The sequence below is a fragment of the Sorangium sp. So ce145 genome, from assembly GCF_051525985.1.
GTDB classification, from domain to species: Bacteria; Myxococcota_A; Polyangia; order Polyangiales; family Polyangiaceae; genus Sorangium; species Sorangium cellulosum_B.
Map to the genome: position 1 here is coordinate 3,495,001 of NZ_CP150315.1, position 57,671 is coordinate 3,552,671.

General features: G+C 71.2%; 41 protein-coding genes, 1 tRNA gene and 2 rRNA genes (2 of these 44 only partly in view). 23 read left to right on the forward strand and 21 right to left on the reverse strand.

What is annotated here, in order from left to right:
• The 3 genes from WMF34_RS13440 to WMF34_RS13450 form a co-directional block, all read left to right on the forward strand.
• Positions 1 to 1,132: ribosomal RNA gene (locus tag WMF34_RS13440) — 23S ribosomal RNA — on the forward strand; it begins 1,875 nt to the left of the window's first position.
• Between the two features lie 151 nt (positions 1,133 to 1,283).
• Positions 1,284 to 1,400, forward strand: a 5S ribosomal RNA gene (rrf, locus tag WMF34_RS13445).
• Between the two features lie 477 nt (positions 1,401 to 1,877).
• Positions 1,878 to 4,166 (forward strand): transglycosylase domain-containing protein, encoded by a 2,289-nt coding sequence (locus WMF34_RS13450; protein ID WP_437993519.1) that lies wholly within the window; start codon positions 1,878 to 1,880, stop codon positions 4,164 to 4,166.
• Positions 4,167 to 4,190: 24 nt separating this feature from the next.
• Here WMF34_RS13450 and tadA read toward each other — a convergent pair whose 3' ends face one another.
• The 3 genes from tadA to WMF34_RS13465 all read right to left on the reverse strand — a co-directional run bounded on the left by tadA (position 4,191) and on the right by WMF34_RS13465 (position 6,196).
• A complete protein-coding gene (tadA, locus tag WMF34_RS13455) occupies positions 4,191 to 4,715 on the reverse strand; it encodes a tRNA adenosine(34) deaminase TadA (RefSeq protein ID WP_157906651.1) in 525 nt (174 codons plus the stop codon).
• A gap of 43 nt (positions 4,716 to 4,758) precedes the next feature.
• Positions 4,759 to 4,832, reverse strand: a tRNA-Arg gene (locus WMF34_RS13460).
• 743 nt (positions 4,833 to 5,575) lie between these two features.
• Positions 5,576 to 6,196 (reverse strand): hypothetical protein, encoded by a 621-nt coding sequence (locus WMF34_RS13465; RefSeq protein ID WP_157906652.1) that lies wholly within the window; start codon positions 6,194 to 6,196, stop codon positions 5,576 to 5,578.
• A 24-nt stretch (positions 6,197 to 6,220) separates the two neighbouring features.
• Here WMF34_RS13465 and WMF34_RS13470 point away from each other — a divergent pair, with 24 nt between their 5' ends.
• The 5 genes from WMF34_RS13470 (at position 6,221) to WMF34_RS13490 (ending at position 13,987) form a co-directional block, all read left to right on the forward strand.
• Positions 6,221 to 7,075: a redoxin domain-containing protein gene (locus WMF34_RS13470; RefSeq protein WP_049876252.1), complete on the forward strand. Its 855-nt coding sequence runs from the start codon at positions 6,221 to 6,223 to the stop codon at positions 7,073 to 7,075.
• Positions 7,076 to 7,113: 38 nt separating this feature from the next.
• Positions 7,114 to 8,517, forward strand: coding sequence for a VWA domain-containing protein (locus WMF34_RS13475; RefSeq protein ID WP_437993520.1), 1,404 nt, complete (start codon positions 7,114 to 7,116; stop codon positions 8,515 to 8,517).
• 16 nt (positions 8,518 to 8,533) lie between these two features.
• Entirely contained in the window at positions 8,534 to 10,066 is a 1,533-nt protein-coding gene (locus tag WMF34_RS13480) for an acyl-CoA carboxylase subunit beta (RefSeq protein WP_012235221.1), read from the forward strand.
• 89 nt (positions 10,067 to 10,155) lie between these two features.
• Positions 10,156 to 12,591: a S8 family serine peptidase gene (locus WMF34_RS13485; RefSeq protein ID WP_012235222.1), complete on the forward strand. Its 2,436-nt coding sequence runs from the start codon at positions 10,156 to 10,158 to the stop codon at positions 12,589 to 12,591.
• Positions 12,592 to 12,718: 127 nt separating this feature from the next.
• On the forward strand, positions 12,719 to 13,987 hold the full coding sequence (locus WMF34_RS13490) for a pyridoxal phosphate-dependent aminotransferase (RefSeq protein ID WP_012235223.1): 1,269 nt from the start codon (positions 12,719 to 12,721) through the stop codon (positions 13,985 to 13,987).
• Here the strand turns inward: WMF34_RS13490 and WMF34_RS13495 are convergent.
• The 5 genes from WMF34_RS13495 to WMF34_RS13515 form a co-directional block, all read right to left on the reverse strand.
• Positions 13,974 to 15,650, reverse strand: coding sequence for a L,D-transpeptidase (locus WMF34_RS13495; protein ID WP_012235224.1), 1,677 nt, complete (start codon positions 15,648 to 15,650; stop codon positions 13,974 to 13,976). The two genes, WMF34_RS13490 and WMF34_RS13495, sit on opposite strands and share 14 nt — an antisense overlap.
• Before the next feature lie 94 nt (positions 15,651 to 15,744).
• Positions 15,745 to 15,903, reverse strand: a complete 159-nt coding sequence (locus tag WMF34_RS13500; protein WP_157906653.1) for a hypothetical protein — start codon at positions 15,901 to 15,903, stop codon at positions 15,745 to 15,747.
• 196 nt (positions 15,904 to 16,099) lie between these two features.
• Positions 16,100 to 16,834, reverse strand: a complete 735-nt coding sequence (locus WMF34_RS13505) for an AgmX/PglI C-terminal domain-containing protein (protein WP_012235226.1) — start codon at positions 16,832 to 16,834, stop codon at positions 16,100 to 16,102.
• Positions 16,835 to 17,159: 325 nt separating this feature from the next.
• Complete coding sequence (locus WMF34_RS13510; RefSeq protein ID WP_012235227.1) at positions 17,160 to 19,328, reverse strand: DUF1565 domain-containing protein; 2,169 nt, start codon at positions 19,326 to 19,328, stop codon at positions 17,160 to 17,162.
• Positions 19,329 to 19,411: 83 nt separating this feature from the next.
• A complete protein-coding gene (locus WMF34_RS13515; protein ID WP_437993521.1) occupies positions 19,412 to 21,112 on the reverse strand; it encodes a hypothetical protein in 1,701 nt (566 codons plus the stop codon).
• Positions 21,113 to 21,366: 254 nt separating this feature from the next.
• On the opposite strand from WMF34_RS13515, the gene WMF34_RS13520 reads away from it, so the two are divergent.
• Complete coding sequence (locus WMF34_RS13520) at positions 21,367 to 21,738, forward strand: hypothetical protein (RefSeq protein WP_157906655.1); 372 nt, start codon at positions 21,367 to 21,369, stop codon at positions 21,736 to 21,738.
• A 123-nt stretch (positions 21,739 to 21,861) separates the two neighbouring features.
• Here WMF34_RS13520 and WMF34_RS13525 read toward each other — a convergent pair whose 3' ends face one another.
• Complete coding sequence (locus tag WMF34_RS13525; protein WP_437993522.1) at positions 21,862 to 22,383, reverse strand: hypothetical protein; 522 nt, start codon at positions 22,381 to 22,383, stop codon at positions 21,862 to 21,864.
• 148 nt (positions 22,384 to 22,531) lie between these two features.
• Positions 22,532 to 23,257, reverse strand: a complete 726-nt coding sequence (locus WMF34_RS13530; protein ID WP_437299636.1) for a hypothetical protein — start codon at positions 23,255 to 23,257, stop codon at positions 22,532 to 22,534.
• A gap of 112 nt (positions 23,258 to 23,369) precedes the next feature.
• Here WMF34_RS13530 and WMF34_RS13535 point away from each other — a divergent pair, with 112 nt between their 5' ends.
• The 3 genes from WMF34_RS13535 to WMF34_RS13545 all read left to right on the forward strand — a co-directional run bounded on the left by WMF34_RS13535 (position 23,370) and on the right by WMF34_RS13545 (position 27,766).
• Positions 23,370 to 24,374: a 3-oxoacyl-ACP synthase III family protein gene (locus WMF34_RS13535; protein ID WP_437993523.1), complete on the forward strand. Its 1,005-nt coding sequence runs from the start codon at positions 23,370 to 23,372 to the stop codon at positions 24,372 to 24,374.
• Positions 24,375 to 24,554: 180 nt separating this feature from the next.
• Positions 24,555 to 26,741: a glycoside hydrolase family 3 N-terminal domain-containing protein gene (locus WMF34_RS13540; protein WP_437993524.1), complete on the forward strand. Its 2,187-nt coding sequence runs from the start codon at positions 24,555 to 24,557 to the stop codon at positions 26,739 to 26,741.
• A 164-nt stretch (positions 26,742 to 26,905) separates the two neighbouring features.
• Entirely contained in the window at positions 26,906 to 27,766 is an 861-nt protein-coding gene (locus tag WMF34_RS13545; RefSeq protein WP_012235234.1) for an SDR family NAD(P)-dependent oxidoreductase, read from the forward strand.
• Positions 27,767 to 27,973: 207 nt separating this feature from the next.
• Here the strand turns inward: WMF34_RS13545 and WMF34_RS13550 are convergent, their stop codons facing one another.
• Entirely contained in the window at positions 27,974 to 29,383 is a 1,410-nt protein-coding gene (locus WMF34_RS13550; protein ID WP_012235235.1) for a hypothetical protein, read from the reverse strand.
• Between the two features lie 384 nt (positions 29,384 to 29,767).
• Positions 29,768 to 30,196, reverse strand: coding sequence for a hypothetical protein (locus tag WMF34_RS13555; protein WP_044964790.1), 429 nt, complete (start codon positions 30,194 to 30,196; stop codon positions 29,768 to 29,770).
• Between the two features lie 451 nt (positions 30,197 to 30,647).
• On the opposite strand from WMF34_RS13555, the gene WMF34_RS13560 reads away from it, so the two are divergent.
• A complete protein-coding gene (locus WMF34_RS13560; protein ID WP_012235237.1) occupies positions 30,648 to 31,412 on the forward strand; it encodes a hypothetical protein in 765 nt (254 codons plus the stop codon).
• Between the two features lie 93 nt (positions 31,413 to 31,505).
• On the opposite strand, the gene WMF34_RS13565 is transcribed toward WMF34_RS13560, so the two are convergent.
• The gene (locus WMF34_RS13565; RefSeq protein ID WP_437993525.1) at positions 31,506 to 33,911 is read right to left on the reverse strand and encodes a hypothetical protein; all 2,406 of its coding nucleotides are present in this window, start codon (positions 33,909 to 33,911) and stop codon (positions 31,506 to 31,508) included.
• A 10-nt stretch (positions 33,912 to 33,921) separates the two neighbouring features.
• The gene (locus WMF34_RS13570; RefSeq protein WP_437993526.1) at positions 33,922 to 34,176 is read right to left on the reverse strand and encodes a hypothetical protein; all 255 of its coding nucleotides are present in this window, start codon (positions 34,174 to 34,176) and stop codon (positions 33,922 to 33,924) included.
• A gap of 84 nt (positions 34,177 to 34,260) precedes the next feature.
• Here WMF34_RS13570 and WMF34_RS13575 point away from each other — a divergent pair, with 84 nt between their 5' ends.
• The 4 genes from WMF34_RS13575 to WMF34_RS13590 all read left to right on the forward strand — a co-directional run bounded on the left by WMF34_RS13575 (position 34,261) and on the right by WMF34_RS13590 (position 37,894).
• Entirely contained in the window at positions 34,261 to 35,502 is a 1,242-nt protein-coding gene (locus WMF34_RS13575) for a hypothetical protein (protein ID WP_437993527.1), read from the forward strand.
• Positions 35,499 to 35,738, forward strand: a complete 240-nt coding sequence (locus WMF34_RS13580) for a hypothetical protein (protein ID WP_437993528.1) — start codon at positions 35,499 to 35,501, stop codon at positions 35,736 to 35,738. The genes WMF34_RS13575 and WMF34_RS13580 overlap by 4 nt, the downstream gene beginning before the upstream one ends.
• 303 nt (positions 35,739 to 36,041) lie before the next feature.
• Entirely contained in the window at positions 36,042 to 36,800 is a 759-nt protein-coding gene (locus tag WMF34_RS13585; RefSeq protein WP_012235241.1) for an SDR family NAD(P)-dependent oxidoreductase, read from the forward strand.
• Between the two features lie 98 nt (positions 36,801 to 36,898).
• Complete coding sequence (locus WMF34_RS13590; protein ID WP_437993529.1) at positions 36,899 to 37,894, forward strand: aldo/keto reductase; 996 nt, start codon at positions 36,899 to 36,901, stop codon at positions 37,892 to 37,894.
• 36 nt (positions 37,895 to 37,930) lie between these two features.
• Here the strand turns inward: WMF34_RS13590 and WMF34_RS13595 are convergent, their stop codons facing one another.
• Together WMF34_RS13595 and WMF34_RS13600 are read right to left on the reverse strand one after the other, a co-directional pair.
• Entirely contained in the window at positions 37,931 to 39,322 is a 1,392-nt protein-coding gene (locus WMF34_RS13595) for a sigma-70 family RNA polymerase sigma factor (protein ID WP_437993530.1), read from the reverse strand.
• Positions 39,323 to 39,586: 264 nt separating this feature from the next.
• On the reverse strand, positions 39,587 to 41,230 hold the full coding sequence (locus WMF34_RS13600) for a ribonuclease J (protein WP_044964795.1): 1,644 nt from the start codon (positions 41,228 to 41,230) through the stop codon (positions 39,587 to 39,589).
• Between the two features lie 181 nt (positions 41,231 to 41,411).
• Between WMF34_RS13600 and WMF34_RS13605 the strand changes: the two genes are divergently transcribed.
• The 5 genes from WMF34_RS13605 to WMF34_RS13625 all read left to right on the forward strand — a co-directional run bounded on the left by WMF34_RS13605 (position 41,412) and on the right by WMF34_RS13625 (position 48,266).
• Positions 41,412 to 41,954, forward strand: coding sequence for an SPW repeat domain-containing protein (locus tag WMF34_RS13605; protein ID WP_437993531.1), 543 nt, complete (start codon positions 41,412 to 41,414; stop codon positions 41,952 to 41,954).
• Positions 41,955 to 42,326: 372 nt separating this feature from the next.
• A complete protein-coding gene (locus tag WMF34_RS13610; RefSeq protein WP_437993532.1) occupies positions 42,327 to 44,399 on the forward strand; it encodes a hypothetical protein in 2,073 nt (690 codons plus the stop codon).
• Positions 44,396 to 44,998 carry a hypothetical protein gene (locus WMF34_RS13615; protein ID WP_437993533.1) on the forward strand — a complete coding sequence of 201 codons (603 nt, stop codon included), beginning with the start codon at positions 44,396 to 44,398 and terminating at the stop codon, positions 44,996 to 44,998. Before WMF34_RS13610 ends, WMF34_RS13615 begins: the two co-directional genes overlap by 4 nt.
• Before the next feature lie 414 nt (positions 44,999 to 45,412).
• Entirely contained in the window at positions 45,413 to 45,790 is a 378-nt protein-coding gene (locus tag WMF34_RS13620) for a hypothetical protein (RefSeq protein WP_012235248.1), read from the forward strand.
• 16 nt (positions 45,791 to 45,806) lie between these two features.
• A complete protein-coding gene (locus WMF34_RS13625; RefSeq protein ID WP_437993534.1) occupies positions 45,807 to 48,266 on the forward strand; it encodes a SpoIIE family protein phosphatase in 2,460 nt (819 codons plus the stop codon).
• A 20-nt stretch (positions 48,267 to 48,286) separates the two neighbouring features.
• Here WMF34_RS13625 and WMF34_RS13630 read toward each other — a convergent pair whose 3' ends face one another.
• The 5 genes from WMF34_RS13630 to WMF34_RS13650 all read right to left on the reverse strand — a co-directional run bounded on the left by WMF34_RS13630 (position 48,287) and on the right by WMF34_RS13650 (position 56,137).
• The gene (locus tag WMF34_RS13630; RefSeq protein ID WP_012235250.1) at positions 48,287 to 49,558 is read right to left on the reverse strand and encodes a purine-cytosine permease family protein; all 1,272 of its coding nucleotides are present in this window, start codon (positions 49,556 to 49,558) and stop codon (positions 48,287 to 48,289) included.
• 89 nt (positions 49,559 to 49,647) lie between these two features.
• On the reverse strand, positions 49,648 to 50,745 hold the full coding sequence (locus WMF34_RS13635) for a DUF917 domain-containing protein (protein ID WP_437993535.1): 1,098 nt from the start codon (positions 50,743 to 50,745) through the stop codon (positions 49,648 to 49,650).
• A 5-nt stretch (positions 50,746 to 50,750) separates the two neighbouring features.
• Positions 50,751 to 52,292, reverse strand: coding sequence for a hydantoinase/oxoprolinase N-terminal domain-containing protein (locus WMF34_RS13640; RefSeq protein ID WP_012235252.1), 1,542 nt, complete (start codon positions 52,290 to 52,292; stop codon positions 50,751 to 50,753).
• A 29-nt stretch (positions 52,293 to 52,321) separates the two neighbouring features.
• The gene (locus WMF34_RS13645; RefSeq protein ID WP_437993536.1) at positions 52,322 to 54,043 is read right to left on the reverse strand and encodes a hydantoinase B/oxoprolinase family protein; all 1,722 of its coding nucleotides are present in this window, start codon (positions 54,041 to 54,043) and stop codon (positions 52,322 to 52,324) included.
• Between the two features lie 33 nt (positions 54,044 to 54,076).
• On the reverse strand, positions 54,077 to 56,137 hold the full coding sequence (locus WMF34_RS13650; protein ID WP_437993537.1) for a hydantoinase/oxoprolinase family protein: 2,061 nt from the start codon (positions 56,135 to 56,137) through the stop codon (positions 54,077 to 54,079).
• Between the two features lie 347 nt (positions 56,138 to 56,484).
• Between WMF34_RS13650 and WMF34_RS13655 the strand changes: the two genes are divergently transcribed.
• Positions 56,485 to 57,671, forward strand: the 5' portion of a protein-coding gene (locus tag WMF34_RS13655) for a YifB family Mg chelatase-like AAA ATPase (protein WP_437993538.1). 406 nt of this gene lie beyond the right edge of the window; only the first 1,187 of its 1,593 coding nucleotides appear in the window; it begins with the start codon at positions 56,485 to 56,487; its stop codon lies beyond the right edge, outside the window.

The window sequence follows — 57,671 nt, forward strand, 5'->3', positions numbered from 1 at the left end:
TGACTGTTTACTAAAAACACAGGACTCTGCGAAGTCGTAAGACGACGTATAGGGTCTGATGCCTGCCCGGTGCTGGAAGGTTAAGGGGACGAGTCAGCGCAAGCGAAGCTCTGAACCGAAGCCCCAGTAAACGGCGGCCGTAACTATAACGGTCCTAAGGTAGCGAAATTCCTTGTCGGGTAAGTTCCGACCTGCACGAATGGCATAACAACATCCCCGCTGTCTCGACCAGGGACTCAGCGAAATTGTATCGGGGGTGAAGATACCCTCTACCCGCGGCAAGACGGAAAGACCCCATGAACCTTTACTGCAACTTGGCAGTGATTTTCGGGATATTCTGCGTAGGATAGGTGGGAGGCTATGAAGCCGGGCTTCTGGGTTCGGCAGAGCCAACGTTGAAATACCACCCTGGGTATTCTGGAAATCTAACCTGGGCCCATGAACTGGGTCGGGGACACTGCCTGGTGGGCAGTTTGACTGGGGCGGTCGCCTCCTAAAAAGTAACGGAGGCGTGCGAAGGTTCCCTCAGCCTGATTGGAAACCAGGCGTAGAGTGCAAACGCACAAGGGAGCTTAACTGTGAGACCGACAGGTCGAACAGGTGCGAAAGCAGGCGTTAGTGATCCGGTGGTTCTGTATGGAAGGGCCATCGCTCATCGGATAAAAGGTACTCTGGGGATAACAGGCTGATCGCGCCTGAGAGTTCATATCGGCGGCGCGGTTTGGCACCTCGATGTCGGCCCATCGCATCCTGGGGCTGGAGCAGGTCCCAAGGGTTCGGCTGTTCGCCGATTAAAGCGGTACGCGAGCTGGGTTTAAAACGTCGTGAGACAGTTTGGTCCCTATCTGCCGTGGGCGTAGGACACTTGAGAGGAGCTGCCCATAGTACGAGAGGACCTGGGTGGACGTACCTCTGGTGCTCCGGTTGTCCTGCCAAGGGCATAGCCGGGTAGCCATGTACGGAACGGATAACCGCTGAAAGCATCTAAGCGGGAAGCCGGCCTCAAGACTAGGTGTCCCGGGCCGCAAGGCCCCTAAAGACCCCTCGTAGACCACGAGGTTGATAGGCCGGGTGTGGAAGCCGAGCAATCGGCGGAGCTAACCGGTACTAATAGGTCGTGCGGCTTGACCATACTTCTAAGGCAAACATCGAAGCGTCGCGCCCGGAGTTCGGGTGACGAGCAGCGTGACACAGCTGGCCTGGCGTAAACATGGAGTAAACATGGAACAGAGCACCGCGAGGAGCGGGCTCCGCCGGGTTCCGATTGGACGCACCCACAAGTTTCCGGTGGTGATATCGAGAAGGTCACACCCGATCCCATACCGAACTCGGAAGTTAAGCTTCTTGGAGCCGATGGTACTGCCAGGGCAACCTGGTGGGAGAGTAGGACGCCGCCGGGATTTTCTTCGAACCTGCGCACGGTGAGAGCCGTGCGCAGGTTTTTTTTGTCCATTGCGCTCCGAACCCGGGATGCGCTCTGCGCCGTCTTCGCGGCGCCGAGGCCACCTCGGCGCTTCGTTGGCGCTGCTTTTCGCCAGCGCGGCGCGGTCACGATCCCCGCGATCGTTGGTGCCGACGTACACCAGGAGCCTGTGAGGGCTTTCGCTTTGTTGTCTGGCTTGAATTTTCGCCGACCCGAGCTCTGGTCGTTCGCGCTGCGTGCGGCGCCGCCCGCCGCGTGAGAAGAAGTGCCAGCGCAGGCAACGGCGCGGAGGCCGGCAGGGGACGGCGGCGCGAGATCAAGATGACGCTGCGAGTTTCTTCCGGCCGCCAGGCGTTGCTACCCTAGGGGAACCTTGGGATTCAAGCGCAGGAGAATCGCTGCGGTCGCCGGGGGAGCCCTCTGTGGCGGGCTCGTCGTCGGGTTCGCCCCTTTTGTGCGCTACCAGGCCGAGCAGGCGGCTGATCGGTACGGGGCATCGCTGTCGATCGACCAGGTTCGGCCCACCTGGAGCGGCGTCTCCCTGAAGGGGGTGGACGTCCAGCTGCGCGGGGCGCCGAGCATCTCCATCCGCCTGGAGGAGGTCGCCGTCGCGCTGGGCGCCTCGGGACGGCGCGTGACGATGCGCGGAGGGACTGTCTCCGCCGTCGGGCCGCGCGAGGCCATCCTCCAGGAGCTGGAGACCTGGCGGGCGGGGCAGCCGGCAGGACGTACCGGCGCCGCGACGAGCGAGGGGGGCGGTAGCACCGAGCTGGAGGGCTTGCGGCTCGTCTGGACCGATCGGGCCGCCTCGCCCGCGGAGAGCCTGTCGGCCGACGACGTGCACCTGTCGCGCGCGGGAGGGCGGACAGCCATCGCTGCGCGCGAAGCGATCCTGTCCCTGGGACGGGCCGCCTTCTCGGTCCGGCACGGCCGGCTGGTGCTCGCCCTGGAGCAGGGGCGGTACCAGGTGAGCGAGCTCTCGGCCGACTCGATCGACGCCAGCGTGGCGCTCCCGGAGGGGACCCCTGAACCTCGGGTCGTGCCTGAGCAGAGCGGGCGCACCCATCCGGCGCAGCTGACGAGGACGGCCGAGCGCAGCGACGGGGCCGATGCGGGGCGGAATCGAGGGGTTGCGGTTCGAGATGCCCTCCTGCGGGCGGCGCAGGGCATCGATCTGGCGCTCGGTAAGGACGCCAAGGTCGACGTCGCAGGCGTCACCGCGCGCCTCCGGCGCGACACCGATCACCTCAACCTGGGACCGGGGCACCTCGCCGTGCGGCGCGAGGCAGGCTCGCTCGTGGTGGAGCTCTCGCCTGGAGACGCCGCGATCGCGGCCGCCGGCGCCGACGCCCAGCAAGCGCTCACCTTTCGCCTTCGCGTGCCGCTCAGCGACGCGAAGGAGACCCCGCAGGAGATCGTCGCCGACGTGCAAGGCGGACCCATCTGGCTCTCCACCCTCGGCGTCCATGAAGGGGACATGGGCCTGTTCGATGTGGCGCGGACGTCGATCGTCAGCCGCGCGCGGGTCGTCCTCTCGGCCGACGGCCAGACGCTCGGCGTCGACGGCGAAGGAAGGCTGAGAAACCTCTCCCTGCGGAGCGCGGCCCTGGCAGACGAGCCCATCGCAGGCCTCGACCTGGCATGGCGAGCGAAGGCGAACGGCAAGCTCGACGGGTCCAAGCTCGTCGCCGAGGACGCCGAGGTCGACCTCGGTGCGCTGAGGCTGATCGCGCGCGGCGAGTACGAGCACGCCGGGAACTCACACCGGGTCCGCGGCACCTTCGAGGTGCCCCTCACGGCTTGCCAGTCGATGCTGGATTCGGTGCCCAAAGGGATCGTGGCGAAGCTCCACGGAATGAGGCTCGCCGGCTCGTTCGGGATCGAAGGGAAGCTGCGGTTCGATACCGCGAACCTCGACCGGAACTTTTTGCTTGACTGGGGCGTCTCCAACACCTGCCGCGTGACGGAGATGCCGCCGGAGCTCAGCGTCGATCGCTTCAAGCGCGCGTTCCGGCGCCTGGTTTACGGGCCCGGGGGCAAGCGCGTCGACATCGAGTCCGGGCCAGGGACCGCCGATTGGGTCCCCTACGAGGACATCTCCCGCTTCATGGAGGTCGCCGTGCTGACCACGGAGGACGGCGCCTTCCACCGGCACCACGGGTTCGACGAGGAGGCCATCAAGAACTCGATCCGCGAGAACCTCCGGAAGAGGAGGTTCGTGCGGGGGGCGAGCACCGTCAGCATGCAGCTCGCCAAGAACCTCTACCTCGAGCGGACCAAGAGCGTGGCGCGCAAGCTCCAGGAGACCTTGCTCACCATGTACCTCGAGCAGGAGCTCACCAAGGAGCAGATCATGGAGCTCTACCTGAACGCGGTGGAGTTCGGGCCGCTGGTCTACGGCATCGGCGCCGCCGCGCGGCACTACTTCAATGCGTCGGCGGCGCAGCTCTCGCTCGGACAGGCGCTGTACATCGCGTCGATCCTGCCAAACCCGAGCGTGCAGCACTTCGATGCGAACGGCGAGGTCACCGCTGCGTGGAGCGGGTACCTGCGCAAGCTCATGCAGATCGCGCACAGGCGCCGCCGGATCTCCGACGAGGAGCTGGAGAAGGGGCTCCAGGAGGTCGTGGTGCGAGGCTCCCCCGCGCCTCATCTGGCGCCCCGTCAGCCCTCCGAGGACGGCGGTGAGGCCGGCGAGGACAGATCGGGAGAGGACGAGGGGGGCGCCTGGGCGGCGCCTTGACGCCCGCGCCCGCGGGCCGGGCCGTCAGCGCTTCGACGCGGCGGTCCGGAGCTTCGCGAAGAACGCGCGGAGCACGCCGGCGCACTCGTCTGCGAGCACGCCCGACGTGACGGCGAAGCGATGGTTGAGCCGGTTGTCGCGCCCGATCGCGAAGAGCGTGTCGACCGCTCCCGCCTTCGGGTCCGGGCAGCCGTAGACGAGCCGCGCAATCCTGGCATTGACGAGCGCGCCGGCGCACATGGGACACGGCTCCAGCGTCGCGTAGACCGTCGCCCCTTCGAGCCGCCAATGACCAAGCCGCCTGGCCGCCGCCCGCAGCGCGTCCACCTCGGCGTGACCGGTCGGATCCTGGTCGATCTCGCGACGGTTTCGACCGCGCGCCAGCACCGTCCCCGCCGCGTCGACGACGAGCGCCCCCACAGGGACGTCACCGGCACCTGCCGCAGCCTCGGCCTCCGCGAGCGCCTCGCGCATCCACCGCGCGTCGACGCTCGCTGGTTCCTCCGGCTGTGCCACAGGGGAGAGGAGCAAATCCGCTCCGTCATCCATGACAACCATGAGAGGCTCAGGACCTTTTACACGACCGATCAGGCGCGCCCAGGAAGATTCGAACTTCCGACCCCCGGCTTCGTAGGCCGATGCTCTATCCAGCTGAGCTATGGGCGCTCTGGTGAAGACGAGTGCAAGACGTGGCTACGCCACCGCACTCCCGCGTCGCGCTCGGTTGCGCGAAGTGAGTGCCGGCGTTTATACGCCCCCGAGCGAGCTGTCAAAGGAAAAGTGATCGAGGCCTGAGGGCGTCTGCTCGGATGCGCGGCGTTTGCGGCCGAGGTCGTCGCCAAAGGCCATGCCGGCGACGCGCACGAGGCCGGGGGCGGGCAACGAGCGCCGGACAAAAACAGGGCGCGCGGCGACTCCGTCACGGAATGGCCGCGCGCTTTCACACGCTCTCGAAGGGCAAGCGAAGCTCCAGAAGCGCACAACGAGATGAGCAGGCCAAGCTGACGAAACGGGAAGAAGCCGTAAGCCAAGCAGCAGCGGCGCCATGGAGAGGCGGGATGGCGCCCGCTGAACGACCAAGCACAAGCTAGTGAGGCCCGTTACGAGGGGAGGAGGACCGAGACACGCTGCAGCCCACAGCGCAGAACACGGCCAATTCCGCCTGGAGCAGCCTCTGTGCCATCGCGCGGCCTCTCCTCGGCGCCGTCCTCGCGCGCGCGTACATCCAGCGGAATACTCACGTTTCGCCGCGGTTTCTTCGGCTTCTTCGGTTGTCGTGGATCCCGTGTCCGACGAGGTGCTCGGGCAGCGGTGTCGCGTGCCATGCCGTGTTTCGCAATCTTTGCGGACCAAGAGCCCCGGCCAACGGACGCCGTGACGCGTCGCGCTGTCGAGGGCGACGCGAGCGCCTATCGGGGGCCGCCGAAGAGGTGGTCGTGCGGGGCGTCGGCGTGACAGCGCTTGCAGAGGGGCAGAGCGCCGCGGTGGGTGGAGGTACCCTGGGGCGTGAGGACGAGGTACTCCCAGTTGCCGCCGTCGGGGTCGTAGCCAGCCGGTCGCTTCACCATGGCCAGGAGCGTGTCCGGCTCCGATGCGCCCGCCCGGTAGTGGAACTCGACAAGGGCCGCGCCAGAGGGGAGGACGCGATCCGGACCGAGCTGCGGGTAGGGCGCAGCCGCCGCGTTGATCCTCACCTCCGCCTCCATCTCGCCGGTGAAGTGCTGGGAGCGAGCTCGACCCGTGACGGGCTGGAAGCTCGCGAGCTGCCCGGCGAGCTCCCACGCCGAAGGCGCCGCGGCCGGCGGTGCAGCGGGCGCCGCGGCCGGCGCGCGCGCCTCGGGGATGGAGCTGGAGCCGCGTCCGATCCACGCCGTGGTCTCCGCGACGTGAGCGGGGGACGGGGACGGCGCACAGCCGAGCGGCAGGGGGGCCCACCCGGAGCGGACCCGCGCCTCCGTCGAGAGCGTCATCGAGGCGAGCGACGCCGCAGCGAGCGCGCACCACGCAGAGAGGCGGGTTCGGGACCGCACCGGCCGAGATGCTACACTGCCCGGATGTACCTGGCCTCTTCCAGGCGAGGCCGCGCATGGCGCGCCCTCTCGGCCGCCACGCTGGTGTCGCTGTCGGGCGCCGCGCTGCTGGGGGGCGCCCCGCACGCAGCCGCCGAGGAGGCGTCCCGCCGCGCCTGGCTCGGCGTGGAGCTGGAGCCAGGGCCGGCCGGGGGGGTGGTCGCGAAGCACGTCGTCACCAGCTCGCCGGCGGCCAAGGCGGGCATCGTGGACGGGGATCAGGTCATCGCGGCGGATGGCGTCCAGATCGACGAGCCAAAGCAGCTCGTCGCGCGTGTCGCGCTCGCGGGGCCTGGAAACGTGGTGAACCTCCGGATCCGGCGCGGCGGACGAGAGCGAGACGTCGCGCCGACGCTGGTGCCGTTCCCCGGGCACGATCAGATCCTTCGCCTCGACAAGATCGGCACGTTCGCGCCAGCCTGGAGGTCGCTCACCACCGTCGGAGGGACCGTCCCGGCGAACATCGGGACCCTGCGCGGAAACGTGGTGCTGCTCGATTTCTGGGCGACCTGGTGCGCGCCGTGCCGCTTGATGGCCCCGCAGCTCTCGGCGTGGCACGCGGCGTACGCCGCGCAGGGGCTGCGGGTCGTGGGCGTGACGACCGACGACGTGAGCGTCGCGACGAAGACAGCGCAGGCCCTCTCGATGCGCTACGCGGTCGCGGCGGACGCGTCGGAGTCGACCTCCGCGGCCTACGGCGTCAAGGCGCTCCCCACGATGTTCGTGATCGACAAGAAGGGCGTCATCCGGGACGTGGTGGTCGGGTACGACCCGACCCGGCACGCCGAGGTCGAGAAGCTCCTGAAGGCGCTGCTCGCGGAGCCCGCTCCGGCGCCGTAGCCGCCGCGGGGCCGCGCGGCTGGACCGGTACGCCCTCCATGCTCCTCTCCATCGACGAGTTCCTCTGGGCGCTGCGCCGCGACGGCTTCGCCGTCTCGACGGCGCAGGCCATCGATGTCGCGCGCGCGTGCGACCTCGTCGGCTTCGGCGACCGAGGGACGCTGCGCGACGCCATCGGCGCGGTGGTCGTCGAGCGCGCCGCCGATCTCCGCCGGTACCGCGCCTGCTTCGACCGCTTCTTCTCCCCAGGGGGCGCGCACGTCGGCGATCTGTGGGGGCGCCTGCGGGAGCGAGGGTTCTCGGATGGGGAGCTCTCCGCCTTGCGCGATCTGCTGAGCGCGGCGGCGGAGCGGAGCGGCGCCTCGGGCGACGCGATCGCGTTCCAGGCGCTCACAGGGACCGCCGGGGAGCTCGACCGAGCGCTCCAGGCGGCCGGGATCGCGCGCGTGCTCGCGCCGATGACGAGCTCGCTCCAGGTCGGGTTCTTCGCGCAGCGGGTGATGGATCAGCTCGGGGTGCCGGCCGTCGCCAGCGCGCTGCGGCGGATCCGGAGCGCGCTCGAGGAGGCGCTCGGCGAAGAGCGGGGGAGGTCCCTGGCGGAGGCGCTCGCCGCCGAGCTGGAGCGGATGCGGCACCGCGTGCGCGAGCACGTGACGCTGTCGCTCCGGCGCGTCGAGGGCGAGGAGCCAGCTGCCCAGGGCCGCATGGATGTCCCGTTCGCTTCGCTCGGCGACGGCGAGATGGAGGAGGTGCGGCGCGCCGTGAAGGAGCTGTCCGTGCGGCTCCGGGGCGCCGAGCGGCTCCGGAGGCGCCGCGCGCGGCGCGGGAGGATCGATCCCCACCGGACGCTGCGGCGCAGCCTCCAGACCGGCGGCGTGCCGTTCCAGCCGGCGCGGCGAGCGCGGCGGCGCGACAAGCCGCGCCTGATGATCCTGTGCGACGTGTCGGACTCGGTCCGCGTCGCCGCGCGGTTCATGCTCGAGTTCGTCTGCGCGGCGCAGGAGCTCTTCGACCGGACGCGATCGTTCGTCTTCGTGAGCGAGCTCGCCGAGACGACCGAGCTCTTCGAGGCGCTACCGGCGAGCTCGGCGCTCGAGCGGATCCAGCGCGGCGAGGTGGTGAGCCGGGCGCACAACTCGAATTACGGGCGCGCCCTGCTGGCCTTCGAGGAGCGACACGGGCGTGACGTGGACCGGCGGGTGACCCTCGTGATCCTGGGCGACGGGCGCACGAACTACTTCGCGGACGAGGCGGAGATCGTGAGGAGGCTCCGTGACCGGGCGCGGGCGCTCCTGTGGCTGTGCCCCGAGGGGCCGGGCGCCTGGGGGACGGGGGACAGCGCGATGCCGCGGTACGCCGCCGCGGCGACGAAGGTGCTCGTCGCCCGGACCGCGCGGGAGCTCGAATCGGCGGCGCGGGAGGTGGTCGCCCGGCGCGCTTAGGGCTATGGGTCGCGCCATGTCGCTCGATCAGAAGCTGCGGGATCTCACGGCGCGCATCGAGAAGGGAGGCGCGCAGAAGTACCACGACAAGAACGCGGAACAGGGCAAGCTGTTCGCGCGGCAACGCGTCGCGCTGCTCGTCGATGAAGGCAGCTTCATCGAGGACGCGGCGCTCGCCAACGCGCTGGATCCCGAGCTGCCGGCCGACGGCGTCATCACGGGCACCGGGACGGTGGGCGGGCGCCCCGTGTGCGTGATGGCGAACGACTCGACGGTGAAGGCCGGCTCGTGGGGGCGCCGCACCGTCGAGAAGATCCTGCGCGTGCAGGAGACCGCGCGGCGCCTCCGGTGCCCGCTGCTCTACCTCGTCGACTCCGCGGGGGCGCGCATCACCGACCAGATCGAGATGTTCCCCGGGCGGCGCGGCGCGGGCCGGATCTTCTACAACCAGGTCGAGCTGAGCGGCCTCGTCCCGCAGATCTGCCTGCTGTTCGGCCCGTCGGCGGCGGGGGGCGCCTACATCCCGGCGTTCTGCGACGTGGTGTGCATGGTCGAGAGCAACGCGAGCATGTACCTGGGCTCCCCGCGCATGGCGGAGATGGTGATCGGCGAGAAGGTCACGCTCGAAGAGCTCGGCGGAGCGCGCATGCACTGCTCGGTCTCCGGGTGCGGCGACGTCCTGGTGAAGACCGAGGAGGAGGCGATCGCCTTCGCGAAGCGCTACCTCGCGCTGATGCCGCAGAGCTCCGCCGAGGCCGCGCCCCGCGTCGAGCCGAGGCCGGAGAAGCCAGGGCAGCGGCCGCTCGAGGACGTGATCCCCGCCGACGAGAACAAGCCGTTCGACATCATGGCCGTGATCGACGCGATCATCGACGAGGGCAGCTTCGTCGAGATCAAGAAGCTCTACGCCCGAGAGATCGTCACCGGGCTCGCGCGCGTGGAGGGGCGCGCGGTCGGCATCGTCGCGAACCAGCCGAAATACAAGGGCGGCGTGCTGTTCGTGGACTCGGCCGACAAGGCGGCGCGGTTCATCTGGCTGTGCGACGCGTTCAACATCCCGCTCCTGTACCTCGCCGACGTGCCCGGCTTCATGATCGGGACCGTCGTCGAGAGGCAGGGGATCATCCGGGCCGGGGCGAAGATGATCGCCGCGGTGAGCGAGGCCAGCGTGCCGAAGCTGTCCGTCGTCGTGCGCAAGGCGTACGGGGCCGGGCTCTACGCGATGTGCGGGCCGGCGTTCGCGCCCGACGAGTGCATCGCCCTGCCCTCGGCCTCGATCGCGGTGATGGGGCCGAGCGCCGCGGTGAACGCCGTCTACTTCAACAAGATCCAGGCGATCCCGGCGGGGCCCGAGCGCGATGCGCTCGTCCAGAAGCTGCGCGACGAGTACCGGGCCGACGTCGATCTGGAGAAGCTCGCGAGCGAGCTCGTGATCGACGCGATCGTCCCGACGGCGAACCTCCGCCGCGAGGTGGCGCGCCGCTTCGAGCGGTACGCCGGCAAGGTCGAGGAGAGGCCGCGAAAGAAGCACCTCGTGCCGCCCGTGTGAGCGGCGCGCGGCGCGCTCCGGAGAGCGCGCCGCGAGGGCAGCGCCCTTCGTGACCTCGGCCGCGCGCGGACGTGGTGTAGACTCGCGGCGTGCTCGCCCGCAGGTTTCCGCTCTCCATCGCGCTGCTCGGCCTCGCTCTCGCGGCGGGTGAAGCGCGCGCCGACGTCCCGGCCCAGGCGGTGGCGCGCCTGCTCGGCTCGCGCCTGGGTCGGCACTCGCTCGCCGATCCGCGCGGGCGCATCCCCGTGATGGTGCCGCTGCCCGCCGGCGCCGACGCGCGAGCGTTCGGGCTGCTCCCGGTCGCGCCGGGCTTCGGGACCATCCGGCTCGCGCCCGGTGACGTCGGCGCCTTCTCCGCCGCGCACCCGGAGCTCAGGCTGCTCACAGGACCGCCGCGGCGGCCCCTGCTGGATCGGTCGAAGGGGTGGATCCGCGTCGAGCCGTACAGGAAGGCCACCGGCGCGGACGGCGAGGGGGTGGTCGTCGGCGTCGTCGATACCGGCCTCGACGTGACCCACCCGGATTTTCGAGACAAGGACGGCAAGACACGGATCCGATGGATGCTGCAGGCCGGAAGCCCGAAGGGGCTGCACGCGGCGCTCGAGCACACCTACGGGTGCGATGATCCGGACCAGTCGGCGTGCGCGATCTTCTCCGACGCCGACATCGACGCCATGCTCGCGCAGGGCAAGCCCGGCATCCTCCGCGATATCGCGGGGCACGGCACGCACGTGGCCTCCATCGCCGCGGGCAACGGTGGGCCGATGGTCTCGGAGCGGCCGCGGTACGTCGGCGTGGCGCCCGCCGCGACGCTGATCATCGCCGCTCCCGCGCGGCCCGGCGAGGGCTTCGACGATCCGGACATCCTCAAGGCGGTGCAGTTCATCTTCGACCGCGCCGAGGAGCTGAACATGCCGGCGGTCGTCAACCTGAGCGTCGGGAGCGATTTCGGGCCCCACGACGGGACGAGCCCGCTCGAGGCGGGGCTCGCCGCGATGGTCGGCAGCGCTCATCCGGGGCGGGCGATCGTCGTCGCCGCCGGCAACAGCGGCGCGACGTACGAGATCGACGGCGAAGGGCCGCTCGGGATCCACACCGAGGCCCACGTGTCGGCGCACGCCGAGACGCGCGTGCCCATCCGCACGCCGCGCGCGGAGCGCGGCGAAGGATACGTCTGGATCACCTTCCGGCCCGGGGACGAGGTGTCGGTCGGCCTCGACGGGCCGGGCGGCGAGGCGTGGATCGGCCTGATCGAGCCCGGAGACGACGCCGGCTACACCGGCGACGACGGCGAGACGACCGGCGCGGTCATCAACCGGCTCGCGAACGGGAAGTCGCCCATCACCGCGGCGACGAACAGCGCCGTCGTGGCCTTCAGCGGGGCGTGGAAGGCGGGCGAGTTCGCGATCCGCCTGCGAGGCCGAGGGGACGCGCAGCTCTGGGTGACGGGGCTCGGCGACGTCTCGCCGTCGCACGATCTCGGGCTCCTGTTCCCGCGCGCCATCAAGCAAGGGACGATCAACGTGCCCGCGAGCCACCCTGGGCTGCTCGCCGTGGGGTGCACCATCAACCGCGTCCGCTGGCAGCCGCAGGGGAGCTCCACGAGCGTGCGGCTCACGAGCCTCGACGGCGTGGACATCGAAGAGGACAGCGCCTGCTACTTCAGCGCGGCTGGCCCCACGCCGTTCGGCGTGGCCAAGCCGGAGATCAGCGCGCCCGGCGGCCTTGTCGCGGCCGCCATGGCCAGCGGCGTCGACCCGCGCGACGATCCCGGAGGGCTGTTCGATACGCCCGGGTGCCCCGGCGACGAGCCTTGCTTCGTCGTCGACGACCACCACGCGATCGCGTCAGGGTCGTCCATGGCGGCGCCGCAGGTCGCAGGGGCGATCGCGCTCCTCTTCCAGGTCAACCCGAACCTGACCCAGGCGGAGGTCACGGAGGCGCTCCAGGCTGGCGCGCGGTACCCGAGGGGCGCCGTGCCGATCGAGGCGCAGCTCGGTCCCGGCGTGCTCGATCTCGAGGGCGCGCGCCTCGCGCTCGAGGCCGTCGAGACCGGCGGGAACGAGCCGGCGCTCGACAAGAGCTGGTACGTCCTGTCGAGCACCTACGCGAGGCCCGACCCGTCGTGGCCGGTCTGGGGGACGATCGAGCTGCGACGCCCTGACGGCGCCCCGGTCAGGGGCGTCGATGGGAAGCTCACGGTCGCCGTCCGCGGCGGGGTGATGCACACGCCGCTCCGGGAGGTGCGCCGCGGGCTGTGGCAGTTCGCGGTCGCCGCGCCGCGCGGCTCCGGAGGGGCGACGCTGGCCGTCGACGTGCTCTACGACGGCGCCTCGCTCGGCGCGCGCGAGCTCCCGGTGGGGAGCGACGTCTGGATGGCGAACGGAGAGCTCGAGGCGACCAGCGGCGCGTGCACCTGGGCCGCGGCTCGCCCGGACGGGTCGCCGCCGTCGAGCCGCGCCGTCTGGGGCCTCGCGAGCCTCCTCGTGGCGGCGTCGGCGGCGCGCCGGCGGCGCCGTGGCTGAGCACCCCCGCTGCCCGCGCGCCCTTGCGTCGCCCGGGTGCACGCGCGGCTGCCGTCCGGCGCCGTCCGTGTCACCGTGGCCGAGCGGCGGGGCGGGGTAGAGCACGACGGCGATGGAGCACGGACGCATGGAGAAACGGGTGATCCTGGATCGACCTCCCGCGGCAGAGGCGGACGCGGGACACGCGCGCGCACCGAGACCGCTGCGGTTCGCGGCGCGCACAGGCTGGGATCTCTCGGGCAACAGCCTCGCGTCCGTGCTCGCCGAGGCGCGCGGGGCGGGGCGCGCGCTCGTCGACTTCACGGAGTCGAACCCGACGCGCTGCGGGATCGTCGAGGCGGCTCACCTCATCGCGCCGCTCGGCGAGCCGCGCGGCGAGCGGTACGCGCCGCTGCCGCTCGGCGATCCGGCGGCGCGCGCCGCGGTGTCGCGCTACTACCAGGAGCGCGGGCTCGACGTGGATCCGTCGAGCGTCGTGCTGACGGCCAGCACCAGCGAAGCGTACGGCTGGCTGCTCAAGCTGCTCGCCGAGCGCGGCGACGACGTGCTCGTCCCCGTGCCGTCGTACCCGCTGCTCGAGTACCTGGCCTGCCTCGAGGACGTCGCGCTCACGCCCTACCCGCTCCTCAGGGAGGAAGGGTGGCGCATCGACCTCGGCGCGCTCGAGCGCGCGGCCGGCGAGCGGACGCGCGCGGTGGTGCTCGTCCATCCGAACAACCCGACCGGCTCCTTCGTGCGCCGCGACGACGCCGCCGCGCTCGAGGCGTGCGCCAGGGAGCGCGGGCTCGCGCTGATCGTCGACGAGGTCTTCGGGGATTACGCCCACGGAGACCTCGCCCCGGACCGCTTGCCGAGCTTCGCCGGCGCGCGGCAGGCGCTGACGTTCGTGCTGAGCGGGCTCTCCAAGGTGATGGCGCTGCCGCAGCTCAAGCTCGGCTGGATCGCGGTCTCGGGGCCGCCCGAGCTCGCCGCGGCGGCGCTGGAGCGGCTCGAGGTCATCGCGGACACCTACCTCTCGGTCGGCACCCCGGTGCAGCTCGCGCTGCCGGAGATCCTCGCCTCGCGGGCGCCCGTCCAGCGCGCGATCCTGTCGCGCGTGCAGGCCAACCTGGCCGCGCTCGACGCGGCGATCGCCGCGCGCGCGGGGGGCGCGGTCCGGCGGCTCCCGATCGACGGCGGCTGGTACGCGACGCTGGAGGTCCCGCGCGTGCACGACGAGGACGGCTGGGTCGAGCTCCTCGTGCGCGACGAGGGGATCATCGTCCACCCCGGCTACTTCTTCGACATGCCGCGCGACGGCTTCCTCGTGGTCGGCCTGCTGCTCGATCCGGACGTGTTCGCGGAAGCCGCGCTGCGGCTCGTGGGCCGGATCGCGCGCGCGATCAGCGGTGAATGAGGACCACCGTGGAGCGGCCGGCGTCGCGGGAGGCCCGCAGGCCGTGCCACCCCTCCGGCACCGGCGGGTCGGTCCAGGCGAACATCTGCTTCGCGTCGATGGGGGAGAGGTTGACGCAGCCGCCGCTCTTCGGCTCGCCCCAGGCGTCGTGCCAGTACGCGCCGTGCAGCGCGTGAGGTCCGCTGAAGTTCTGCACGAACTGCACCTCGGAGTGGACGATCTTGTCGTTCGTGCTCGAGACCATCGTCGCCGTCACGAACTTCCCGTCGATGCGGAAGCGCCCGGTCGGCGTCGCCGCGGTCTCGATGGCGGGGATGCCCTGCCTCGGGACGCCGCCGCGCCCCGGTGAGATGAGCGTCGCGAAGACCGGGGTGAGCTCTTCGTAGGCGACGAACCAGCCGCCGAGCACGCTCACCTCGATCCACTTGCGCGGCGACGACGGATCGCCGTCGCCCTCGAGCGGCGAGCGCTTCGCCGCCTCGATCACGACGGCGTCGTCCGCGCGCACGTAGACCCCCGGCTCCTGCGTCTCGAGGAGCCGCTCGCCGTCCTCGACCTCGGCGCGACCGGTGAGCCCGACCGAGGCGAGCCGCGCGAACGACGCGCCGGTCGGCTCGAAGCGGCCGCCGGCGCCCCGCTGGTACTTCGGCCGATCGGTCTTGCGGAAGAACGCGAGCGGGAGCGAACGCCCGTCCTTCAGCCAGACGCCCTGGAAGCTCGAGCGCGGGTAGGGCTTCAGGCGATCCTTCGGCATGTACGCCTGGTCCGAGGTCACCACCCAGGTTCGATCCTGCGCGTCGAACGCGCGGGTGAACGCCACCGTCGAGCCGTTCACGATCCGGTCGCGCCCCTCGCGCACGAGGCCGCCGAAAGGAAACAGCGCCGGGGCGGCGACGCCCGCGGGCTTCAGGTCGACCCCCACGAGGGCCTCGTCGATCTCGCGGATGGCTTCCTCGCCAGCGCCCTCGGCGGCGCGCACCTTCGCGATGTTCGCGAGGTGCTCCTCGAGGTCCCACTCGGAGCGCCGCTGCTCCTTCGCGCTCGGGAGCTGCGGGTAGCGCGGCGCGCCGGTCGACTCCGCGTAGTCGTAGGGCCACGGGGAGTCGACCTTGGGCGCGTGCGGCCGCAGCGCGGCCACGACCGGGTCGTTCGGGTCGATCGCGGCGCTGGCGCCAGCGCATACGTAGCCCCGCGGCTCGATGGCGTACCACGCGTCGCACCCCTCGCCCGGCGTCCGCGCGGCCTCGACGCTGCCGCCGCGCAGCGCGACGGAGCCGCCGAGCCCCAGGTAGCCGCTCCAGCCCCGCGTCGGGTAAGGGCCAGGGTTGATCCACGCAAACCGCGCCTTGGAGTAGATGCGCGCGCCCTCCGCCGCCGCGCTGGCGGGCGGCGTCGTTGCCGCCGCGGGCGGCGCGTCGGCCTCCGCCTGGGCCGGGGCCGGCGCCTTCGTGACGTGCGCCGCCTCGACGACCGCGGCGGGCGGCGCGGCCGCTCCCGAGGACGCGCGCGGCGCGTCCGCCTCGGGGGGCGTCCGCAGGGCGTCCGCCTCGAGCGACGCAGGCGCCGCATCGGCGGGGCTCTCTTCGGAACAAGCTGCGGCGCCCCCCGACGCGATCGCGCACGTCAGGGCCGCGAGGAGGAAGGAAGGCGGTGAGCTAGCCATGCAAGCGGGAGAGACTAGTTGCCGGATGCGACCGGGGACAAGCGAACGACAGCCGCGCCGCCGGCGGCTGCCAGCCGGGGAGCCGCGCTCGGCGCTAAAGCCTGCCGAGCACGGCCACCACGAGCAGGATGACCCCGACGAGCGCCGCCGTGATCATCGCGAACCTCATGAGGCGCGGCTTCAGCCACTTCCACAGGACGAGGCGAGCCACCTTCCACAAGAGCACCAGGATCTGCCGGAGGACCTTGCCCACCACGAGAGCGTAGCGCAGTCCCGCGGCGCGCGCTGCCAGCAAGGGCGGTAGATTTCGCGGCCAATGGACGAGCCCTGCGACCCTCGCCGCGTCGGACAGGGCGGGACGCAGCGCGCAGCGGCACGCCTGTCGGCCACCTCCGCCTGCGGCCAGCCCGGCGTGCGGGCGATCGCTGCGGGCGGTGCGCGGCGTCACGTCAATCGATGTCGACGCTCACCTTCGATGCATAGCTGCCAGGAGAGGGGAAGGTGATCTCGCGCAGCGCGCCGGCGACACACTCGGCCGCCTCCTCGCCCCGTTCGTCGTTGCTGGACACGCCCACGCTGAGCGGCTTGCCGTCGGTGTCGATGTAGAGCGTGGCCTTGATCTGGCTGGCGCCCGCCTGGCTCCGGCACGACGCGAGCGCCGGCCTCGCCTTCTTGTACGGCGTCCCGAGCTGTTCTGGCGTCCAGGGCACGGGCAGGCGCTCGTCGCTGCTCGGCTCGAAGGTGAAGCTGTTCTCCGCCAGGCCCTCTCCGCCGACCGGCTTCGGCCACCTCGTCGCCTTCAGGACGCTCAGCATGCACGCCTCGGTCTCGCGATCGCCCAGGTTGGAGTCCTTCACGAACGCCCAGCGCGCCGTGCCCTCCTCGGTCACCCGGACCTTGAAGCGGATCTCGCCCCCGAGATAGGGGATCCGCTGGACGCCTTTCTGGTAGCAGCGCGAGAGCCGAGACGACGCGCGCTCGAACGCCGCTTGCACCTTCTCCTCGTTCATGCCGCCGATCTCGGAACGCGAGCTCATCTTCGAGCTCGACGTCTCGACAGGCTCGGCGTCGACCATCACCGGCGCCACGGACGTGGGCGCGGCGCCGCCGCAGCCCAGCTGGGCCGCGAACGTCGAGAGAGCAACGACGGTGATCGTACCCCTGAGTAAGCACGTGAATTTCATGATCGAACGAGGACTCTATACGAGCCGTGTCTTGGGCGAAAAGAGCGCGATGAGGGGAACGCGCGCTGCAGTGCGTGTGAGAGATTCTGCGCCAGCGCGAACGCCGACGCGCCGCTCCGAAGGCGCGCCCGCTCGGACAGGAGGCGTCCGAAACGCACACGGTAGAGGCGTAGCGGTGAAGGTCCGTCGACGAGCGCCTGAGCGCGGAAGATGCGAGGCGGCGCGCCTGAGCGCACCGGCGCGTCGTGCGCTCGGTGCGTGGAGGCGATCCACGAGAGATCGCGGGCCGCGAGCGGGCGGTGCCGCGCCCTTCGGCGAGCGATCGTCACGGGGCCGGCGTGGCGCTGCTCGGGACGGGGAGCGCGCCTTCGGCGAGCTGATCGCTCTCGTGGTTGCCCTCGAAGCTGTTGTCCTCCGACACCGACGGCGCCTGCGCGCCCTGCACGACGAGGCCAAACCGGTTGCCGGTGGACTCCGAGCTCGCGAGCGCGCCGTGGCTGTCGCTGAACAGCAAACCGGCGCGCGCGCAGCGCTGCACCTGCACCGAGCTCACCTGCGCCGTCGAGCCCAGGACCACGAGGCCGTCGCCCAGGTCCGGCACCGATTCCGTCTGCCCGCCGGAGCTCAGAGCCGAGAACGTGCCGCCCTCGACCCCGAGGATGACCGTTTCCTCCACCGTGCTCGGCGAGGCCAGCAGCAGGCCCGCCACGCGGCTCTCCAGCACGGCCGACCTCTGGATGAGGACCTGCGCCGCCCCGGCGCTCAGCAGGCCGACGCCGCCCGTGCCGTCGCGCTCCTCCGGCAGCGAGCGCTCGATGAGGCTGTCCGCGATCTCGAGGATCGCGCCCCGGGACGCGGACACGCCCGCGACGTGGGGCTCCAGGACATACGTCGACGCGAGCGCGGCGCGGCCACCCTGCACGAGCACGCCGGCGGCGCGATCCCGGTGCAGCGGGCTCGCGCGCGTGCCCTCGATGACCACGCCGCTCGCCGAGAGCGTCCCGCCCGAGACGAACAGCCCGGCGTCGCCGGCCTGGCGCACGAGGCTCGACGACAGCGAGAGCGCTCCGCCGCGCTGCTCGACGGCGACTCCGAGGTGACCGCTCTCCGAGGCGGCCGCGCCATCGAAGAGGTTGCCAGAGGCCTCGACCTCCGTGCCGGCGCCCGCGACAGCGAGCAGCGCGTCGCACGCCCCTGACAGGACGCTGGAGGCGAGCGACGCGCGCGCGCCCTGCTCCACGGCCAGGCCGCCGGCCTCGGGCGCCGGGTCCGCGGGGGCGGCGATGAGGTTGCGCGCCGCCACGAGCTCCGCGCCGGCGCCCGTCACCAGCGCGCCCAGGTGATGGTGGACGAGCGCGTTCGCGTCGAGCCGGAGCGTGCCGTCCTCGAGGTGCACGCCGACGCCGTCTCTCGTCGCCGACGGCAGTGCCGCGGCCTCCAGCAGGTTGCCCTCCGCGACCACCTCCGCCGCCTCGGAGCTGATCCGCAGGTTGATGGTGCCGCCGACCAGCGCGTTCTCGGTGAGCCGCGCCTCGGCCCCGGAGACGACGAGCACGCTGATCCAGCCCTCGCCCGTTCCATCGTCCGCCCACGACGACTCGACGAGGCTGCGCGACAGATCGAGGCTCGCGCCAGGGAGCGCGACCACGAGCCCCTTGCCGCTCTCGCCCGTCACCCGGATGTCGCGCACCGAGACCGCCGCCGACTGGATCAACACCCCGATCGACGGGCTGAGCAGGCTCACGCCGCGCACGCCGGCGTGGTCGACGTCGTGGATCCAGATCGCGCTGACGTTGCCGTCGGGATCGCTCGTCTCGCCCCGGAGCACCACCCGCGAGGCGCACCGCCCGACGATCTCGATGGGCTTCGCGATCTCGATCGGCTCGTCGTACTCGCCCTCGGCCAAGACGACGCGCCCGTCCTCCTGAACGCCCGCCAGCGCCTCCGCCAGCGTCGTGAACGGCCTCTCCCGCGACCCGTCGCCGTCTCCGCCCTCGTAGCCAGGATCGACGTGGAGATCGCCGGGCGACTCGACGATCTCGCCCCACGGCGCCGAGCCGCAGCCGTCCGGGCCGTCGATGGAAACACAGCCCTTCTGCGGGACCGCGAATGTCCCCTCCGGGCACCTGGCCATGGTGGGATGGCAGGCGCCGCCCTCCACGAACTCCGCCGCACAGCCGGGGATCCCGACGTCCATGCAGCCCTCGTCGTGCTTCGGGATCGTCCCGGGCGCGCACTTCGCGAGCGCGGGACGACAGAAGCCGTCCTCGTCGACGAAGGCGTCGGCGCAGCCCTGAATGCCCACCTGCGCACATCCGCTGGCGCCGCTGATCTGCCCCGGCGCACACCCCGAGCCGCCGCCGCCTTCCCCCGGGAGGTGGGTATACGGCGGCAGGTTGGTGCTCTCGCAGCCGAAGAGCGAGACCGCGCACAGGCCGGAAGCGAGAGAAAAAAGACACCAGAGCGCCGAGTGTCCAAGCTTCGTGCGCAACACCCCACCAACCTAGCAGATGCTCCGGTGCGCACGCCGGCAATGCGCGCCTCTCTCGCCGTCTCCAGCCGCTCGAGACCGGACATTCACGGGCGTGACCCGGACAGCCGCACGTCGGCTCGCGCCCAGGCGCGCTTGAAGCGCGCGTGTGCGGCGTCCGCTTCCTCTTCCTTGCCCTGTGTGCGGAGGCTGCGCTCGAGCCCGGACAGCGACCAGCCATTCTGCGGGTGCTGGAGCAGGTCCTCCCGGTAAGTCGCCTCCGCGTCGCGCGCGCGGCCCGCCGTGAGGAGCACCGCGCCGAGCGTGTGGCGGACCGGCTCGGGCCAGTCCGGCGGCTCGAAATAGCGCAGCCCGTCCTCGATGCGCGCGGCGTCCTCGAGCATGCGAGCAGCGGCGCCGGTGTCGCCGCGCTCGGACGCGATCTGGCCCTCGAGCACGAGCGAGGCGATCTCGAGCAGATCCTTCGCGCGGTTCCTGCCGATCGTCGCGTCCTCCCGGCTCTCGGACGCCATCGCCCGGAGCACCGCCGCCTCGCGCGCGGCATCGTCATGGCGCCCCGTCGCGGCGAGCGCGCGGCCGCGCGCATAGCGCCATATCCCCGCCGTGTACCGCAGCTCGGACGGCGGCGCCGGCTCCGCGAGGACGTCGTCCCACCGTCCGAACCGGACCAGCGCGAACAGCAGCGCAGGGCGGAACATCTCGAGCATCGGCATGTGTCGGACGTTGTGGTCGGGCACCGCCGCGGCCAGCTCTCGCGCGGCGCGCACGGCGACGGCGCTGCGCCCCTCCATGCTCGCCGAGACCGAGAGGAAATGGAGGTTGTGCGGGAAGTACATCATCGGATAGATGCCCTCCGGGCGCCGCTCGCGGATGTACCGGCGATCGGCCAGCACCGCCTGCTCGTTCGCGTCAGAGGCGTCGGCGTAGCGACCGACGCGCACGAAGATGTGCGAGGGCATGTGCACGAGGTGCCCAGCGCCTGGGGCCAGACCGCCGAGCCGCTCGGCGCTCGGCAACGCCCGCTCCGGCGCGCGCGACGCCTCGACCGCGTGGATATAGTAGTGATTCGCGCCGAGGTGCTCGGGGTCTCGCCGGAGGACGCCCTCCAGCGTGGAGACGATCTCCTCGGTCCCGGGCTGCGGCCGGCCGTCCTGCGTCCAGAGATCCCACGGGCGCAGATCCATGAGCGCCTCGGCGAAGAGGACACCCGCGTCGAGGTCGTCGGGGAAGCGACGGGCGAGCTCGCGCATCGCGCTCGCGTAGGCGCGGTCGAGGTCCGCGCGGTCGCGGCCCGGCGCGCGGCCCGACGTTGAAGCGTGGCGCTCCGCCAGCGCGTCGATGTACGCGCGCTCGCGCTCGCTGGCGGACGCGGCGAGCGCGCGCGCCTCCTCCACGGCCTCGAGGGCGGCCCGCTCCCGCGCCGCGTCGGCCGGCTGGTTGATGTTGGGGCCGAGCGTGAGCGCGATGCCCCAGCGGGCCATGGCGAGGCCCGGATCGAGGCGGGCGGCCTCCCGGAATGCCTTCCTCGCCTCGTCGTGGTTGAACGCGTAGACGAGCCGCAACCCCTGATCGAAATAGCGTTGCGCGAGCTGCGATGACGTCGTCACGGGGTGATGGAGAGCGCCGATGTCCTCGAACAGAGGGACGCGCTCGGCGTCGGGCGCCTCCGCAGGCGCAGTCGGCGGCTCCGCTCCGGGCGAGGCGGGGCGCGGCTCCGCGCCGCACGCCGCGAAGGCGGCGCAGGCGCAGAGCAGGGGCAGGCTGAAGAGCGCGCGTCGAGCTGTCATGGGCAACCTCCCTGGAGCCCGGATCGCCACGGGTTCCCACGGTCCAACATCCCCTCGCGGGGTCGCTTTGCCTCGGGCGCCGCCCTCCGGCGCGATCGCGGAGGTCGAGCCGAGCGAGGGCCATGCACGCGCGGTTCCCGCGGCGCGGGAAGGCAGCGCACAGAAGGCCCGGGCGTGACCGGGCCTTCGACGCGCCCGCGCCGTCAGCGCGGTGCTCGATGGACGGACGGCGCGACTTGCGGCAACCTCGGGACATGACGACGTGCAGGGATGAAGCTCTCCGCTGGGTTCACCGCTACGCGATCGGCGGGGCGGCGTTCGCCGCGCTTCCGCTCCCGATCTCGACCTCCACCGGGCTCGTCGCGATCGAGACGCACATGATGGCGATGGTCGGCGAGATCTACGGCGAGAACATGGGATCCGTGGTGACGACCGCCGCCGGCGGGAGCTTCGCGATCCTCGGGCAAGGCCTGAAATTCCTGGCCACCCGGGCGGTCGGCTTCGTCCCCCTGATCGGGCCGGCCATCAAGATGGGCATCGCAGGGCTCACGATCGAGGCGATTGGCCGGGGTGTTGTTGGGCACTTCGAGCGAAAGTACCCGGGCAAGATCTTCGAGAAGGCGTGAGCCGACGTGCCGTGCGCGGCGCGCTGCGCGCGACGCGCTGCCTGCCGTGCTCACGAGGCGCGGCGCGAGCAATGCGCCGGCGCGCGGCGCATTGCTCGCGCCGCGCGCCGCTATCGACGTCCGTCAGTTCTCGCAGCCGCTGCAGGCGAGGGGGCAGGTGCCGTTCACCGTCGCCTGACAATGAAGGTCGGGCGCGCCGGCGCTGTCGCCGTAGTCGCAGCAGATCTCGCCGGCGTCGCAGCATCGCACGCCGCAGCAGAGGCCTTCTTCGCAGCCGAAGCCGGGGGCGCACGCATCCGCGCACTCGCCCTGGATGCAGACCTGAGTCTCGGTGCAGGTCGTGTCGCACGACCCGCAATTGCGCGGATCGCCGGACAGGTCGACGCACTCCGATCCACAGCACGAGAGCCCGGTCTCGCACGTGCACATCGTGCCGCCCTCGCCGCCCATGCCGCCCTCGCCCCCCGAGCTCGTCGTCGCGACGGTGGAGGTCGCTCCGCCTTCCCCGCCCGCGCCCCCGCTGGAGGAGCTCGATGCGGTGACATAGATCGGCCAAAGATCCACGGTGCCCGGGTCAGCTTCACATCCAGCGACGGCGAACAATGCGGCCCACGACAGCAACGCGATCACCCGATGACAGGGCATGAGCACCTCCAAGCCGAAAATCACACTACCACGGCGGGGCGCGGCCACACGAGGGGGGCATGGCACACGGCGCAGCGCCGGCTGTATGCGCTGCGTCGTACGCCGCTTCACGCGCGTCAGGACGATGAACGCAGCGACGCCTGCGACATCAGGGGGTGATGAGCTTGCAGTCCGACAGGAGCCCCGTGTACCAATCATCGGTCCTGTCGAGCCATGCGCCCTCGCTGGACCAACGGATGCCGGGCCGCTTCATCCTGCCTTCGACGGTGTAGGTGCACTTCACCGCGAACCGTGCGGACGGCAGCTTGCCCGAGGTGAGCGCGGGCTCGCTCCAGAGGCCGGCGGCGAGGAACTGGACGCGGTCCGTGGTCGTGTAAGGACGGAGCAGCTTCTTGTCGTCCGCGTCCCCCTTGGACCAACCCTTGGTGGGCGACTCGAACGCGCAGTGCCGGCCGCTGATCTCGTCGGCCGACCAGCAGGCGAGATCCTTGATGTCGGTGGACACGAGGGTGACCTCGACCTGGGACTTGTCCCCGGGTTTCCACTTGGGGCCGGCCGTGCCGGCCGCGGGCTCACGCCCGAAATAGGCGAAGGCCGCGGCGAGGCCGCCGATGATGATGAGGAACAGGATCATGCTCTTGCCGAGCGAGCCGCCCTGCGGTTGGGCGGCGGCGCGAGGCCGCGCGCCGGGCTTCTTGCCGGCCGGGCGCCGCGCTGCGCCAGCCTGCTTTGCGGGACGCGAGGCTCTGGCCGGCGCGGCGGCGTCGGCGCGGCCCTCGCCGTCCTCCTCGCTGCGGGTGTCCTGCGCGTCGGTTTCGCCGGGAGGCGCTTCGTCCGTGTCGGGGCGGTCTCTGTCTTCGGAGCTCGTAGCCATCGAGGCGCTTTATGTACCGGAGCGCGCCCGCGACTCAAGCATTCCGTGGACCGAGCGGCAGGGCACGATCGCCCGTTCCAACGAGCAGCCCTTGATGTAGGCTGCGGCCGCGATGACGTTCGATGCCAGAAATCCACGCGCGCGCATCCTCGGCACGGGCCGCTCCCTGCCGCTCGCCGTCCCGACGAGCGAGGCGCAGGCGGGCGCGCCGCCGGCGGACGGCGTGGCGGGCGACCCTGGCGCGAGCGACGAGCGGCGCCGCGTCGCGCCAGGCGAGCGGACGAGCGACCTGGCGGCGCGGGCGGCGAAGGCGGCCCTCGAGGCGGCCGGCGTCGGGCCGCGCGACCTCGAGATGATCATCCTCGCCACCTCGAGCGGCGACGCGCCGATGCCGGCGACCGCGGTGTACGTGCAGCAGAAGCTCGGCGCCGAGCACATCCCGTCGTTCGACCTCTCCGCGTCGCTGACGGGCTTCCTCTACGGGCTGTCGGTGGCGAACCAGTTCGTGACGGCGGGGACCATGAAGCACGTGCTCGTCATCGGCGCGGACCTGCTCTCCCGCCGCCTGGATCCGCGGGACAGGGCCTCGGCCCAGCTGTTCGGCGACGGCGCCGGCGCGGTGGTGATCGGGCCGGCGACCGGCGACGGTCGGGGGATCCTGAGCGTCGGCTTGCGCGCCGACGGGAAGAGGGCCGATGTGCTCCAGGTGCCCGGCGGAGGATCCGCGGAGCCGCTCACCGTGGAGCGGCTCGCCGACCGGCGGCACTACCTGCGCGTGAAGCAGCCCGAGCTGCGGCAGGCCGCGGAGGAGCACCTCGGGGCCCACGCCCTCTCGACGGTCGCGGCCGCCGGGCTTGCGCCCGCGGACGTCGACTGGGTGATCCCGCACCACGCCGATCCGCACCTCGTCGCCCTCCTCGCCGAGCGCCTCGGGTGCTCGCCCGAGCGCGTCCTCGGCGCGGTCGACGGCGCCAGCGCGGCCGGGACCTGCGCGGGCTCGGTCGCCATGGCGCTCGACGAGGCGCTCCGCGATGGCCGGATCCTGCCCGGAAATCACGTGCTGCTGTGCGCGCTCGGCGGCGGCCTCACGTGGGGCAGCGCCGTGCTCCGCGTCTGAGGCGACGAGGGCCGCGGTCTCTGGCGGCGCGCGGCCCGGCCGGCACACGGCCCGCCGGGGGGCCCGCGCGCGGCGCTCGGTGGCGGTGGGGGGATTCCCTCCACCGCCACACGCGCGACGAGGGCGACGAGCGTGACGGTGGACTTGTCGCCGTGCGCTCCCCATCGTGCAGGAGAACCCATGAACGACGCTCCTCTCTACAAAGACGCCAAGCAGCCCGTGGGAAAGCGGGTGGAAGACCTCCTGAGTCGGATGACCCTGGACGAGAAGGTGGGGCAGCTCATGCAGCTCGACGCCCAGGGAGATCTGGAGGACGCGATCGGGCGGATGAAGGTCGGCAGCCTCCTGCACTGCAACGGGAAGGACGCTGACACGGCGATCCGGCGCGCGCTGGACACCCGCCTTGGCATTCCGGTGCTGATGGCCGACGACGGGATTCATGGCCATTCCTTCTGGGCGGGCGCGACGATCTTCCCCACGCAGCTCGCCATGGCCTGCACCTGGGATACGGGGCTCCTGGAGCAGGTCGCGCGGGTTACCGCCGCCGAGATGCGGGCCACGGGACTCAAGTGGACGTTCTCTCCCGTCCTGTGCCTCACACGCGATCTCCGCTGGGGCAGGGTGGGGGAGACCTTCGGCGAGGATCCCTATCTGATCGGAGAGCTCGCCTGCGCGATGATCAAGGGGTATCAGGGCAAGGGCCTGGACGATCCGGACGCGGTGCTGGCCACGGCCAAGCACTACGCGGGGTACTCGGAGACGCTCGGCGGCCGCGACGCCTCGGAGGCGAACATCTCGCGGCGCTACCTGCGCTCGTATTTCCTGCCGCCCTTCGAGCGGGCCGCGCGGAGCGGCTGCATGGCCTTCATGACTGGATATCAGTCCATGGACGGGATCCCGGCCACCGCCAACCGCTGGCTCCTGACGGAGGTCCTCAAGGAGGAGTGGGGGTTCGAGGGGATCCTCGTGACCGACTGGAACAACGTGGGCAATCTCGTGCTCGATCAGAAGGTCTGCAAGGACATGGCCGAGGCGGCCACCGTGGCGGTCCGCAGCGGAAACGACCTGATGATGGCGACACCGCAGTTCTACGAGGGCGCCCAGGAGGCGGTGCGCCGCGGGCTCCTCGCCGAGGCCGAGATCGACGCGGTCGTGCGGCGCGTCCTGTCGCTCAAGTTCTCCCTGGGGCTCTTCGAGGACCCGGGGTACAGCAGCGAGCAGCGCATCCAGGAGATCATCGGGTGTGCGGCCCACCGGGACCTGAACCTGGAGGTCGCGCGGGCGTCTCTCGTGCTGCTCAAGAACGACGGCGTCCTGCCGCTCGCGGGGGCCGCGGCGTCTACGCCCTTGCGGCGGATCGCGGTGATCGGCCCCAATGCAGACGACACGATCGCCCAGCTGGGCGACTGGTCGCTCGGCTCGGGCCAGATGAGCGGCGGCAACGGGCCGCAGCACCCCCGCTCGAGCATCGTCACGATCGTGGATGGGATACGGGAGCTCGCGCCCCCGGGGTGTGAGGTGGTCTATGCCGCGGGCTGCTCGGTTCTCAGCGAGGACGAGTCGGGCATCCCTGCGGCGGTCGAGCTGGCCCGGGGCGCAGACGCGGTGGTGCTGGTCCTGGGGGACAGGATCGAGCTCATCGGCGAGACGAAGAGCACGGCGACCCTCGAGCTCATGGGCGGACAGAGGGCCCTCTCGGACGCGATCGCCAGTACCTGTGTGCCCACGGTCGTTGTCCTCGTCAACAGCAAGCCGCTGGTCCTGCCGCGCTCGGCGCTCGGCGCGGCGGCGATCCTCGAGGCGTTCAATCCGGGGATGATGGGCGGGCGGGCCGTGGCCGAGGCGGTGTTCGGGAAGATCAACCCCTCTGGCAAGCTGACGATCTCGTTCCCCTACCACGTGGGCCAGCAGCCGATATTCTACAACCAGGCCCGCGGCCAGCACGGGAATCGCTATGCCGACCTCACGCAGGAGCCTGCGTTCGCCTTCGGCTTCGGCCTGAGCTACACGCGCTTCACCTACGGCGATCTGCAGGTCCTGACGCCGAGCGTGGAGCGAGGCGGCACGGCGTCGTTCGAGGTGACGGTCACCAACGCTGGCGGGCGCGAGGGCGTCGAGATCGTCCAGCTGTACATCGAGGATCTGGTGACGTCGTCCACGTGGGCGCAGAAGGAGCTGAAGGCCTTCCACCGCGTGAGCCTGGCCGCGGGGGAGGCGCGCAAGGTGCGCTTCGATGTCCCCGTCTCGGAGCTGTCCCTGGTCGACGCGGAGGGGCGCCGCGTGGTGGAGCCGGGGGATTTCCGTGTCCACATCGGCTCGTCGTCCCGGCCGCAGGACCTGCTCAGCGCCGGCTTCGCCGTGGCGTAGGGCCCGTCGGTGGCGACCGCCGACGCCTCCGGTTTGAATTTCAATCCTGGCTGGATGACAGCTTATACCTACGTCCAGAATTCCAATTTTCTCCGGGTCGTGTATCACCGTCGATGGGGCAACGAGCGTCGGGTGAGGCCTCGGCGCCCGAGGAGGGAAGACCGATGACGGCGAAGCGGGTGGCGCTGGTGACGGGCGCGAGCACGGGGATCGGCCGGAGCGTGGCGGAGACGCTCGCGAGGAACGGGTATGTGGCGTTCGCGGGCATGCGCGATCCCAATGGCAGGAACCGAGCGGCGCGCGACGAGGTGGCCGGCCTGGCGGCCGCGGGGATCCCCATCGAGGCGGTCGCGCTCGACGTGACGGACGACGCCTCCGTGGCCGCGGCGGTCGCGACGGTGGTGGAGAAGACAGGGAAGATCGATGTGCTCCTGAACAACGCGGGCGGCTGCCTGATGGGGCTGACCGAGTGCGGCAGCGTCGATCTGCTGCGACGGCTCCTCGATACCCACGTCCTCGGGACGCAGCGCGTCTGTCGCGCCGTGCTGCCGCACATGCGCCGGCGAAGGACCGGGGTGCTCGCCTTCACGTCCAGCTTGGGCGGGCGCGTCGTCATACCGACCACGACGCTCTACTGCGCGGCGAAGGCCGGGATGGAGATGATCGCCGAGGGCTACAAGCGCGACCTCGCGTCGTTCGGGATCGAGGTCGTGATCCTGGAGCCGGGAATGGTCCAGACGAAGATCTTCGACAACATGTGGCTGGACGACGACACGGCGCGCGCCGCCGAGTACGGGGCGCTCGGGGGCGTGGCCCGCGCCACGCTCGAGATGGTCAAGACCATGAAGGGACCGCCCCCGGAAGAGCTCGCGGACGTGCTGCTGAGGCTTCTGGAGATGCCGCACGGGCAACGGCCGCTGCGCACGACGTTCGGCGCGGACGCGGCGCTGGTCGACCCGGTGAACGTCGCCGCGGACGAGGCCACGCGGGCGCTGCACGCCGTGTACGGGGTGGACGGGGGATAGACGATGTGCAGCCGTTCGAGGCGCGCACCGCCGAGGACGACCCGGCGGAGGCGTTCACGGCGGTGACCAAGCTGGGCGCGAGACAGGTGAGCCTGGGCAGCGCCAGCGGCGCAGTCAACCTGGCGCTACCCTGCGCTTGCGAGCCGTCGCGATAGCGCTTGACTCTGCCTGTCCTCGGCCGGGGGCGGTCCACCCCGGCCTGTCTGACTACAGCGACTTCAGGTACTCCACGAGATCACGCTTCTGGCTGGAGTCGAGCCTCAGATTGAAGCGCTCGTTATAGCTGCGCACGACGTCCAGCAGCGTCTCGAAGCGGCCATCGTGGTAGAAGCGACCCTTGTTCTTCGGCTTCATGAACAGCCCTAATTCTCGGACGAAGAGGGCGGCCAGGTTCATCGTCTTGTACGAGTTGCCGGGCGCGCGGTTCGCCTGGAAGGCGTCGATTTTCATCTCCTCGGGTGTGTGAAGGTTCCAGCCAGCGTCGGTCCAGAGCGGCTTGTTGTGGCAGTTGGTGCACTTCGCGTCGCCGGTGAACAGCTTCGCGCCGCGCTCGGCGGCCTCCCTGTCGAAATCGAGCCCGGGCTCCGGCTTCGGCGCCGGGAGCGCGAGTTGATAGAAGTGCAGCGCCGGGAGCTTCGACGTGACGAGATCTTCCTTCGGATCCACGATCACATTCCAGATCCCGGTGGCCGCGGCGTTCGGGTACTTGTCTTCATCGTTGAGCCTGGGATCGAAGAAATTACCCCTCCCATGGAGCTGGGTCACGGCGACGTACGCGTTCCAATAGGGCACCGAGCCCCAGTTGCCCGTCCAGGTGTGCTCGTTGACTCCGCCCATGTCGAACGCGTTGGGGAGCAAGGTCGCGGCGGTCTTTCCGTCAGGCCGGAACGCCTTCCCGTCGAGGAGCAACTGGGCGTCGTACTTGCCCGGCCCCCAGCTGCGCAGAACTCTCCTCACGCCTTCCTCGTTGATGCCCTCGGGCACCTCCGGCAGCAGGGCGACGATCGGCTGGAGCGTCGGGGCCGTAGCGATGATGGCGCCGACGTCCAGGTCGCGGTTGGCCCAGCCGTCGAGGCGCGTGCCGATGCCTGGACGCACGGAGTCGTTGACCGTGGAGTGACAGAACGCGCACTGGAGCCCGATCGAGATCAGGTTGCCGCTGTCGTTGAAGAAGCCCGTCACCCCGAGGATCGCATCGAGCTGCAAGAGGCTCAACGTGACGGCGGGATCGTCGAGGTTGACCTGGCCGCGCGCGATCTTCTCTCGGAGCCGCGACGGGAGCGCGTCCGCGTCCACCTTCAGCCCGAGCCCCAGCGCCTGAGACGGCGTCACGTTGGCGATGCTCTCGTGCAACCGGAGCTTGCCGCCCCAGAACTCCTCGTCGCCGAAGGTGTCGAATCGGAAGATCTCCTGTCCGCGCTGGAGCAAGTTGCGCGTATTTCGTTCTGTGGTGGCGTCGAAATTGCCGAATCGCGGGCGGCGGGGCAGTTCGTCCTCGGCGGAGGCGACGCGCTCTGCCACCTCGTCCCGATCGGCCGAGTTGCAAGCGAGCGCGGCCACGCCGAGCGGGACCGTTGCTCCAACGAGCACGAGAAGCATCGTGAGATGTGTCGCCATGGTAAGACCTTTCGGTGTCTTCGCGTCTTGCTGTGAATCCAAAAGTGGTTTGTCTGCCTTCGTGGGCAAGTAAGAGAGTCCATGATCGTTTCGTCGGGTGCGCTGCTCGTGTGCTGGTCGTGCGCCGGCGACAGTCGTTGATGGCAGAGGTCTCATGGCGTTTGGGGGCGTTGTTTCCCGTTCGTGTCAACCGGGGATTCGATGAAATTGGGAGATGATGGATTGAGCTTCAGGCGATGGACATATTGCGCCCTGCACACAAGGGCTGCATTCGGCTTGATATGGGCAGCCTGAGTGCGGTCACGCCCCCGTTGTCGCTTGCCGTCTTGACGAGGTGCCCGGTCGGCCGGGGCCCGCGGAGAGGCGCGGGTCGGAACGAGCGCGCTAGCGCTGGCCTGCGCTCCCCGGCCGTCTGCCGGGCCTCGCTGCGGCTCGTTGGCCCGCGAGGTCCGCCGGCGTGGGCAGGTACTCGAGCGTCACCCAGGTCTCGCTCCCCGCCGCGCGTATTGCCCCGCGGTACAGGTGGTAATCCACGGCCTCGAACGTGGCCGTGACGGCCTCGGCCGCGGCGCCCGGCTCCGGGGCGAACGCGCCCTCGAACCGGAAGCTGCGGCGATCGATCGGGGTCAGCGCCCCCTCGATGCGCCGCGGCTCCCCGAGGCTCGCGAGCTGCCGCCCGCCGTCGCCTGGATCCGTGATCCGGCACGGGAGCCGCGGCTCCTCGCGCTCACCGTGGTGGAGCCGGCAGAAGAACTCGCCGGGCCGCGTCTGGAACGGAAGTCGCGCTGCCGCGCTGATCCCCGGCGAATCCACGAGCGGCGCCGCGGGGGCCGGGTCGGGGCGCAGCCCACGAGACCGACGACCGCGAGCCTGGCGAAGGACCAGAGAAGAGCGAATTCCGTACGCTCTCGCGGCATCCCGGCTATCGTACGCGACGCCCGGCCGATGTCGATCCCACACGACCGCAAGCGAACGCGCCACGGTCCCTTCGCGCTGGCGCTCCTCCTGCGCGGCCTGCCCGTCCTTCTCCTCGCGGGGGGCGCCGCGATCCCGGCGAGTGCGGGGACGGCCCTCACGGGGGCTCGCCGTTCATGACCTCGCTGGTCTTCGAGGGCCTGATGGACGCATGGCTGCTCCTCCGCGACCCGCGTATCCCCGAGAATCCCCGAGATCGTGGTCAGGGCCGCGGCGTGACATCGCGACCACGCGAGCGGCGGTCGCCCGCCGCGGAGTCGGGGTCATCCCGGAGCCATAGGAGCCCTCCATGTTGAACCTCCTTCTACGACTTTCCCCGCTGCGCCCGGCCGTCCGCCTCGAGACCGTCGAGCGGCGCGACTTCACCGAGCCGCGCCTCCGCGAGCTCCACGCCCTCTCGAACGCGCTCATGGCCGAGGACTTCGGGCACTTCTGCGTCCACGCGAGGACCAACGATGTCGTCCATGTCTTCCGCCGCGCCGACACCGGGGCGATCGTCGGCTTCCAGTTCTGGAAGACCGCGCCGCTCACCTTGCCCCGCAGCCGGGCCATCGTCGGCGGGAAGCTCAGGATCTCGCCGGATTTCCGGACCCGCGGTCTGCACCTCGTCTCCGGTCTCCTGTTCCTGATCGAGACGAAGCGCCGCGCGCCGCGGACCCGCCTCTACCGGCTCTCGATCGCCAGCCTCTTCGGGTTCGTCTCCATCACCGAGGCGCTCGCGCGCTACGAGCTCTTCGATCCGAAGCGCCGGGGCGCCGCGGAGGACGAGGCGGTGCGGGAGGCGTTCTTCAGGCTCGCCAGGGAGAGCAACTACCACGTCGACGACGAGACAGGCCTCGTCCGCGTCAACATCTTCATGACCGAGGAGACGGTGAGCCGGTATCCTCCGCGCTACTTCGAGCGCCCGGCTGCGCGGCGCTACGCTGCGGCCAACCCCGGCTTCCGCACGAACGGCTGCTACGCCGGATTCTGGTTCCGCTTCACCAGCGAGAACCTCCTCGCCATGACCCGCGCCGTCATGCGGAGGCTCTTCCGCCGGGACGCCAAGCGTTGAGCAACGGGGGGCCTCCGGCGAGCGATCTCGTGGGCGCCTCGTCGAGCGCCGGGATGACGTCAGCCGGGCGGCGCCCTCGGTGCTCGAGCGCGATCAGCGGTCGAGCGTGGAGCGCATGCCCCCGCCGAAGCTGACCGTCCACGCCTCCTCGGAGCGGTACGGGTTCCAGAACACCCGCACCGGCTGGTGGAATGGATAGCCCTCGTCCAGCGCGAACGTCGGTGTCTCGTCGTTGAGGTTCTCGGTGAGCCAGAGCCCGTCCCGCTGCGTGGTCATGTACATACGGTCCGGGTTTCTCGGGTCGATGGCGCACGACTCGACGCGGTATCGGTCGCTGATGCGCTGCCATGTCGCGCCGCGATCCCTGGTCCGGTACAGCCCCCCGTAGAAGCGCTCGTCGTGGCTGAAGACCGCTGTGTACCAGGTGCTCTCGGTCGTGTCGTTCGGATCGATGACGATGTCCTTCGTCCAGTAGTGCATCTCGGGCGAGGAGCGGTCATCCCACGCCGAAGCGCCAGGCTGGAGGAGGAACACGCCGGACCGGTCGGTGAACGTCCGGGTGTTGCCGGGCTGATGACCAGAGTAGGTGGCCACGATGCTTCCGTCCGTCAGCACATGGACGTTGTAGGGGTGACCCTGCGTGCGCGGCGGGGCGGGGAGCGCGGCGGGCGCCGCCTCCGGCGCGCTCAGATCGAGGCGATAGATCCCCCCCGTCAGGCTGTTGACCGCGCTCGCGTAGAGCTGGTCTGGATCGTTCGGATCGAGCGCAAGCCAGACGACGGGACGGCCGAGATCGGCGAAGAGCGACCATGTGGCGCCCTTGTCGGTGGACACCATGATCCCCCCTCTGGCCGGGCGGCTCGGCGTGCCGTCGAGGCGCGCGTCGCGCAGGTAGGGGCTCTGGTAGATGTCATGGACGCTCCCGGTCGCGGCGTAGAGCGCCCCCGTGTACGGGTGCCGGACCACGTGATAGGTGGTGTTCAGGGACAGGCCGTTCGCGCCGTCGCGAGACCAGGACGCGCCGCCATCCTCGCTGAAGGCGCTGCGGATGTCCGTGAGCGACGCGAACATCGTGTCCTCGTCGTAGAACGTCAGCCACCAGCCCGACGTCTGCTCGACGCCGCTCGTGCGGTAGACGCCGGATTGGGGCGTGTCTGCTCCCCTCGGGTTCTCATCCGCTGGTTTCACGTAGGCCTGCTGAAAGGTCCTGCCCCCATCCTCGCTGACGTGGACGAAGCCGAGATCCGTGAGGGCCACGCGGTCGGGGTTCGTGGGCGACACCGAGAGGCCGAGCGCGTACTCGCCGAACTCCCAGTCCATGTCTCCTTCGAATCCGCTCCATCCCGTGTCGATGTTGGCGTTGTGGTCGGTGCGGAACACGTGCTGCCAGGTCTCTCCGCCGTTCACCGTGCGGAGGACGATGGGGGAGAGCTTGTCGCGATCGCCGCCGGCGACGTACGCGACGCGGGCGTCGTCGTCGGGCATCGCCACGAAGGCGAGCTTGTCGCTCGGTCCGAGCCCGGACGTCGCGGCTTCCCAGCGCTTCCCGCCGAGCTTCAGCCGGTAGAGGCCGGCGTACGCGTCCACCTCCCCGCCGGTCGTGTCCGCGGTGACGAGGGCGTTGCCTTCGCTGTCCATCGCGGAGAACGTGACCGCGAGGAAGGTCGTCCTCTTGCCGCGCCCGGAGCCGGCGAACGAGACGATCTTCTCGCCCGCCGGTATGCCGCGGATCGACGTGTCGACGGCGAAGGTGCCTCCGTTGTCGTGCGAGACGAGCAGTCCGTCGCTCGTACCGACATAGATGTCGCGCCCATCCCAGTAAACGCCGCCGACCAGGAGGCCGCCCGGCCAGGTCGTCGCGTGAACCGAGCGGAAGGTGCGGCCGCCGTCGCGCGAGAAGTAGAGCTCCGTGGAGTCCGAGAAGAGCAGCCGCCGCGTGCCCCGCCGGTCGACGAACAGGTAGTGGCCGTCTCCAGGCCGCCCGGGCGTCGTGATCTCGGCGTCCCACGTGGCCCCCCCGTCGGTGCTCTTGGCCAGCGTGGCCACGTCCTGGATGCCGTTCGTGGACAGCCTGTAGCTCACCCCATAGAGGACGTCAGGATCGGCGGTGAAGCGGAATTGTGAGAGGACGCCGCCCTGGAGCTTGTGAAAGTGCAGGGTCGTCCAGCTCCTGCCGAAATCCCTCGTGCGATAGACGCCCTTCATGTCGCTGGCCATGAAGATTTCGCGGCCGTCGTGCGGGTTGATGGACGGCGAATAGAGGGCGCCCCCGCCGCCCACGCCCCGTGATCGCCAGCGGCGGCGCGCGCTCCCGGACCCGTGCTTGTCCGCATCCACCTTCCCCCAGCTCGTGCCCGCGGCGAGGCGGTCGCTCGACGCCCTCGTCGCCTCGCCGGTCGCGGCCTCCTCCGCGCAGCCTCCCGCGAGCAGCGCGATACCAAGGACCAGCGACCCCGCCGTGGTCCTGAAGTCGATCGTGAATCCAGCGTGACTCGTCATGTATGCTCCCTCACGCTTGGAATATCAGACGCTCCAGCGCCTGTGTGCGACGCTTTGGCGATCGGCTCCTCGTTTGCGCGATCCGGTCGCGCGGCAGGACAACCGTCGATCGCGGGGGCATGTTCGCGTAGGTGAAGGTCGGATGGGATGACGTGGCGTCCTTGTCGCACCGCGAACGGGAGGCGAGGTAGACGTCGGTGTCGTCGCAGGAGTGGTCCGACGCTTCGTCGACCCGATCCTCGCGCTCATGTACGAGATTGGCCATCCGGTGAGAAAATCCCCGGAGCCTCCTCCGATCCGCCACATCTCGCGCGCAGCCCGGCCACGGCGCCGCGCCACGCTCCGTCCCATGACCGACCTCTCCTCCACCGCCGGCGTCGTCGTTCGCCCCGCGGCGGCGGGCCGCCTGCGCCGGCTCGGCGCCGCCGCGCTATCGCTGCTGGTCGCCACGGCCGTATGGTTCCCGTGCCTCCACCTCTTCTTCCGGAGCGAGCCGGGCGAGCACCGCGCCTCGGGCGCGCTCTCGCCGCGTGGCCAGGCGCTGCTCGCGCATCAGCTCTCGCTCTGGGAGGAGGACAGCGCCGCGCAGGACGCGGCGCTCGCGCGGATGCGGGCCGCGAACGCCGAGTGGGACTTCATGGGCCGGACCTTCCTCGTCCTCGGCCTGGCCAACGCCGCGCTGCGGGATCCGGGCGCCCAGGCGCGCCACCTCGCCGTCATCGACCGGATCGTCGACGAGACCCTCGCGATCGAGCGCGAGCGGGGGATGCTGCACTTCATGATGCCGTACGCCACGCGGCGGCCGTTCGTGCAGCAGCCTGCGCGCAGCCTCTTCGTGGACGGCGAGATCGCGCTCATGCTGGGCGCGCGCGCCCTGGTCGCGCGCCGCGCCGATCACGAGGCCGAGCTCGACGCGCGCGTCGCCGAGATGCGGTCCCGCATGGAACGGAGCCCCGTGCTGTCGGCCGAGAGCTACCCGGACGAGTGCTGGACCTTCTGCAACACGCTCGCCCTCTCCGCGATGCGCATGGCCGACGCGCTGCACGGCGAGCGCCGCGGCCTCGATCTCGGCCGCCGCTGGCTCGCGGCGGCGCGCGCCCGGCTCCTGGACCCGAAGACGGGGCTGCTCGTGTCGAGCTACACCCACGACGGCAGGATCCTGGACGGCCCGGAGGGCTCGTCCCTCTGGCTGGTCGCGCACGCGCTGCTCCTGATCGACCCTGATTTCGCGCGCGATCAGTACGCGCGGGCGCGCCGCGAGCTCGGGGCGGAGCTCCTCGGCTTCGGCTGGGCGCGCGAGTGGCCCCGCTCGTGGGCCGGCCCGGAGGACGTGGACTCGGGCCCGATCGTGCCGCTCGTCGGGGCGAGCGCCGGATCGAGCGGCCTCGCGCTGCTCGGCGCCGCGGCCTTCGGCGACGCGCCGTACCTCGGGGGGCTTCTCACGTCGCTCGAACTCGCGGCGTTCCCGATCCGCGAGGGCGACCGGCTGCGGTACGCCGCGAGCAACCAGGTCGGCGACGCGGCGCTGCTCTACGCGCTGAGCTTCGGCCCGCTCTGGGAGCGGATCGCCGGCGCGGGAGGTGCCCCGTGAGCCGACAGCTGGCCCTCGGCGCCGCGGTGCTCATCGCGGCCTTCGCTGCCTGCCACATGCTCGGCCTGCGCGAGCATGTGTCCGTGCTGAGCGGCACGCCCCCGCCCAACGGTGGGGGCGATCCGTTGCTCGGCATCGCCTACGCGCTGGCGTGGTTCGGCGGCGTGATCTTCGCGCCGATCCTCGCGATCGCGGCGGGCGTGCTCGCGGTGGTCGACCGGCTCCGGTCGCGGTGACCCGCGCCCTCTCGGACGGCTCGCCGCCGCGCCGAGCGGCTGCCTGCGCCGCCTCGGCGGGCTCGCGCAGGGCGCCCTCGCGCGCCCCGCGCTCGCTCCTCGCGCCTCGGCGATGGGCGAGCTGCTCCGCCCGCAGCACGTCGCCAGCAGGCTGCTGCCTGCGAAGCAGACACGCCGCCCGGCGCGCGCCATCCACTCTGCGAACACAGGGCAAGCGCGGGGTGGAATGAAACGTGCTCAGGCGCGGCTCCCTCGGCGCGAGAAGACACACGATCTCGTGTCCGCCGATGGAAGGAGCTGATCGTGGATCTCGAACTCACCGGCAAGCGGGCCATCGTCACCGGCGGCAGCCGCGGTATCGGCAAGGCGATCGCGCGGGAGCTCGCGCGGGAAGGCGCCGATGTCGTGATCGCCGCGCGCGGCAAGGACAAGCTGGAGGCGACCGCCGCGGAGCTCTCGGCGGAGACGGGCCGCCGCGTCGTCCCGCTGGTTGTCGACACCGGCAACGAGACCTCGGTCAACGCGCTCGTCGAGCGCGCGGTCGCCGCGCTGGGCGGCGTGGATATCCTCGTCAACAACGCGGCCGTGCCGGGCGGGATCTCGACCGCGACGCGCCTCGACCAGATCGTCGACGCGCAGGTGATCGAGGACATCAACATCAAGGTCGTGGGCTACCTGCGGACCGCGCGCGCCGTCGCGCCGCACCTCATCGCGAACGGCTGGGGCCGCATCATCAACATCGGCGGGCTCGCCGTGCGCAAGGCCGGCCGCCCGGTCGCCACCCTGCGGAACGTCGGCGTGGCGGCGATCACGAAGAACCTCGCGGACGAGCTCGGCCCGAAGGGGATCAACGTCACGGTCGTGCACCCCGGCGCGACCCGCACCGAGCGCACCCGGCCCGAGCCCGAGAAGGACCTCGCCGCCTCGGTGAGCATCGGCCGGATCGTCGACTCCCGCGAGGTCGCGTGGGTCGTCGCGTTCCTCGCCTCGCCGAGGAGCGTCGCCATCAACGGCGACGCCGTCGTCGCCGGCGGTGGCAGCGTCGGGCCGATCTATTATTGAGGCCTGAACCGACGGCCCCGCGCCACGCGCGGGAGCTGAAGACGAGGGCGCCAGCTCGACGCCTCACGCAAACCTAGCCAAAGCACCAACGGAAGATCATGAGCATCCCGACGACCCGACTCGGCCGTACCGGCCTCACCGTTTCTCGCCTGTGCCTGGGCACGATGACGTTCGGTTTCCAGACGGACGAGGAGACCTCCCGCGCCATCCTCGACAAGGCCGCGGGCGCCGGCGTCAACTTCCTCGACACGGCCGACGTGTATCCGCTGGGCGGCGGTCTGGAGGCCGCCGGGCGGACCGAGGAGATCGTCGGCCGCTGGCTCAAGGGCAAGCGAGACCGCTTCATCCTCGCCACCAAGTGCGTCGGCCGGGTCGGCCCGAACGCGTGGGATCAGGGCGCCTCCCGCAAGCACATCCTGGACGCGATCGACGCCTCCCTGCGCCGGCTCGGCACCGACTACGTGGATCTCTATCAGCTCCACTCCGACGATCGTGACACCCCGATCGACGAGACGCTGGAGGCGCTCGACATCGTCGTTCGCTCGGGCAAGGCGCGGTACATCGGCGTGTCCAACTACCTGGCGTATCGCCTGGCGCGCGCGCTCGGCCGCGCCGACGTGCGCGGGCTTGCGCGGTTCGTGTCCGTGCAGCCGCGTTATGCGCTGCTGTTCCGGGAGATCGAGCGCGAGCTGCTCCCGCTCGCGCAGGAGGAGGGCCTCGGCGTCATCCCGTACAACCCGCTCGCCGGCGGGTTCCTCACGGGCAAGCACCGCCGCGGCGAGCCGACGGCGGGTACCCGCTTCACGCTCGGCGTGGCGGCGTCCATCTACCAGCAGCGCTACTGGAACGAGCGCGCGTTCGCGACCGTCGAGAAGCTCGCGGGCATCGTCGCCGAAGCAGGCCAGTCGCTCACGACCGTCGCCGTGGCGTGGGTGCTCGCCAACCCGGCCGTCACGTCGGCCATCATCGGCGCCAGCCGGCCGGACCAGCTCGACGCCACGCTCGCCGCGGCCGAGCTCGCGCTCGATCCGCAGCTCAAGGCGCGGCTCGACGAGGCGACAGCGGAGTTCCGCCACGGCGACTCGCCGCGCTGAGCCGGGGTCGAGGCGCCGGCGCGACGGCAGCGCCGGTCAGCCGCCGAGCGGCGTCTCCAGCGCCTGCCTCCGCGACAGCGTCCGCAATTTGCTCAGCGCGCTCTCCTCGATTTGCCGGACGCGCTCGCGGCTCACCGAGAACATGCCGCCGATCTCGGCGAGCGTGTGCGGCTGCCCGCCGTCGAGGCCGAACCGGAGCCGCAGCACGTCGCGCTCGCGCGGCGTCAGCGACTCGAGCAGCGCAGAGACCTGCGCGTGCAGGCGGCGGTGGACCAAGAGCTCGTCCGGCGCGGCGCCCTCGCTCGCGAAGAAGTCACCCTGGCGCGCGCCGTCGTCGTCCCCCACCGGAGCGTCGAGGTACACCGGCGGCAGCGCCATCTCCCGCAGCGCCTGGAGCTTCTCCATCGACAGCCCGCTCCGCTCGGCGACCTCCTCGGGCGCCGCCTCGCGCGCGTGCTCCTGCTCGAGCTCCCGCCGCGCCTGCAGCGCCCGGCGCCGGGTCTCGGCGATGTGGACCGGCACCCGGATGACCTGGCCCTGATAGAGCAGCGCGCGAGAGAGCGCCTGCTTGATCCACCACATCGCATACGTGCTGAACCGGTAGCCGCGCCGGTAATCGAACTTCTCCGCCGCCCGGATCAGCCCGAGATTGCCCTCCTGGATGAGGTCGAGCAGCGGCACGCCGCGGTGCCGGAGCTGCCGGGCTGCCGCCGCCACGAGCCGCAGGTTCGCGCGGACCATCTCGGCCCTCGCCTCCGCCGCCTCCCGGCGGGCGGCGCGCATCGCCGAGAGCGTCCCCTCGATCGCCTGGCGCCCGAGCCTGTCGACCGCGGGGATCGCCGCGCTCAGGGCGCGCTCGATCCGCTCCTCCACCCGGGGGCTCAGGCGCACGTCGGAGAGCCCGGCCGAGAGCGCGGCGCGCGCTCGCTGCCCGCTCGCCTCCGTCCGCCCGGCCTCCGCCAGGGACCGCGCGAGCCCGAGCAGCCGCGCCATCCTCACGGACGTCGCGTCGCTCGGCGCGTCGCCTCCGTCCGCGTTCAGCAGCAGATCGCTCATGTCCACCCGCCCCGCCCGCACATCGTCCGCCAGCGCCGCGAGCGCCCGCAGCGCGACGGGCGACGCGACCCAGGCCTCGATCATCGCGCGCTCCGCCGACTCGATACGACGGCCGAGCTCCACCTCGAGCTCGCGGCTCAGCGGCGCGCTTGCCGAGATCTCCTGGAGATAGACCGCGGCGACGTCCTCGCTCGGCCGCGCCGGCGGGGCGGCTCGCTGGCTCGTGGGCGCTCCCCGCCGCGACGACGGGGGAGGGCGGGTATCGGCGCCGATCGGCTCCTCGGCCCGCGTCTCGGCGACAGCGCCCCTTCCCTCCATGATCGTCGTCTCCGCCTCGCCCAGGAGGCGCGAGCTCGTGGGACTCTCGTTCATCTCGCCTGCTCCACCATGATGCCGCGTCGCGCGGTGATCGGCTCGGGCGCTCGCCGGGACACGCGGCCTGAGGGCAACCCCCCAGGATGGACCATGGAGCGACGCCGGTCATGCGGCGACAGAACAAAGGAGCTCCGCCGGTCCGCGCGATCCAGCGTCGACGACAGCCGCGCTCACTCCAGATCGCCTGTCAGCGCGGCCAGGCGCCTGGGCCGCGCGGGCCGTCCGGTTCGCCTGGCCCGCCTGACCGAGAGGCGCCGGACCTCACAGCAACACGGCCAGCGGGAGCACGGCGGGGCGCCGCGAGGCCTCGCGCCGGAACACCCGCCGCACGCCGCGGCTGAGCGCGTCCTCCAGCGCCGGCGCCAGCGTGCGCGCCGCGGGGGACAGCGCAGCGAGCGCGTCGCGCGCGCTGTCGAGCGCGGCGGCGTACAGCGGGCCGCCCTCCTCGAAGTGCGCCACGCCGCGCCCGAGGAGATCGGGGCCGCGCAAGATCTCGCCCGTCTTGCGGTCGGCCACCACCAGGACCATCACGAGCCCCTGATCCGAGATCTGCTCGCGCTCGCGGAGCACCAGCTCGGAGACGTCGAGCCCGCCGCGCGCGTCGAGCCACACCCGCCCGCTCTTCACCGTCTCGCCGAGGCGCATCCGGCCGTCCTCGAGGATCAGCGAGTCGCCGTCCTCGACGACGAAGACCCCCGACGCCGGCACGCCCATCCGGAGCGCCGTGCGCGCGTGGGCGAGCAGCATCCGGTACTCGCCGTGGATGGGGACGAAGTGCTCCGGCCGGACGGCGTCGAGGAGGACCTTCTGCTCCTCGGCCTGCGCGTGGCCGCTCGCGTGGATGGGATCGAGGCCGCGATCGAGCACCACGGCGCCGCGCTTCGCCAGGCGGTTGGCGAGCTGGCTGACGGCGATCTCGTTGCCGGGGATCGCGCGGGACGAGAAGATCACCGTGTCCCCCGGATCGACCCGCAGCCGGTGGTGGTCGCCCATGGCCATGCGCGCGAGGGCGCTGTTCGGCTCGCCCTGCGCGCCCGAAGCGAGCACGACGAGGCGCTCGGGCGGGAGCGAGGCCGCCGTGGCGTCGTCGACGAGCACGCCGGGCGGGACGCGCAGGATGCCGATCTCCTCGGCGATCCGCGTGTTGGTCGCGAGGCTGCGCCCGGCGAGCACCACCTTGCGGCCGAGCTGGGCGGCGAGGTCGAGGACGCTCTGGACCCGGTGGACGTTGGAGGCGAACAGCGCGACGAGGATGCGCCCCTTCGCCTCGCGAAACCGCCGGGTGAAGCCTTCGGCCACCGCGGTCTCGCTGACCGACCAGCCGTCGCGCTCCGAGTTGGTCGAGTCCGAGAGGAGCGCCGCCACGCCGGCCCGGCCGTACTCGGCGAAGCGGCCGAGATCGAGCCGCTCGCCGGCCACGGGGGTGAGATCGATCTTGTAGTCGCCCGTGTGGATGAGGATCCCCTCGCCCGTCTCGATGGCGTAGCCGACCGCGTCGGGGATGGAGTGGGTCACGCGGAGGGGCTCGGCGCGGAACGGTCCGGCCGCGAAGTGCTGTTGCGGCTCGACCTCGCGGAGCGGCACGTCGATGCCGTGCTCGGCGAGGCGCTCGCGCACCAGCCGGAGCGTGAAGCGCGTCCCGAACACGGGGACGGGGAACTCGCGCAGCAGCGACGGCAGCCCGCCGATGTGATCCTCGTGGCCGTGCGTGAGCAGCACCGCGTCGACCCCGCCCGCCTCGCGGACGTAGCTGAGGTCGGGGATCGCGACCTCGACGCCCAGCACCTGGTCGTTGGGGAACATGACGCCGCAGTCGACGAGCACGCGGCGGCCTTCCTCCTCGATCAGCATCGCGTTCATCCCGACCTCGCCGAGGCCGCCGAGAGGAATGATCCGGACTCCCATGGGCGCAGCCTAGCATCGCGGATCGCACGGACAGAGGCCTCCGTAGGACGCGCGGCGCGCGCGGAGCGATCTGCGCGAGGCGCGGCGCGGGGGGGCCGAGCTCAAGAGAGCTGGGCCCCGCGCCGCGCAGGAGGCCTGTCCCCGGTCTGCGGATTGCCTCCGCGCAGAGCGGGAGGACCTCATGGCACAATCCGACGTTTCGCTGGGCGCATACGAGCTGCCGACGACCTACCTGCCGCCGGACGACGTACCGACTGCGGAGCTCGCCTCGCTCGCCCCGAGCGCGCGGGACGCGCAGCGGACGACGACGATCCCCTCGAGGCCGCTCCTCGGCGCCGCGCCCCTCGCGCGGATCATCCCCGAGGACGTGCACTCCGCCCTCGATTATTCGAACGGGCTCATCGTCGCTCTGGCCGGGCTCTCCGCGCGGACGAAGGCCGCGAAGATCGCGGGCGTCGCGCTCGGCGCGTCGGTCGTTTTCGTATCCCTGCTCACCGACTGCCGGCTGAGCCTGGCAAAGCGGATACCGATCGAGGCGCACGAGGTCATCGACCATGCCTTCGGCGTGTCGGCGATCGCGGCGCCGTTCGCGCTCGGCTACGCGAAGCGCGACCCGCTCGCCGCGGTGATCCACGTCGCCGCGGGGGCGGTCACGATCCTGGGGTCGCTCCTCACCGACTATCGCGCGGTGACGGGCGCCGGGCGCCGGCCGAGGCGGGCGTAGCCGCGCGCGCGGCCGGCCAGCACCGGCACCTTCCCATGTGCCGAGTCACCCCATCCTCGGTCCCACCAACGCTCCTCAAGGCTCCACGCGAGTCGCTGGTTCCCACCCACGGGACTCGCGATGACCGTACCACAGCGCACGTCACACACACACCGCCGCAGCGAGGCTGAGAGGTTCTCTTGCTTTACTGCGGGAAGCTGCCCCGGATCAGCAGAGAAACCGCCATGGCGCCAAGATCGCCAAGATAAAGAGGGGAGGGCTGTCGCAGGCGCCGCGACGCCTCCCGCACTGCGGTGGCCGATGCGCGGAGGATCGGGACCGACGGTGCCGAGGAATACGAATGCCAGGCGCCGTCGTTGGCACGGGCGACCGATGAAGCACCGATCATCAACCCTCCTCCTGGCCGCGCTCCTCGCCGCGGCTTGCTCGCGCCCTTCCAGAGATACGCCGGCCGTCGAGCGCAGCGCCGAAGTCGCCGGGACGGCGGCGCCGGCTCCGCCGGCCTCTCCGCCGCCGCCGAGGCTTCAGGCCGTCACGCGGGTCGGCAGCGCGCTCGCGCGCGCGCCGCAGGACGACGCGCTCTATCTGGCCGACGAGGACCACGCCGTCCTCCGGCGCATCCCGCTCCCCGTCGACGTGAGCACGCCGCCTGTCGAGATCGCCATGCCGGGGCGGCCGGCGCAGGTGCTCGCGCTCGCGGATCGCGTGCTCGTCACGATCCGCGATCCCGGGCTCCTCCTTATCTTGCGGCCCGATCCGGCGGCGGGGCTCGTGGAAGCGGCCCGCGTGCCCCTGCCGGCCGACGCCTGGGGGCTCGCGATCACGCCCGATGAGCGCACGGCGCTCGTCACCAGCGCCTGGGCGGGCAAGGTCTCCGCGGTGGACCTCGCGACCGCGACCGCGACATGGGCCATCGATGTCCCGCGCGAGCCCCGCGGCGTCGTGATCCGCGAGGACGGCGCGGCCGCGTACGTCACGCACCTGACGTCCGCTTCGCTCACCCGGATCGCGCTGGGCGGCGCTCCCGAGGCCCGGCCGGTCGCCCTCCCTCCGTCGCCTTTCCGGGCTCCTCATGGCAAGTCGCTCTCCGCGTCGCTCGGCTACGCGGCCGCGCTCTCGCCGGATGGCCGCCGCCTCTTCGTCGCGCGCCACGCGCTCGGCGCGCTCGGTGAACAGGCGTGGTTCGGCGCCTCCACGGTCGACGTCCTCATGACGAGCGACGAGGCGCCCCTCGCGCCCCGGCGCCGCCAGGGCGCGCCGCTCTGGCGGTCGAGCGCGCTCGACGGTGCCGCGTTCGACGACGCGGAGCTGGAGCTCCCCAACACCTCGCTCGCCCCGTTCGTCCAGCCGCGCGCGCTCGTGTACCGGAAGAGCACCCGCACCCTGCTCGTCGCCAGCGAGGGCACCGACACCTTGGTAGAGCTCGACGCGCTCGCGGTCGATCCGGCGCTCCGGCCGCTCCGCACCTACGATCTCGGCCGCCACGCGGGCCCCGACGTCTATGTGGCGACCCTGTGCGGCGCGCCCAGCGGCGTCGCGCTGTCCGCGGACGAGTCCATGGCGTGGGTGGTTTGCCGTTCCACGGACGCCCTCGCGATCGTCCGCCTCGACGAGCACCGCGACGACGCTCCGTTCGAGGCTAGCCCCGTGCCGTACATCGCGCTGGCCGGCGCGCCGGTCCCGCAGCAGGCCGCCCTTGGCCGGAAGCTCTTCTACAACGCGGTCGACTGGGGCACGAGCGGCGGCCTCGGATGCGCTGGCTGCCATCCGGACGGGCGCGACGACGGCCATGTGTGGCACGAGGCCCGCGTGATGGACATCGGCGGCGAGAGCGTCAATTTCCTCGGATCCGCCGAGAACCAGCCGGCCGACGTGGAGCCGCGCGGCGGCGTGCCCCGGCAGACTCCCATGCTCGCGGGCCGCGTGTCGGCCGAGGGGCCTTATGGCTGGAACGCCCAGAGCGAGAACCTGGCGGAGCGCCTCCGCGAGGGGTTCGGCCTTCACCGGTGGGGGCCCGGTGGTCTAGGCAACGGCGAGCTCGCCCTGAGGGCGCGCCACCTGGCCGCGTTCCTGCGCGTGGGCCTCGCGCCGCCGCCCAGGGAGGCGCGGAAGCTCACGCCGCAGGAGGAGCATGGCCGCGCCCTCTTCATGAGCGACACGGCGCAGTGCGCGCGCTGCCACGTGCCCGAGACGGAGCACACCGACCGCATGGGCTACCCGATGCCCGGGTTCGCGGTGCGGCCCGGGTTCGCGGACGAGAAGGCGGGCCAGGTGTTCAAGACGCCCTCGCTGCGCTTCGTCGGCGGGACAGCGCCCTATTACCACGATGGATCCGCGAAGACGCTCGAAGAGCTCATCGACGAAAACCAGGACCGGATGGGTCGCACCAGCCACATGTCGAGGAATGACAAGGCGGCGCTCGCCGCCTTCTTGAGGACGTTATGAAGAAGAGAGTGGTGATCGGGATGGTCCTGCTCGGCGCGCTCGCGCCGGCGCAGGCCGCGGAGTCGGTGCTCGCCCCGGCGGGAGCGGCGGGAGCGGCGGGAGGCACGGCGGCCGGGCCGCAGGCGGGAGCCGCGGGAGGCCCGGCGGACGCGGGAGCAGGCGCGGAGGCGCCGCAGAGGCGCGCGCTCGAGGCGACGCCGCCGCCTCCCGAGCGGACGGCGCGGCCGGCAGCGGCCGAGTGGGACGCCGCGGAGCAGGTGTCGCTCGCGCGCGTCGCGAGGGGCGGCGCGTGCAAGGCGCGCCGGCAGCGCGAGTGGCTGCGGATCGATTGCAGCGTTCCGTCGGTGGTCGCCGTGAGGTCGCTCGGCGCTGGGGCCGGAGGCGAGTCTGTCTCGGTCGGCGAGCACAGGGCCGACGAGGACGGTTCCTTTCCGTCGAGCGTCTCGGTGATCTTCCCCGTCCGGATCGGCGACAGGAGGGTCATCGAGATCCTCTCGATCGAGGAAGGATACCGCTTCCAGACCGGGCTCTCGACGAGCGTCATGATCTCCGAGCAATGGCTCGAAGGCGACGCCGGGCCGCTCGTCAGCGCGCTCTGAAACCACGCCGGCGCGACGCGCGACCATCGACGCGCTGCCCTGCGCCTGCCCTGCGAGGCGCCAGGCGCCCGGACGACATCCACACGAATTCGGAGGCATCCCGCGCTCCGAGCCGGGATGCCGCGATCGAGCGGGCGCGCTCTGCATCGAGAGCCTGTTCGCGAAATGTTGCGGTGCTCACCGCGAGACGCCGCATCGTGCGCGCCTTCCATCTGCTACCTGCACTCACGCGTGGCACGTGGCGCGTGGCGCGATCAACCGGGCCCGCGTCGCGCTTGCGGGAAGGGATTGGATCCGGCGCGACTACGTCGTAGTATGGAGAGCTCGCATCGACCATCGCACCGGCCGTCGGCTGCGGCATCCAGAGGAACGATCCGGCGGTCGTCGCGCGCTCGGTCGAGAGATGGAGAAGAGATGAGCTGCTTGAGCGTGGATCCTGTCGTCACCGACAGCTTCGGGATCGAGCCAGCCTTGAGGGACGACACCCTCAGCGTCAAGCTCACCGGCACGGGGGACATGGCGGCATCTCCGCCGCTCAGCAGGTACGTCAAGGCGCTGGAGGGCGAGGTGATGCGCCTCTCGGTGAGCACCGTCGAGTTCGACGTGCGCGACCTGCGCTTCATGAGCTCGAGCTGCCTCAAGGCGTTCGTCGGCTTCATCTGCGGCCTGATGGGCCATGGCCTCAAATGCAGGATACGGTTCGTCACGGACGCGAAGCGGACATGGCAGCGCCGGAGCCTGAAGCCCCTGGATCGCATCTGCCCGGAGCTGGTCTCGATCGCGGATGCATGATCGAGAGCCCGAGGCCATGACGAGGAAGCGTCGGACGCTCGCGTTTCTGATCGACAATGTCGTTGGCGACTACCAGTCCGAGCTGCGCGCCGGGATCGAGCGCGGCGCCGCGGCGCACGACGTCAACCTGCTGACGGCGTTCAGCGACCCGGCCATGGCTCGCCGGCCGGAGGTGGCCGACCGGGGCACCTTCTATCACCTCATCGGCCCTGAGACCGCCGACGGCGTCATCGTCGCCTCGTCGACGCTCTCCCCTTACGGCGGCATGGAGGTCATGCGGTCGTTCTGCCGGTCCTTCGCGCCGCTGCCGGTGTGCAGCATCGGGACCGCGATCGACGGTGTGCCTAGCCTGATGGTCGACAACGCCCTCGGGAGCGAGATATCGGTCGGGCACATGGCGGACGAGCACGGGTGCCGGCGCATCGCGTACATCGGCGGCCCGAGCAGCAGCGAGGAGGCCGCGCTGCGCGCCGGCGGGTACCGGAGGGCGCTTGCGGCGCGGGCGCTCCCTTGCGACGAGCGCCTCCTCGTGTTCGGTGGGTTCACGATCCCGACGGGGCGCGCGGCGATGCGCGAGCTCCTGGCGCGCGGGGTGGCGTTCGACGCCGTGGTGGCGGCCAACGACAGGATGGCGCTCGCGGCGATCGAGGTGCTCAAGGCCGAGGGACGCCGCATCCCCGAAGACGTCCTCGTTTGCGGGTTCGATGACGTCGGCATCGCTCGCTTCACGAAGCCGTCGTTGACGACGGTGCGCCAGCCGATCGAGCGGCTCGGGGGGATGGCCGTGAGCACGGTCCTCCGCATGATCGACGGTGAGGCTGTCGAGGCGCTGCAGCTCGCGCGTGTGGAGCTCACGCAGCGCGAGTCTTGCGGCTGCGGGTACCGCGCGGGCGACACGTTCCTTCAGCCGGTCCCCTCGGTGCGCGGCTTTCCGCGCCCCATCGCGGATCAGCGGGCGTCGCTGGAGCGCGCGCTCGCCAGCAGCGTGGCGATCCCGAGCGGCGCCCTCGACGGCTGGGCGGGCGACCTGCTCGCCGCGATGGAGGCGGAGCTCGCGGGCGACGAGGGGCGCTTCCTGCGCGCGCTCCAGGCGCTCCTCGACGGGGCGAGGCGCCAGGGCGTGCTCCTCGAGGAGTTCCAGGGGGTGATATCGCTCTTGCGATCGCGCGTACAGGGGTCGCCCGTGGGCGGCGACGCAGCGCTGGAGCAGCTCTGGCACGCTGCGCGCATCCTGATCGGGAGCGAGTGCGTGCACGTCGAGGGGGAGCAGCGGCTGAACGTCGAGCTCGCCGCGATCGATGTCACCTACGGCGCGCGGGGCTTCTCCGCGTGCTTGAGCCTGCCCGTGCTCAAGGGGTTGCTGGCGTCGGAGCTGCCGAGGATGCGGTTCTCGGACGTCGCCGTGTCGCTGTACGACGACGCTCAGCACGCCACCATGAAGCCGCTGTTCGTGATGGAGGACGGCCACGAGGTGGAGGTGCCGGCCGTGAGCTTCCCGGCGCACCTCCTCGCGCCCCCGGGCTTCCTGAGCGCCGACGAGCGCATCAGCAGGATCGTGCTTCCGGTTGCGTTCGGCGACGAGGAGAGGTTCGGCGTCGCGGTGCTCGACCACCGCGCCAGCGGGATGATCTACGAGGTGCTGCGCCTCCAGCTCGGCTCCGCGGTCAAGGCCGCGGCGCTGCACCGGCAGGTCGTCCGGGAGGTGGAGCTGCGCGAGCGGCTGGAGCAGGAGCGGGTCCGTCAGGAGAGCCAGGTCGCGGCGCGCATCCAGACCACGCTGGTGCCGAAGCAGCTCTCGATCGAGGGGCTCGACCTCTGCGCGGTCATGAAGCCGGCGGCCGAGGTCGGCGGTGATTACTACGATGTGATCCCGGCGAACGGGGGCGGGTGGCTGGGGATCGGCGACGTCGCGGGGCACGGGCTCGCGGCGGGTCTCATCATGCTGATGATCCAGAGCATGGTATCGGCGCTCACGTGCAACGACCCGGCCGCGAGCCCGGCGAAGGTCATCACGGCGCTCAACAAGGCAATCTACAAGAACGTCCGCGATCGTCTGGAGCGCGACGAGCACGCGACGCTCCTCTTGCTCCGGTACGAGCGCAACGGGCGCGTCACGTTCGCGGGCGCGCACGACGACGTGGTCGTGTGCTCGGCGCGGACGCGGCGGTGCGGGTGCATTCCGAGCTCAGGCGTCTGGATCGGCGCGCTGCCCGAGATCGGCGCGCTGACGCGGGATGCCGAGCTCTACCTTGGGGATGGGGACGTGCTCGTGCTCTACAGCGATGGCGTGACCGAGGCGCGGAACGCCCATCACGAGCAGTTCGGGCTGGAGCGGCTCTGCGCCGTCATCGAGGCTGTCCAGACGGAGCCTGTCGGCGTCATTCGCGACCGGATCCTCGATGCGGTCGAGGGGTGGTGCCCGAGCCCGGACGACGACATCACGATCGTCGTGGCGAGGTATCGCGCGCCCGAGTAGCTGCGGCGGGGCGGGGCTCTTCATGAAGCCGCTTTTCCCCGATTCAGCGCGACGTGGGCGAGCAAGCCGCCCAGGAGCGCGTTGATGGCCGGGATGCCAGCGTCGATGAGGTATCCCGCCGCCACGCCGCCTGCCCAGGCGAGGAGCGGTCGAAGACTCAGGGGTTCCACCTGCGAGGGAAGCGAGCCGGCGGACCGGGTGCGCTCGAGCACCGCGCGATGTCGGCGCACGACGTAGTATTCGGCGATCATGATGCCGGCGATAGGCGGGAAAGCGATCCCGAGCAGCGTGAGAAATCCGATGAGGTGCTCCAGGATCCCGGCGATCGAGAGCGCCGTCCCTGCCGCACCCACCGCGAGCGTCATCGCGCTCCGCGGGACGTGTCGGCTCGTCGTCTGATGGACCGTGTTCACCAGGGCGAGGGAGGCCGAGTACAGATTCCAGTCGTTGATCTTCAACGTGGCCGTTACGAGGATCGCCGCGCCGGCGACCCCGACCTCCGTCGTCACGATGTGGACGACATCCGCGCTCTGGACGGCGTGCGCCAGGAGCACGCCGGTGAGGCCGATCGTGTACTCGCCGAGAGTCACCCCGACGAGCGTTTGCTTTACCACGTCGGCCGCCGAACGGTTGTAGCGGGTCATGTCCGGGGTGAGGACCGCGCCCACGATGAACCCGCCGGCCACCAGCGTCGCGCCGGCTGCGATGCTCATGGGCTCTCCTGGCGGAGGCATCGATATGAGGTCGGCCAGCTGGTGCCGGGCGAGGGCGCTCCGGATGGCCCAGGCGCTGAGGGCGAGGAAGAGCGGAACCGTGATGTACGAGGTCCAGGCCATCGAGCTGAACCCGTAAATCACGATCAACGTGACGGCGGCCCCGGTGAGGACGCAATAGACCCACAGCGGCACCTGCGTGCCGGCGAGCGCCGCGAGGCCCTTGGCGAAGATGGCGTTCTGGACACCGAACCACCCGACCAGGCTCACCGCCGTGCACAGGCCGAACAGAGACGAGCCGTGACGTCCCAAGCCGGTCCACTGGGCGAGGACATACGTGGACAGGCCCTCTCGCTGGCCGGCGATTCCGGTGAGCACCGCGACGACCTCCAGGAGGACGACACCCAGCGTTATCGCCCAGAAGGCGCCCCAGAAGGTCATGTGGAAGCCGAGCGTGGCGCCGAGGAGGAGCTGCGACAGCGCGGAGAGCTCGCCGAACCGCTGGACGGCGACGCTCCACCACGGGTAGCGCGCGGCCTCGGGCACCCGGGCAAGGGGGAAGTCGTCGCGCCCGATCATACCCTAGCGCCGCGCCTTCGCTGTGGTCCCGCGGCCGTGGTGCTGGCCCGCGCGCGGCGTCTCGCGTGTCTCGCGTCCGTCGCGCGCGCTCACGGCTCGCTCTCCTCGAGGGGGACGAAATCGAGATCGATGCCGAAGGCGCGGGGCCCGAAGACCTCCAGCGCCTCGGGTGTGCGCAGGAGCGGCGGCGCCGCCACGCCGATGACCTTCACCTGCTGCCCGTAGCGCAGCGCCTCCGTGGTGATCGGCTCCGCGGTCTCGCGATCCAGGATGCATACGAGATCAGGCACGCTGCACAGGACGCGCGTCCCGACGCGGGCGACCAGATTCTCGTTCTGGATTAGCACCTCCAGCGTCTCCCCGGAGCCCTCGGTGTCCCGGAGTTGCACCCAGCCCCTGGCGAAGCCCTCTGTCGTGCGGCGGTAGACCTCGACCACCTTGCCAGTCCAGAGGACACGGCCGTGACGGTAGGGCGTCTCTCGGAGAGCACCGACGAGGCGATCGAACGGATCTCTGTGCTGCTCGTTCGCCTCCCGGATCGCCTTCCCGAGCGCCAGGCAGACGCCCAGGGTGCCACCGATGGCCGCTCGCCGCACCGTCGGCCCATCCATGGGGTACTCGGCGGTGTGCGCGCAGCCTCCCATGCGGATCGTGATGCCGCGGGAGATCCACTCCATCTTGAAGTTGTCGCAGGCCGTGACGATCACCGTGTCGCCGTGCTCGTCCGTGATGGCCATCGGCGTTCCGGGGACGCCGTGGACATGAAATGTCACCTGGTACATGTTGGGAAAGGCGCGGCCCATTCCGTCGGCGTCCACGACCGGCAGCCCGAGCTGCGCTCCCACGATGAGCGGCACGGTCGAGTTCATCCCGCCCGCCTCGGCGGGCATGGTGCATGTCGCCCGGACGCCGAGGAATGCCTCCAGCCGGCGCAGCGAGAGCGCGGTCTCGTCGCCGCGCGGTATCTTCTCGATGAGGCAGGTCGGAGCGCCCATCATCCCCGTAGGGATCACGTAATCTCCGTCTCCCACCTCCGCGAGGTGGACGATCTCCACGCGGCGCCCTTCCTCCATCACGCGCTCGAGCATCAGCCGGCCGATATAGGTATCTCCGCCGCCGCCCGTGCCGAGGAAGGCGGCGCCGAGGGACAGGTCGGGCAGGTCCTTGCGCTCCAGCATGAATCCCATCCTCCTCACCCGTTCCGCAGATCGCCGATCGCCTTGACCCGGATCCGGGTCGCGCTGGACGGCAGGTAGGCGAGCGGCACCTCCTCGATGTCGAGGAGGTGGATGCTGGCCGGGTCAGCGCCTGCGGCCGAGGCCTTCGCGATCGCCTCCGCCTGCGCCTCTGCCAGCGCGTCGTCCCGGGATCGGCTCTCCAGGTTGACGACCCGGTCCACCTCGCCGGACACGTGCGCGATGGCGGCGCCGACTGCGTTGGCGACCTCGGCATGCTGAGGCCTGATGATCTCGGAGGTCCCCTGGAGCGGCCTGCAAATCAGCGAGGAGCCGCCGCCCACGAGGACCACCGGAATGTCCGCCGCCGCGGGCTTGCCCCGATCGATGGCGGCCTCGACCATCTCGTGGATCCGCAGCGCCGCGCGTGCGACGAGCTCGTCTGGGAGGTGCGCGACTTTCGCGCGGTCGCCAATGACGGCGCACCCTGCGGCCACGGCGATGTCCGTGGCGGTCAGCGTGTCGCCCCCGAACACCAGCGCTCGCTGTGTCAGCTCGTGGCCGGCGCTTCGCGCCCCGATCCGGAGAGGTCCGTCGAGCACATGGCTTCCGCCGCCGAGCCCGATGGACAGGACGTCGGGCATGCGGAAGTTGCAGCGCACGCCAGCCACCCGCAGCGTCATCGACGCTTCGCGTGGCAGCCCGCGGCGCAGCGCACCCACGTCGGTTGTGGTGCCGCCGATATCGACCACCATCGCGTCCGTGAGGCCCGTGAGGAAAGCGGCGCCGCGCATCGAGTTCGTGGGGCCCGAGCACAAGGTGAAGGCCGGATAGCGCTCCGCCCGGTCGGAGCTCATCAGGGTGCCGTCGTTCTGGGTGAGATAGAGCGGCGCCAAGACGCCGGCCCGCGCCAAGGCGTCGTGGAACGCTCGGATCGTCGTCGTCGAAACGTCCTTGAGGCAGGCGTTCAAGATGGCGGCGTTCTCCCGCTCGAGGAGCCCCATCCGGCCGATCTCGTGCGACAGGCTGAGGGAAGCGTCCGGCAGCACCTCCCGCAGGATCGCCGCGGCCTCGAGCTCGGCCTCGGGGTTGACGGGTGAAAAGACGCTGGCGATCGCGACGGAGCGGAGGCCTCTCCGGCCGATCTCCCGGGCGATGCGGCGCAGCTCGCCAGCCTCGACGGGCGACAGCCGGCGACCATCGAACTCGTGACCTCCATGGGCCAGAAACCCGTGGTCGCCAAGCGCCCTGCGCAGATCGCAAGGCCAGTCCACCATCGGCGGCAGCGCCGCGGTCGCCGGCAGCCCGAGCCGCACCGCCGCGACCTCCTGCAGCCGGCGGCGCTCCACGAGCGCATTCGTGAAATGGGTGGTGCCGAGCATGACGCCGCGGATCTGGCCGACCGGTACCCGCGCTCGTTCCAAGAGGCGGCTCACAGCCTCGAGGACGCCGCCGCTCACGTCGGCCGTGGTCGGCACCTTGACCGTTGCCACGACGTCTGCGCCGTCCATCATGACGGCGTCGGTGTTGGTCCCTCCGACGTCGATCCCCATGCGCATGAACAGTCACCTCCACCGAAGCCGCGGGTTCATGCCTTGTCGGAGCGGAGGGGCGAAGGCGCCGGCTCCTCCGCGGCGCGCAGGCCGTAATCGCGCCTGGCCTGCTCCTCGGTGATGTAGCCGCAGCGCAGATCGTCGAGCACGCGCGCGCGGCTCCGCCGCGCGGGATCGCCGTACCCGCCGCCCGTGCCGGTGTGGAGCCGGCAGAGCTCACCCCGCTTGAGGAGGTGACGGGCGCACTTGCCCATCGCTCTCCGGCTGCCGTCCTCGTGCACGAGCTCCAGGTAGTTGGGCGAGCCCTGGTGGCCGCCGTTCAGCCCCCACGGCGGGAATCGATGCCGACCGAAGGTCGCGGTCACCGTAGCCCACGCCGACGTGATGCGGTAATCGCGCACGAGGCCACGCCCGCCGCGGCGCTCTCCCGCCCCGCCGTCCACGATATCCAGCGCGTACTGCTCGACGCGGAGCCCGTAACGGGTCTCGCAGATCTCGACGGGGATCATGTAGGTCTCGCCGTCGCCGGCGCAGACGAGGCCGTTCTCGCCGTCCTTGTCCGCGCCCGCCCCCCAGCCGCCCGCCTGCGGCTCGACGAGGAGAAAGGGAGTTCCATCGTCGGGGTGGATGCCATGGATGATCGTGCCGCAGACGGAGAGGAAATGTCCGGCGGTCAGGCGACGCGGGGCGAGGTGCGCCAGGGCCTTCCAGACGAGATCGGTCGCGTACTGCATCGTCTCCCAGTAGGTGGAGACGGGAGCCGGCCTTTCCGCCGTGAAGATCGTCCCCGGAGGGCACACGACCTGGACCGGTCGGAACACGCCTTCATTGGTCGGGAGCAGAGGATCGGTGATCGCCTTCCAGGCCTGGCGTACCGCCGAATGCAGGCCGGTGCGGCCGCAGTTGATCGGCCCCGGCACCTGCGCGCTCGTCCCTGTGAAATCGCAGAGGAAGCTGTCGTCGATCGTCACCTTCACCCGCACCTCGAACGGGCCGTTCCCGATGCCGTCGTCGTCGATGAAGTCGGTCGCGTCGTACGTTCCGCGGGGGAGCCTCGCCAGCTCCAGGCGAGCCCTGCGCTCTCCCTCACCGAGGAGCTCCTCCATGGCGCGGAGGACGGTGCCCTTGCCGAACTTGCGGAGGATGCGGTGCAGCGCCCGCTCGCCCACGCGCAGCGCGCCCACGCAGGCGTGCAGGTCGCCGAGCGTCGCGTCGGGCGTGCGCACGTTGGCCCGGATGAGCTCGAGGAGCCCCTCGTCGGGCCTTCCGGCCTCGAAGAGCTTGATGCCCGGGAACTGGAGCCCTTCCTGGAACACGTCGGTCGCGTCCGTGGTCCATGAGCCCGGGTCCTTGCCGCCCACCTCGGTCCAGTGCGCCTTGTTCACGGCGAAGGCAACGAGCTCGCCCTCATGGAAGATCGGCATGATCAGCGCGACGTCGGACAGGTGCGTGCCGCCGCCCGCGTAGGGATCGTTCAGGATGACGATATCGCCGCTCGTCAGGCGCTCTCTGCCGAGCTTGTTGAGGACGTGGGCCACGCCGAAGCTCAGTGCGCCGATGAAGTCGGCGACCCCGTTGCCCTGGGTGAGGAGGTCTCCGCGCGCGTCCGTGAGCCCGGCGGCGTAGTCGAGGACCTCGTAGATGATGGGGCTCATGGCGGTCCGCTGCAGCGCGTGGAACATCTCGTCACCAGCGGCGATGAGCTCGTTCTTGATGATCTCGAGCGTGAAGGGATCGATCCTCGTTGTCGTGCTCATGACAGCTCCGTCGGTTCAGGGGTCGGCCGCGCCTCACCCGGCGGGGGCGTCGATGTCGATGAGGAGGCTGCCCTGCTCGTGGACCGTGAGGCGATCTCCTGGAAACAGGACCGTCGACGCGGCCGGCTCCTCGACGACGGCCGGTCCATCGACGTGCATGCCGGGCCTCAGGCGAGCACGCTCGTAAAGGGGGCTCTGCAGGATACCGAGCTCGTCGAAGTCGACGGCGCGGGCGCCTTTGCGCGCGGGCTCGGGATCCGGCGGCGAGCGCTCGAGCCGCGCCGCGCGCGGCCTGTCCACGGCGCCGAGGGCTGCGACGTGGAGGCTCACGATCTCCACCGCCGCGTCCAGGCGGAACGTGTAGTGCTGCTCGTGGAGCGCGTGGAAGCGCTCGATGGTTTCTTCCAGGGCGGAGCCATCCAGCGCGCCTGCGGGGAGGGGGACCTTGACCGTATGCTCCTGGCCTGCATAACGCAGCTCGGCGAAGCGGCGCGTGGAGACGCGGGCCGGGTCGATCCCTCCCCGGCAGACGCGGGCGCTGCTCTCGTGCTCGATCTCCCGGAGGAGCGCGGCGAGCGCGGTCGTCTGCGACGGCTGGGCGCGCACCATCGCGGTTCGGACGATGTCGGCCCGCATATCGGCCATGAGCATGCCCCAGGCCGAGAAATGCGCCGGCGCGACAGGGATGACGACCCGCCGGATCCGGAGGCCGCGCGCCAGGGCCGAGGCGTGCATGGAGCCGCCGCCTCCGAAAGCGATAAGCGCGAACTCCCGCGGATCGTGCCCGCGGCGGAGGGTCATGCGCCTGAGCAAGCTCTCCGTGATCGCGTTCGCGAGGCGGAGGATCCCCCGGGCGGCCTCGGGCTCAGTGACGCCGCAGGGCGCGGCGATGCGGCGGATCGCCCTGCGGGCGGCCTGCACGTCGAGCGGGATGCGACCGCCGAGGAAGTACGCGGGGTTGATGCGACCGCAAAGGAGGTTCGCGTCGGTGGTGGTCGGCTCCGCTCCTCCTCGACCGTAGCAGGCCGGCCCCGGCACGGCGCCTGCCGACCGCGGGCCGACCTCTAGCCGTCCGGCGTCGTCGATGCGGGCGATGGAGCCGCCGCCGGCGCCGATCTCCGCGATGTCGACCACCGGGATCATGACGGGGTATCCGGGGGACGTCGGGGTCCACTCCACCTTGTACTCGGTGGTGACGCGCGCCTCCCCGCCCTGGAGGACAGCGCATTTGGCGGTCGTGCCCCCGATGTCGAGGGAGATGATGTCGTGCTCCCCGAGGAGCTGCCCGAGGGCGATGGCGCCGAGCACGCTGCCCGCAGGCCCGGACTCGACGAGGCGGATGGGCGCGGCGCGCGCGTCGGGAAACGTGGTGATGCCGCCGCTCGACTGCATGACATGGAGCGATGTGCCCGCCGCGCCGAGCCCGGTCAGGCTGCTCTCCAGGCCGCTCAGGTAGGCGGCGGCGAGCGGCTGGACATAGGCGTTCAGCACTGCGGTGCTCGTGCGTTCGTACTCGCGCCACTCCCGCGTGATCTCGGACGACGCGCTCACCGGCGTGGAGGGGGCCTCCGCCCGTGCGATCTCGGCGGCGCGGCGCTCGTGGGCCGGGTTCCGGTAGGCGTGCAGGAAGCAGATGGCAATCGCGTGGGCGCCCCGGTCGAGGAGCGCGCGGACGCTGCGCCGGACGCCGTCCTCGTCCAGGGGCGTGAGCGCCTCGCCCTTGTGGTCCATCCGCTCCGTGACCTCGAGGCGGAGATCTCGGGGGACGAAGGGCTCGGGCTTGCGGAAGGAGAAGTTGTAGATGTCCGGCCGGTTGGCACGGCCGATCTCCAGCACGTCGCGAAAGCCCCGCGTCGTGAGCAGCCCAGTGCGCGCGCCTTTGCGCTCGGTGAGGGCGTTGATGATCAAGGTGGTGCCGTGGATGAAAGCCCGTATCCGGGCGGCCTCGATCCGTGCTGGATCGAGGGTCTCCAGGACGCCGCGCGTGAGATCGTCCGGTGTGGTGGGGACCTTGGCGAGCGAGAGCTCTCCTGTGTCCTCGTCGAAGGCGACGAGGTCGGTGAACGTCCCGCCGATGTCGCTGGCAACACGCATGAGCACGTCTTCCTGGATGGGTCGAGCCACCCGTGCCGCGGGGCCGGGCGGTCAAGGCCGCTGGGCCGGGAGGCCAGGGCCGCTCCGCCTCGTCGGCTCTCCTCCGCCGGGGCGCCACGGCAGCGCATCCGTTCCGGCTCGGATCCATCCCTGTGCTCCTGGCGCGCCCATGTCAATGATGGAGCTCACGCGCGCCTGCCAGGCGCGACGGCGGGAGTTCCGGGCACGCGCGCCGAGCCCCTGGCGGCCGCCACCCTCTCCGCCGCGTTCGCCACCCCTCCCGCCGCGAAATTCCCTGAGTTCGCCGCCCTCTCGGCCTGGCACGCCTTTCGCGAAAGGGCTCTGGCATGCAGGCTACGGCGCTCACGTTCTCTCTGCTCGGGCTCGACGCGCACCCCATCCGGGTGGAGGTCGACTCGGGCCGCGGTCCGTCGTTCTTCCAGATGGTGGGCCTCGCCGAGGCGAGCGTCCGCGAGAGCCGCGTGCGGGTCCGCGCCGCGCTCCAGCAACTGGGCATCGAGCTTGACGAATATGTGATCACCGTGAACCTCGCCCCGGCAGACCTCAAGAAGAGCGGTGGCGCGTACGACCTCGCCATCGCGATCGCCGCGCTCGCAGCGCTCGGCAAGGTGCCCGCCGAGGGGCTCGACCGGATTGGCCTGCTGGGCGAGCTGTCGTTGAGCGGCGCGGTGCGCCCCGTGCGCGGCGTCCTGCCGGCGCTGCGCGGCGCGGCGGCGCAGGGGGTTACGCGCGCGATCGTGCCCCAGGGAAACGCGCGCGAAGCGGCGAGCGTGGCTGGCATCGACGTCCTCATCGCGGAGCACCTCGGCCAGGTCGTCGCGCACCTCCGCGGCAACAAGCCCCTTCCGGGCGCGGGGACCATGGCCGCGATCGACGCGGAGCCGAGCGCTGCAGCGGCAGATCTCGCGGAGGTCCGCGGCCAGCACGGGGCGCGCCGCGCCCTCGAGATCGCCGCTTCCGGGGGACACAACCTGATCATGGTCGGCCCGCCAGGCAGCGGAAAGACCATGCTTGCTCGGCGCCTGCCAACGGTCTTGCCGCCGATGTCCTACGACGAGGCGCTCGATATCACCGCGATCCACTCCGTCGCCGGGCTGCTCTCCCCGGACAGGGGCCTCGTCGCGATTCGCCCGTTCCGCGCCCCGCATCATACCGTGAGCGCCGCGGGCCTCGTCGGCGGCGGGGATCCCATCCGCCCCGGCGAGGTTTCCCTGGCCCACCACGGGTGCCTGTTCCTCGACGAGCTGCTCGAGTTCCGCCGCGGCGTCCTCGAGGCGCTCCGCGAGCCGCTCGAAGAGGGCACGGTCGCCCTTTGCCGCGCCCGCGCCCGCGTCGTGTTCCCGGCGCGTCCGATCCTGGTGGCCGCCATCAACCCCTGTCCGTGCGGCTTCCATGGCGACCGCGGCAATCGCTGCGCCTGCTCCCTCGATCGTGTCCGCGCCTACCGCGCGCGGCTGAGCGGGCCGATGCTCGATCGCATCGATCTTCACATCTCCTTGCCGCCCGTCGACGT

Excerpts from the sequence above, each read along its gene's own strand:
- WMF34_RS13535 (WP_437993523.1), top strand. The coding sequence starts at position 23,370 with ATGACGTTCGATGCCAGAAATCCACGCGCGCGCATCCTCGGCACGGGC.
- WMF34_RS13520 (WP_157906655.1), top strand. The coding sequence starts at position 21,367 with ATGACGACGTGCAGGGATGAAGCTCTCCGCTGGGTTCACCGCTACGCG.
- WMF34_RS13470 (WP_049876252.1), top strand. The coding sequence starts at position 6,221 with ATGTACCTGGCCTCTTCCAGGCGAGGCCGCGCATGGCGCGCCCTCTCG.
- WMF34_RS13505 (WP_012235226.1), bottom strand. The coding sequence starts at position 16,834 with ATGAAATTCACGTGCTTACTCAGGGGTACGATCACCGTCGTTGCTCTC.
- WMF34_RS13600 (WP_044964795.1), bottom strand. The coding sequence starts at position 41,230 with ATGGGAGTCCGGATCATTCCTCTCGGCGGCCTCGGCGAGGTCGGGATG.
- WMF34_RS13515 (WP_437993521.1), bottom strand. The coding sequence starts at position 21,112 with ATGACAGCTCGACGCGCGCTCTTCAGCCTGCCCCTGCTCTGCGCCTGC.
- WMF34_RS13565 (WP_437993525.1), bottom strand. The coding sequence starts at position 33,911 with ATGACGAGTCACGCTGGATTCACGATCGACTTCAGGACCACGGCGGGG.
- WMF34_RS13590 (WP_437993529.1), top strand. The coding sequence starts at position 36,899 with ATGAGCATCCCGACGACCCGACTCGGCCGTACCGGCCTCACCGTTTCT.
- WMF34_RS13615 (WP_437993533.1), top strand. The coding sequence starts at position 44,396 with ATGAAGAAGAGAGTGGTGATCGGGATGGTCCTGCTCGGCGCGCTCGCG.
- WMF34_RS13550 (WP_012235235.1), bottom strand. The coding sequence starts at position 29,383 with ATGGCGACACATCTCACGATGCTTCTCGTGCTCGTTGGAGCAACGGTC.
- WMF34_RS13530 (WP_437299636.1), bottom strand. The coding sequence starts at position 23,257 with ATGGCTACGAGCTCCGAAGACAGAGACCGCCCCGACACGGACGAAGCG.
- WMF34_RS13575 (WP_437993527.1), top strand. The coding sequence starts at position 34,261 with ATGACCGACCTCTCCTCCACCGCCGGCGTCGTCGTTCGCCCCGCGGCG.
- WMF34_RS13525 (WP_437993522.1), bottom strand. The coding sequence starts at position 22,383 with ATGCCCTGTCATCGGGTGATCGCGTTGCTGTCGTGGGCCGCATTGTTC.
- WMF34_RS13540 (WP_437993524.1), top strand. The coding sequence starts at position 24,555 with ATGAACGACGCTCCTCTCTACAAAGACGCCAAGCAGCCCGTGGGAAAG.
- WMF34_RS13630 (WP_012235250.1), bottom strand. The coding sequence starts at position 49,558 with ATGATCGGGCGCGACGACTTCCCCCTTGCCCGGGTGCCCGAGGCCGCG.
- tadA (WP_157906651.1), bottom strand. The coding sequence starts at position 4,715 with ATGGATGACGGAGCGGATTTGCTCCTCTCCCCTGTGGCACAGCCGGAG.
- WMF34_RS13495 (WP_012235224.1), bottom strand. The coding sequence starts at position 15,650 with ATGGCTAGCTCACCGCCTTCCTTCCTCCTCGCGGCCCTGACGTGCGCG.
- WMF34_RS13545 (WP_012235234.1), top strand. The coding sequence starts at position 26,906 with ATGACGGCGAAGCGGGTGGCGCTGGTGACGGGCGCGAGCACGGGGATC.
- WMF34_RS13475 (WP_437993520.1), top strand. The coding sequence starts at position 7,114 with ATGCTCCTCTCCATCGACGAGTTCCTCTGGGCGCTGCGCCGCGACGGC.
- WMF34_RS13605 (WP_437993531.1), top strand. The coding sequence starts at position 41,412 with ATGGCACAATCCGACGTTTCGCTGGGCGCATACGAGCTGCCGACGACC.
- WMF34_RS13635 (WP_437993535.1), bottom strand. The coding sequence starts at position 50,745 with ATGGGATTCATGCTGGAGCGCAAGGACCTGCCCGACCTGTCCCTCGGC.
- WMF34_RS13610 (WP_437993532.1), top strand. The coding sequence starts at position 42,327 with ATGAAGCACCGATCATCAACCCTCCTCCTGGCCGCGCTCCTCGCCGCG.
- WMF34_RS13570 (WP_437993526.1), bottom strand. The coding sequence starts at position 34,176 with ATGGCCAATCTCGTACATGAGCGCGAGGATCGGGTCGACGAAGCGTCG.
- WMF34_RS13645 (WP_437993536.1), bottom strand. The coding sequence starts at position 54,043 with ATGAGCACGACAACGAGGATCGATCCCTTCACGCTCGAGATCATCAAG.
- WMF34_RS13620 (WP_012235248.1), top strand. The coding sequence starts at position 45,413 with ATGAGCTGCTTGAGCGTGGATCCTGTCGTCACCGACAGCTTCGGGATC.
- WMF34_RS13490 (WP_012235223.1), top strand. The coding sequence starts at position 12,719 with ATGGAGAAACGGGTGATCCTGGATCGACCTCCCGCGGCAGAGGCGGAC.
- WMF34_RS13595 (WP_437993530.1), bottom strand. The coding sequence starts at position 39,322 with ATGAACGAGAGTCCCACGAGCTCGCGCCTCCTGGGCGAGGCGGAGACG.
- WMF34_RS13640 (WP_012235252.1), bottom strand. The coding sequence starts at position 52,292 with ATGCGCATGGGGATCGACGTCGGAGGGACCAACACCGACGCCGTCATG.
- WMF34_RS13650 (WP_437993537.1), bottom strand. The coding sequence starts at position 56,137 with ATGCGTGTTGCCAGCGACATCGGCGGGACGTTCACCGACCTCGTCGCC.
- WMF34_RS13625 (WP_437993534.1), top strand. The coding sequence starts at position 45,807 with ATGACGAGGAAGCGTCGGACGCTCGCGTTTCTGATCGACAATGTCGTT.
- WMF34_RS13560 (WP_012235237.1), top strand. The coding sequence starts at position 30,648 with ATGTTGAACCTCCTTCTACGACTTTCCCCGCTGCGCCCGGCCGTCCGC.
- WMF34_RS13480 (WP_012235221.1), top strand. The coding sequence starts at position 8,534 with ATGTCGCTCGATCAGAAGCTGCGGGATCTCACGGCGCGCATCGAGAAG.